General features: G+C 71.7%; 45 protein-coding genes and 2 pseudogenes (2 of these 47 cut by a window edge). 34 read left to right on the forward strand and 13 right to left on the reverse strand.

The window, feature by feature from the left end:
- The 7 genes from ACFYTE_RS17850 to ACFYTE_RS17880 form a co-directional block, all read left to right on the forward strand.
- Positions 1-353: the end of an ABC transporter substrate-binding protein gene (locus ACFYTE_RS17850; protein WP_388710605.1), read on the forward strand. It extends 964 nt beyond the left edge of the window; the window shows 353 of its 1,317 coding nt (coding positions 965-1,317); its start codon lies off the left edge, out of view; its stop codon occupies positions 351-353.
- Between the two features lie 63 nt (positions 354-416).
- Complete coding sequence (locus tag ACFYTE_RS17855; protein WP_388710607.1) at positions 417-1,349, forward strand: carbohydrate ABC transporter permease; 933 nt, start codon at positions 417-419, stop codon at positions 1,347-1,349.
- Positions 1,350-1,467: 118 nt separating this feature from the next.
- Entirely contained in the window at positions 1,468-2,256 is a 789-nt protein-coding gene (locus tag ACFYTE_RS17860) for a carbohydrate ABC transporter permease (protein WP_388710822.1), read from the forward strand.
- 60 nt (positions 2,257-2,316) lie between these two features.
- The gene (locus ACFYTE_RS17865; protein ID WP_388710610.1) at positions 2,317-3,417 is read left to right on the forward strand and encodes a glycoside hydrolase family 172 protein; all 1,101 of its coding nucleotides are present in this window, start codon (positions 2,317-2,319) and stop codon (positions 3,415-3,417) included.
- A gap of 698 nt (positions 3,418-4,115) precedes the next feature.
- Entirely contained in the window at positions 4,116-4,478 is a 363-nt protein-coding gene (locus tag ACFYTE_RS17870; protein WP_388710613.1) for a MerR family transcriptional regulator, read from the forward strand.
- 81 nt (positions 4,479-4,559) lie between these two features.
- Positions 4,560-5,369, forward strand: a complete 810-nt coding sequence (locus ACFYTE_RS17875) for an alpha/beta fold hydrolase (RefSeq protein WP_388710616.1) — start codon at positions 4,560-4,562, stop codon at positions 5,367-5,369.
- Positions 5,370-5,495: 126 nt separating this feature from the next.
- Entirely contained in the window at positions 5,496-6,242 is a 747-nt protein-coding gene (locus ACFYTE_RS17880) for a GNAT family N-acetyltransferase (protein ID WP_388710619.1), read from the forward strand.
- Between the two features lie 70 nt (positions 6,243-6,312).
- Here ACFYTE_RS17880 and ACFYTE_RS17885 read toward each other — a convergent pair whose 3' ends face one another.
- Complete coding sequence (locus ACFYTE_RS17885) at positions 6,313-8,004, reverse strand: SpoIIE family protein phosphatase (RefSeq protein WP_388710622.1); 1,692 nt, start codon at positions 8,002-8,004, stop codon at positions 6,313-6,315.
- A 267-nt stretch (positions 8,005-8,271) separates the two neighbouring features.
- Between ACFYTE_RS17885 and ACFYTE_RS17890 the strand changes: the two genes are divergently transcribed.
- On the forward strand, positions 8,272-8,934 hold the full coding sequence (locus ACFYTE_RS17890; RefSeq protein WP_388710625.1) for a phosphoribosyltransferase: 663 nt from the start codon (positions 8,272-8,274) through the stop codon (positions 8,932-8,934).
- Between the two features lie 11 nt (positions 8,935-8,945).
- Here the strand turns inward: ACFYTE_RS17890 and ACFYTE_RS17895 are convergent, their stop codons facing one another.
- The 3 genes from ACFYTE_RS17895 to ACFYTE_RS17905 form a co-directional block, all read right to left on the reverse strand.
- Complete coding sequence (locus ACFYTE_RS17895; RefSeq protein ID WP_388710628.1) at positions 8,946-9,380, reverse strand: DUF2267 domain-containing protein; 435 nt, start codon at positions 9,378-9,380, stop codon at positions 8,946-8,948.
- A gap of 75 nt (positions 9,381-9,455) precedes the next feature.
- Positions 9,456-13,805, reverse strand: a complete 4,350-nt coding sequence (locus tag ACFYTE_RS17900) for a trypsin-like peptidase domain-containing protein (RefSeq protein WP_388710630.1) — start codon at positions 13,803-13,805, stop codon at positions 9,456-9,458.
- Positions 13,792-14,127: a trypco2 family protein gene (locus ACFYTE_RS17905; protein WP_388710633.1), complete on the reverse strand. Its 336-nt coding sequence runs from the start codon at positions 14,125-14,127 to the stop codon at positions 13,792-13,794. Before ACFYTE_RS17905 ends, ACFYTE_RS17900 begins: the two co-directional genes overlap by 14 nt.
- A 386-nt stretch (positions 14,128-14,513) precedes the next feature.
- On the opposite strand from ACFYTE_RS17905, the gene ACFYTE_RS17910 reads away from it, so the two are divergent.
- Positions 14,514-15,452, forward strand: coding sequence for a UTP--glucose-1-phosphate uridylyltransferase (locus ACFYTE_RS17910; RefSeq protein WP_388710636.1), 939 nt, complete (start codon positions 14,514-14,516; stop codon positions 15,450-15,452).
- A gap of 10 nt (positions 15,453-15,462) precedes the next feature.
- Here ACFYTE_RS17910 and ACFYTE_RS17915 read toward each other — a convergent pair whose 3' ends face one another.
- Positions 15,463-18,264 carry an ATP-binding protein gene (locus ACFYTE_RS17915; RefSeq protein WP_388710639.1) on the reverse strand — a complete coding sequence of 934 codons (2,802 nt, stop codon included), beginning with the start codon at positions 18,262-18,264 and terminating at the stop codon, positions 15,463-15,465.
- 133 nt (positions 18,265-18,397) lie between these two features.
- Here ACFYTE_RS17915 and ACFYTE_RS17920 point away from each other — a divergent pair.
- The 6 genes and pseudogenes from ACFYTE_RS17920 to ACFYTE_RS17945 form a co-directional block, all read left to right on the forward strand.
- Positions 18,398-18,706: pseudogene (locus ACFYTE_RS17920) on the forward strand (ATP-binding protein); the annotation flags it as partial.
- A gap of 867 nt (positions 18,707-19,573) precedes the next feature.
- Positions 19,574-22,039 carry a LuxR C-terminal-related transcriptional regulator gene (locus tag ACFYTE_RS17925; RefSeq protein ID WP_388710825.1) on the forward strand — a complete coding sequence of 822 codons (2,466 nt, stop codon included), beginning with the start codon at positions 19,574-19,576 and terminating at the stop codon, positions 22,037-22,039.
- A 69-nt stretch (positions 22,040-22,108) separates the two neighbouring features.
- On the forward strand, positions 22,109-23,095 hold the full coding sequence (locus tag ACFYTE_RS17930) for an alpha/beta hydrolase (protein WP_388710642.1): 987 nt from the start codon (positions 22,109-22,111) through the stop codon (positions 23,093-23,095).
- Between the two features lie 73 nt (positions 23,096-23,168).
- Positions 23,169-24,209, forward strand: a complete 1,041-nt coding sequence (locus tag ACFYTE_RS17935) for a helix-turn-helix domain-containing protein (protein ID WP_388710645.1) — start codon at positions 23,169-23,171, stop codon at positions 24,207-24,209.
- Complete coding sequence (locus ACFYTE_RS17940) at positions 24,203-25,174, forward strand: helix-turn-helix domain-containing protein (protein WP_388710648.1); 972 nt, start codon at positions 24,203-24,205, stop codon at positions 25,172-25,174. The genes ACFYTE_RS17935 and ACFYTE_RS17940 overlap by 7 nt, the downstream gene beginning before the upstream one ends.
- Positions 25,175-25,286: 112 nt before the next feature.
- Positions 25,287-25,517 carry a hypothetical protein gene (locus ACFYTE_RS17945; protein WP_388710649.1) on the forward strand — a complete coding sequence of 77 codons (231 nt, stop codon included), beginning with the start codon at positions 25,287-25,289 and terminating at the stop codon, positions 25,515-25,517.
- A gap of 121 nt (positions 25,518-25,638) precedes the next feature.
- Here ACFYTE_RS17945 and ACFYTE_RS17950 read toward each other — a convergent pair whose 3' ends face one another.
- Complete coding sequence (locus tag ACFYTE_RS17950) at positions 25,639-26,214, reverse strand: Dps family protein (RefSeq protein WP_388710652.1); 576 nt, start codon at positions 26,212-26,214, stop codon at positions 25,639-25,641.
- Between the two features lie 287 nt (positions 26,215-26,501).
- On the opposite strand from ACFYTE_RS17950, the gene ACFYTE_RS17955 reads away from it, so the two are divergent.
- Complete coding sequence (locus tag ACFYTE_RS17955; RefSeq protein ID WP_388710654.1) at positions 26,502-28,244, forward strand: pyruvate dehydrogenase; 1,743 nt, start codon at positions 26,502-26,504, stop codon at positions 28,242-28,244.
- A 125-nt stretch (positions 28,245-28,369) separates the two neighbouring features.
- Here ACFYTE_RS17955 and ACFYTE_RS17960 read toward each other — a convergent pair whose 3' ends face one another.
- A complete protein-coding gene (locus ACFYTE_RS17960) occupies positions 28,370-29,260 on the reverse strand; it encodes an AraC family transcriptional regulator N-terminal domain-containing protein (RefSeq protein ID WP_388710657.1) in 891 nt (296 codons plus the stop codon).
- Positions 29,261-29,449: 189 nt separating this feature from the next.
- Here ACFYTE_RS17960 and ACFYTE_RS17965 point away from each other — a divergent pair, with 189 nt between their 5' ends.
- From ACFYTE_RS17965 to ACFYTE_RS18030, 14 genes are all read left to right on the forward strand, one after another.
- Complete coding sequence (locus ACFYTE_RS17965; RefSeq protein WP_388710660.1) at positions 29,450-29,992, forward strand: (2Fe-2S)-binding protein; 543 nt, start codon at positions 29,450-29,452, stop codon at positions 29,990-29,992.
- The gene (locus tag ACFYTE_RS17970) at positions 29,989-30,978 is read left to right on the forward strand and encodes an FAD binding domain-containing protein (RefSeq protein ID WP_388710663.1); all 990 of its coding nucleotides are present in this window, start codon (positions 29,989-29,991) and stop codon (positions 30,976-30,978) included. Before ACFYTE_RS17965 ends, ACFYTE_RS17970 begins: the two co-directional genes overlap by 4 nt.
- Positions 30,979-31,018: 40 nt before the next feature.
- Complete coding sequence (locus ACFYTE_RS17975; RefSeq protein ID WP_388710666.1) at positions 31,019-33,187, forward strand: xanthine dehydrogenase family protein molybdopterin-binding subunit; 2,169 nt, start codon at positions 31,019-31,021, stop codon at positions 33,185-33,187.
- Between the two features lie 56 nt (positions 33,188-33,243).
- Positions 33,244-34,227, forward strand: coding sequence for an XdhC family protein (locus ACFYTE_RS17980; RefSeq protein WP_388710669.1), 984 nt, complete (start codon positions 33,244-33,246; stop codon positions 34,225-34,227).
- 362 nt (positions 34,228-34,589) lie between these two features.
- A complete protein-coding gene (locus ACFYTE_RS17985; protein WP_388710672.1) occupies positions 34,590-35,030 on the forward strand; it encodes a pyridoxamine 5'-phosphate oxidase family protein in 441 nt (146 codons plus the stop codon).
- Positions 35,031-35,204: 174 nt separating this feature from the next.
- Positions 35,205-37,466, forward strand: a complete 2,262-nt coding sequence (gene pflB, locus ACFYTE_RS17990) for a formate C-acetyltransferase (protein ID WP_388710675.1) — start codon at positions 35,205-35,207, stop codon at positions 37,464-37,466.
- Complete coding sequence (pflA, locus tag ACFYTE_RS17995) at positions 37,463-38,212, forward strand: pyruvate formate-lyase-activating protein (RefSeq protein ID WP_388710678.1); 750 nt, start codon at positions 37,463-37,465, stop codon at positions 38,210-38,212. The genes pflB and pflA overlap by 4 nt, the downstream gene beginning before the upstream one ends.
- Positions 38,213-38,272: 60 nt before the next feature.
- The gene (locus ACFYTE_RS18000) at positions 38,273-39,199 is read left to right on the forward strand and encodes a universal stress protein (protein WP_388710681.1); all 927 of its coding nucleotides are present in this window, start codon (positions 38,273-38,275) and stop codon (positions 39,197-39,199) included.
- A 186-nt stretch (positions 39,200-39,385) separates the two neighbouring features.
- Entirely contained in the window at positions 39,386-40,081 is a 696-nt protein-coding gene (locus ACFYTE_RS18005) for a response regulator (RefSeq protein WP_388710683.1), read from the forward strand.
- A gap of 220 nt (positions 40,082-40,301) precedes the next feature.
- Positions 40,302-40,922 (forward strand): hypothetical protein, encoded by a 621-nt coding sequence (locus ACFYTE_RS18010; RefSeq protein ID WP_388710827.1) that lies wholly within the window; start codon positions 40,302-40,304, stop codon positions 40,920-40,922.
- Positions 40,923-41,081: 159 nt separating this feature from the next.
- Entirely contained in the window at positions 41,082-41,987 is a 906-nt protein-coding gene (locus ACFYTE_RS18015; RefSeq protein WP_388710686.1) for a universal stress protein, read from the forward strand.
- An 85-nt stretch (positions 41,988-42,072) separates the two neighbouring features.
- Complete coding sequence (locus ACFYTE_RS18020) at positions 42,073-43,014, forward strand: universal stress protein (RefSeq protein ID WP_388710689.1); 942 nt, start codon at positions 42,073-42,075, stop codon at positions 43,012-43,014.
- An 83-nt stretch (positions 43,015-43,097) separates the two neighbouring features.
- Positions 43,098-44,111 (forward strand): 2-hydroxyacid dehydrogenase, encoded by a 1,014-nt coding sequence (locus ACFYTE_RS18025; RefSeq protein WP_388710692.1) that lies wholly within the window; start codon positions 43,098-43,100, stop codon positions 44,109-44,111.
- A 184-nt stretch (positions 44,112-44,295) separates the two neighbouring features.
- On the forward strand, positions 44,296-45,501 hold the full coding sequence (locus ACFYTE_RS18030) for a globin domain-containing protein (protein WP_388710695.1): 1,206 nt from the start codon (positions 44,296-44,298) through the stop codon (positions 45,499-45,501).
- Between the two features lie 264 nt (positions 45,502-45,765).
- Here the strand turns inward: ACFYTE_RS18030 and ACFYTE_RS18035 are convergent.
- The 6 genes and pseudogenes from ACFYTE_RS18035 to ACFYTE_RS18060 form a co-directional block, all read right to left on the reverse strand.
- A pseudogene (locus ACFYTE_RS18035) lies at positions 45,766-46,032 on the reverse strand (DUF6457 domain-containing protein); the annotation flags it as partial.
- A 90-nt stretch (positions 46,033-46,122) separates the two neighbouring features.
- A complete protein-coding gene (locus ACFYTE_RS18040; RefSeq protein ID WP_388710698.1) occupies positions 46,123-46,758 on the reverse strand; it encodes a vitamin K epoxide reductase family protein in 636 nt (211 codons plus the stop codon).
- A complete protein-coding gene (gene narI, locus ACFYTE_RS18045; RefSeq protein WP_388710701.1) occupies positions 46,755-47,531 on the reverse strand; it encodes a respiratory nitrate reductase subunit gamma in 777 nt (258 codons plus the stop codon). Before narI ends, ACFYTE_RS18040 begins: the two co-directional genes overlap by 4 nt.
- On the reverse strand, positions 47,528-48,319 hold the full coding sequence (narJ, locus tag ACFYTE_RS18050; RefSeq protein ID WP_388710703.1) for a nitrate reductase molybdenum cofactor assembly chaperone: 792 nt from the start codon (positions 48,317-48,319) through the stop codon (positions 47,528-47,530). The genes narI and narJ overlap by 4 nt, the downstream gene beginning before the upstream one ends.
- Positions 48,316-49,848: a nitrate reductase subunit beta gene (narH, locus tag ACFYTE_RS18055; protein ID WP_388710706.1), complete on the reverse strand. Its 1,533-nt coding sequence runs from the start codon at positions 49,846-49,848 to the stop codon at positions 48,316-48,318. Before narH ends, narJ begins: the two co-directional genes overlap by 4 nt.
- A gap of 1 nt (position 49,849) precedes the next feature.
- Positions 49,850-53,548, reverse strand: coding sequence for a nitrate reductase subunit alpha (locus ACFYTE_RS18060; RefSeq protein ID WP_388710709.1), 3,699 nt, complete (start codon positions 53,546-53,548; stop codon positions 49,850-49,852).
- A gap of 602 nt (positions 53,549-54,150) precedes the next feature.
- Between ACFYTE_RS18060 and ACFYTE_RS18065 the strand changes: the two genes are divergently transcribed.
- The 4 genes from ACFYTE_RS18065 to ACFYTE_RS18080 all read left to right on the forward strand — a co-directional run.
- Entirely contained in the window at positions 54,151-55,002 is an 852-nt protein-coding gene (locus ACFYTE_RS18065) for a DUF2249 domain-containing protein (RefSeq protein WP_388710712.1), read from the forward strand.
- A gap of 94 nt (positions 55,003-55,096) precedes the next feature.
- Entirely contained in the window at positions 55,097-55,597 is a 501-nt protein-coding gene (locus tag ACFYTE_RS18070) for a hypothetical protein (RefSeq protein WP_388710714.1), read from the forward strand.
- Between the two features lie 487 nt (positions 55,598-56,084).
- Entirely contained in the window at positions 56,085-57,296 is a 1,212-nt protein-coding gene (locus tag ACFYTE_RS18075) for a TIGR04053 family radical SAM/SPASM domain-containing protein (protein ID WP_388710717.1), read from the forward strand.
- Between the two features lie 55 nt (positions 57,297-57,351).
- Positions 57,352-57,671 carry the beginning of a multicopper oxidase domain-containing protein gene (locus ACFYTE_RS18080; RefSeq protein WP_388710719.1) on the forward strand. It continues 2,284 nt past the right edge of the window, so 320 of the gene's 2,604 nt are visible here — the first part of the coding sequence; the start codon lies at positions 57,352-57,354; its stop codon lies beyond the right edge, outside the window.

Here is a 57,671-nt window from a genome sequence, read left to right on the forward strand (position 1 = left end):
ATCTGTGGGGAGTGCCGACGAAATCGAACGACAAGGACCTCGCGTACGACTGGATCGACATCACGTTGAGCGCGCAGGTCCAGAACGACATCGGCAACCAGGGCGGCCTGCCGCTGGCGGGTGACGCCTCCGCCATCAAGGACCCGGTGACCCGCCAGTACACGGAGCAGTTCGACGACCTGGTCAAACGGAACGCCATGTCGTTCTACCCCGACTACCCGGTGCCCGGCTTCCTCGACTTCATGCAGAACCATATGCAGGCCATGTCCAACAAGAGCGAGACGGCGGACGCCTACCTGACGGCGCTGCAGAAGTTCTACGACGACGGCAAGAAGACCGCCACCGAGCAGTAGACGCCGGACGTGCCGGGACCGGACAGCGCGACCTCGGCACGTCCCCCGCAGAAGAGAGACCCCATGTCAGCACTGGTCCCCGACCGGCGTCTGCCCAGGAGAAGGCGCAGCAGATCCGGCTCGTACTGGCTCTATCTGGTTCCCATCGCCGCCGGCTTCGCCGTCGTCGTCGCCGCGCCGTTCGTGATGAACATCGTCCTCAGCCTCTACCAGTGGAAGGGAGGCATGGCGCCGAAGCACTGGTACGGCCTCGGCAACTACCTGGACCTGATGCACGACGCGGACTTCTGGCACTCGTTCCGGAACTCGCTGTTCATGATCATCGCCATCGTCGTGGTCCCGACCCTGATCGGCGTCGTCCTCGCGGCGGTGCTCTTCGACTACATCGGCAAGACCTTCGGCAGCCGGGCCGCGAGCTTCCTGCGTGCCACGTACTATCTGCCGCAGATCCTGCCGATCGCGGTCGCCGGCTTCATCTGGAGCACGATCCTCGACCCGCGGCAGGGCTCGATCAACACGTATCTCCGCTCGATCGGCATCACCTCCGGACCCGACTGGCTCGGTGACCCCCATCTGGCGCTGTACTCCGTGATGCTCATGCTCATCTGGCTCCAGATCGGCTACCCCGTGGTGGTCTTCATGGCCGCGCTCCAGCGGGTGGACCCCGAACTCTACGAGGCGGCCGAACTGGACGGAGCCGGCTGGCTGCGGCGGTTCCGCGCGATCACGGTGCCGCAGATCCGGCCCGAGGTGTTCTTCGTGGTTCTCACCGCGACCGTGGGTGCGCTGAAGGTGTTCGCCCCCATCCTCATTCTCACCGGCGGTGGCCCGGAGAACTCGACGGTGGTGCCGTCCTATTACGCGTACCGCAACTTCTTCGAACTCTCCCGCGTTGGCTACGGCGCCGCGATCGCCACCTTCATGTCGGTGGTCATCTTCGTCATCGCCGCCCTGCTCATCGTGTGGCAGCGCCGCTCCGAACGCCAGGAGGGCTGACATGAAGGCCCAGACCCCGCCGGCACCCCCGGTCGTGGCGCCGGAGCCCCGCCCCGATGCCCACCCCGTCGAACGGGGCCGGCGAGGGCGCCACCCCCTGCGATGGCTCGTCCTGCTGATGACCGTGGCCGTTGCCGTGGTCATGCTCGCGCCGTTTCTGCTTCTGGTCCTCAACGCCTTCAAGACCAGCGCGGACTACTCGACGCACGGGCCCCTCTCCTGGCCGAGCACGTTCACACCGGACGCGTTCTCCCGCTATCTGTCGCTCGTCGACTTCCCGCTCGCGCTCGGCAACTCCGTGCTCATCTCGGGCTGCGTCGCCTTCCTGGGCGCCGCGCTGTCCCTCATCAGCGCCTACGCCATCGGCATCGGCAAGGTGCGGTGCAACGGCGCGATCCTCGTCCTGCTCCTCCTCGCCACGATGGTGCCGCAGGAGGCGCTCATCTACCCGCTGTTCTACGGCGCGGAACGGGTGGGACTGCTCAACAGCGTCTGGTCCGTGGTGATCGTCTTCACCGTGCTCCAGGCCGCGTTCGGCACCTATCTGCTCGCCAGCGTCATGACCACCCTGCCCAAGGAACTCCTCGAAGCGGCCGTGATCGACGGCGCGTCCCGGTGGCAGATCCTGCGGCGGGTCGTCTTCCCCGTCCTGCGGCCTACGCTGTCCGTCCTCGTCGTGTTCTTCTTCATCTGGACGTGGAACGAGTTCTATCTCCCGCTCATCCTGCTCAACGACCCGTCGGCACAGACGGTACCGATCACCCTGGCCACACTCCGCGGCCAGCATTCGATCGACATCACCGTCCTCAACGCGGGGTCGCTGCTCTCCCTTCTGCCCACACTCGTCTTCTTCCTGGTCTTCCAGCGGACCCTCAGCCGAGGTGTCACCGCAGGAGCCGTCAAGTGAGCGCGCACACCCGGCCGTTCGCCGCCGTGTCCGCGCACCCGCACCGTCCGAGGAGCATACGTGTTCACCCACTGGAGTGCCCTGAGCCCGAACAGGGGCGTTCGCAGCCGGTCCATCAACGCCGAGAACCGCACCGGTGCGGCCGGCGGCGCAGGCCGGGCGGCATCGGCGCTCGGCCCCGGCCGCAAGGGGGCGGCCTACCTGCCCCTGCCCGCCGGTGAGTCACTCACCCTCGCGGAGATCGAAGGGCCCGGCGTCATCCGGCACATCTGGATCACCGTCGCCGACCGGACCGCCGACGGTGGCCCGTTCGTCCTCCGCGACCTGGTGCTGCGCGCCTACTGGGAAGGCTCCGAGGTGCCCGCCGTCGAGGTCCCCCTGGGCGACTTCTTCTGCAACGGGTTCGCCACCCGTGCCCTGGTGACGTCCGTTCCGATCGTCGTCGCTCCGACGGGAGGCATGAACGCGTACTTCCCGATGCCCTTCCGCAGTCACGCGCGACTCACGCTGGAGAGCCAGCACGGCGCCGATCTGCCCCATGTCTTCTACCAGGTGGACTACACCACGGGCGACGAGATCGGCGCGGACACCGGCTACTTCCACGCCCAGTGGCGCCGCTCGAACGGATCCACGCCGCTGGGTACTGACCATGTCGTGCTCGACGGAGTGCGTGGCCGTGGAACCTACGTCGGCACATATATCGCTCTGGCCTCACTGCACCGGTACTGGTGGGGCGAAGGGGAGGTCAAGTTCTTCGTGGACGACGACGAGGAACTGCCGACCCTGTGCAGCACGGGCCTGGAGGACTACGCCGGCGGCGCGTGGGCGTTCCAGGACGAGTTGCGCAACGACCCGGAACCCAAGGTGCTCACCTTCAACGCCCCGTACTCCGGCTACCCCTACCACTCGGCGCGCGACACCACGAAGGCGTCGCCCTTCGCAACCCATATGCCGCCCATGCACGGCCTCTATCGCTGGCACCTGCCGGACCCGGTGTACTTCGAGGAGCGGCTGAAGGTGACGCTGCAACAGATCGGCGCATGGGACCACGGCCTGTTCGAACGCCAGGACGATGTGAGCACCACCGCGTACTGGTATCAGGACGCACCGGACGGCCCCCGTGCCCCGCTGCCGCCCGCTGCCGAGCGCCGGCCTCGCTGAGCACACGTACCGGCGGAAGCGAGCGGTGGGGACGCGGCCGTGGCGCTGCGCCCGGTGGCCGGCGGGCTTGCCGGCCGTGCGGTGCCGGCCGGTCCCGGGTGGGTCGCCGCGGCCCGGACGGTGCGCAGGGCGGGCGGGAGGTGGTCCTGGCCGGGGCCGGCCAGGGCCAGACGCAGGGCGTTGGGGATGTGCGACCCGATGGCGAACGCCTCACCGGTGGAGACGAGAATGCCCTGGTCGGCGAGGCGGTGGGAACCAGCAGGGGACGGTGCACGGCGGCTTCCTGGTGGAACTCGCGGACGCCGCGATCGGCACCGCTCACTCCACGCTGATGGCGCCGGGGGGAGTCGTTCACCAGCACCGTGATGACCCTGCGCGGCGACCGGGCCGTCGGCCGCTGACCTGCCCGGTACGGCCGCGCTCGCCCCACGTGGCGATCTCGTGCCAGCCCTGGGGCGGTGGTAAACACCCCTCGGGCAGGGTGTGTTGCGGACAGGCCCCCGGCCCGATCCCGTCGTGGTGATGGTCAGGGCGAAGGCGAACCGCCAGCCGACCAGTCCGGCGAGCAGGGTACCGGCTGGCACACCCATGCAGAGGGCGACCGTCGAGCCGCCCATGGCGACATCCAATCGCTTATCCTTGACACACATGTCAAGGTCCGGTCGGAGCGGCACCGATCCGGACGTGAGGGTGGTCATATGCGCATCGGCGAACTCGCCCGGCTGACGGAGACGCCTCCGCGCCTGCTGCGTTACTACGAGAAGCAGGGCCTGCTCACTCCGGGCCGCGAGGCGAACGGCTACCGCGACTACGACGACTACCTCGTCGACCGGGTCCTGCAGATCCGCGGTCTCCTGGACGCCGGGCTGCCCACACGGATCATCAAGCAGATCCTGCCCTGTCTGGACAGCCCGCGGACGATCCACTTCGCCGACGCCACACCGGAGATGATCGCCACGCTGGAGTCCGAGACGGAGCGGATGGCGCGTCGGATCCAGTGCCTGACCCGGAACCGCGACGCCATCGTGGAGTATCTCGCAGCGGTCAAGCGCCTTGCCTGACAGGGCGGTTGACGATACGAGCGATGCGGCCCGCCGGCCGGCTTGACCCTGACACCAGTGTCAAGGTCGCACGCTGAGGCCATGACCGATTCCGCCATCCGGCACATCGAACGCGGCGACGGCACACCCGTCGTCCTGATCCACGGCTACACCGTCGACCACCGCGTGCTGCTCCCCCTCGAACCCGCCTTCGCCGACCGTCCCGGGTGGCGGCGGCTCTACCCCGACCTCCCCGGCCACGGCACCAGCCCCCGACTGCCGGGCACGACCTCCGCGGCCGCTCTGGCCGACGCCGTCTTCGAGTGGATCGACGCCGAGGTGGGAGGGCGGCCCTTTGCCGTGCTCGGTCAGTCGTTCGGCGGGCAGCTGGCGAGGGTCGTGACGGCGCGGTTCGGCAAGCAGGTGCTGGGCTCGGCGCTGCTGGTACCGGTCGTGCGCTGGGGCGCCGACCGGACCCTGCCCGAGACGACCGTGGTCGCATGCGACCACGACCTCCTCAACCGGCTCCCGGCAGACGAACGCGACCTCTTCAGGGCCGTCATGACCCGTCACACCAAGCGCAGCTGGGACCTCTTCGAGCAGTACGTCCTGCCGGGCTGGCGGGCGCACGACCCGGCGGCCGCGGCCGAACTCGAAGCCGACTTCCTGCTGCCGCACTGGCCCGAGCACCAGGCGCCGGAGCACCACGGCCGGCACCTGCTGATCACCACCCGACAGGACGCCCTGGTGGGATGGCACGATCAACTCGCCCTGCTCGACCACTATCCCCGGATGGCGGCGACCGTGCTCGACGGCGCCGGCCACAACCCTCAGGTCGAGCGCGCCGAGGCAGTCCGGAGCGTGTTCGGGGCCTGGCTCGACGAACTGTCCCGGCCGGTCCCGGGGGAGTAGCGGCCCATCGTCTGCCGCTCCCCGGGACGGCCGACGGTCGAGGCGGACGCTAAATCCTGTTGCCGTGCCCAACCCGGAACCGGATGATGTCAGCGCCGATCAGACATGATCTACCGAGGACGATGAGTGACTGAGAACGATGAGCAGCGCCAGACCCTGACGAACGCGCACGGTGTGCCCGTCCTGACCTACGAGCGCGGTGTTCGTGAGGGGCACCCGTGGGCGGACCTGGTCGAAGTGGTCGGGCCCGACCCCGTGGACACCATCGTCTCCGAGATGTCCGGATGGGCTGTGTCGGCGTCCGCGGAACTCGGTGAGCAACTGCTGCGGCATGGTGCCCGGGTGATGCGGCACGCCCACGAGATGCGAAGGGACCTGATCGCCTCTCCGCCACCGGCCGACTGGTCGGCCCGCCCCCTCGGCGACGGACTGCGCCTGGTTCCTTGCGACCGCGCCGCCGAGGCGGTCTTCCCGGCATGGCGAGCCGCCTTCCCGGCCGGCCACCCCGACCACCACCCGGCCAGCGACGAACAAGCACTGAAGGAGCGTCTTGCCCCGCTGCTGGCGGGCTCTGTCATCGGTCCGGTCCTCGCGTGCAGTGCCTTGGTGGTGGACGAGGCGGATCATGTCGTCGCCGGCGCGATCATCACCGACCGCGACGGCCTGCCCTGGATAGCGGATGTGTTCCGCCGGCCAGGGGCCCGTTACGCCGGACTCGGCGCCGATCTGCTGCGTCGCGTACTCAGCGCTGCCGCGGCCGACGGGCTGACCGATGTCTCCCTCGTCGTGAGCGACCAGAACCCGGCGCGCCGCGTGTACGAGAAACTCGGCTTCCAACTGACCGCCACAGCGCTGACCGTCGTGGTGCCGTAGGCCCCACGACAGACCCTCGGCCCGGCTTGCCGGGCGCCCGCCGCCGGGATCCGCTCTGCCTCAGGCGGCCTCAACAGGACGAGCCGGGCGCCCGCCGCACGGCCAGCAGGGCCACGTCGTCCTCGTTGTCCGGTGGGCGCGCCCGTGCCAGCACCTGGTCCATGAAGGACTCCAGCGGACGGTGGGCCAAGGACGCCGCATGCCGGCGCAGGCGGCTCAGACCCTCGTCCAGGGCATGGCCCGGGGACTCGATCAGACCGTCGGTGTAGAGGAGCAGGGTCGACCCGGGCGGCAGCTCCGTCGTCGCGTCGGGGCGGACCTGACCGGCCGCGACGCCCAGCAGTACCCCGTGTCCGCCGGTCAGATAGCGGGCCACCCCCTCGTGGGTGACCAGCAGCGGAGGCGGGTGGCCCGCATTGGTCCAGGACAGCTCGCACCGGCCGGTGTCGGTCACCGTCATGCGGGCGAAGACCAGCGTCGCCATGGAGACCTCCGCGATGTCCAAGGTGGCCTGGTCGAGCCATTCCACGATCTTGCTGGGCGGCTCCGTCTGGGACAGCGCATACGCGCGGAGCATGCTGCGCAACTGCGCCATGCCGGCCGCCGCGTCCAGGTCGTGGCCGACGACGTCGCCGATGACGAGGGCGGTGGCGCCGTCCGTCAAGATGAACGCGTCGTACCAGTCGCCGCCGACCTGGGAGGCGTCCGGGGCGGGCAGGTAGCGGGCGGTCATGCCGAGGCCGGGCGCGCGCGGCAGCTTCGGCAGCAGATGGCGCTGCATGGTCTCGGCGACCTTGCGCTGCCTTTGGTAGAGGCGGGCGTTCTCCAGGGCGAGACTGGCGCGGCGGGCGATGTCCTCCAGCAGGGCGGTGTCGGTCGCGGTGAATTGTTCGGGCTGGTCGGCGCGGCCGAGGGTGAGGGCGCCGAGGACGTCGTGCAGGCCGCGGAGGGGGACCACGACGGCCGAGCGTATCCCGGTCGCCTCGAACAGACGCCGCTGCTCGACGGCAATGCCGGAGTCCGGCGGCCTTTGATAGTTCTTGGGACCGGCGAGGGAGGACGCGACGCCGCGCAGGGCGCGGGCCAGGGGCATCGAGGACTCCTGCGGCACCGGCGGCATGGGCCCCTGCAGATCCTCCCGGAACCGCACGGTGCCACCCTCGGCATGGGCGACCGCGAAGCGCCACACGTCGTTCTGCTCGTCGATCAGGTCGATGACGGCCCAGTCGGCGAGCCGGGGTACGACGAGGCCGATGAGGCGGCGCAACGCCTCGTCGATGTCCAGGGTGGAGGTCAGCAGGGTGGTCGTCTCGGCGAGCAGCGCAAGCCGTTCCAGTTCGGACAGCCGCCCGCTCGCCGGTGTCCGCTGGACGGGCCGCCCGGCGGGTCCTGCGGAGTGGAAGAGGACGAGCGTGGCCGACGGGCGGATGCCGAAGTCGCAGGGAGTGGCCAGCCATGCCACCGGCAGCAGCGTGCCGTCGCCGCGCTCGAACCACTCGTCGGCGCCCTGCTCCGTGCGCCCAACGAGCATGGCGTTCCGGATCCGGCACTGGGCCCTCGGCACGGGCTCCCCGCAGCTGTTGCGGTGCAGCAGGTCGTGAGCGTCCCGGCCGACCAGGCTGGCGGCAGGGCGGGCCAGTAGTTCCTCGCCGCGCGCGTTGACGGCGACGATGCAGCCCTGCTCATCCGCCAGGTAGGCACCCGCGCCGAGCGCGTCGAGGGCCCTGGCCACCGTCTCCTGAGCACCACCGAGGCCCACCATGATCCGCCTCCCGTCGCAGGAAGGGAAAACCTCCGCCCCCTCGGGGTTCCCCCAGGACCAGCGGTGAAGCCGTCACCGCGCCCGCAGCCGTACCCGCAGCCGGCACGACGGGCACCGCCGGCGGGGCGCGAGGTCACCGCCGTGCGGATCACCGGGCCGGCCTGTGACCGCTTGCGGCCCGCGGAACCGCCGTTTCAGTGCCGGCCGGCGGGAAACTCCGAGAACCCGTTCCGAGTCCCTTCATGGGAGAGAGGCAGACATCACGTCATGCGATTCCGCAACCGCCGGGAAGCCGGCCAGGAACTCGGCCTTCGGCTCATGGAGTGGGCATCCGAGGGCGAGCTTCCCCATCCCCTCGTCCTCGCGCTGCCCCGAGGCGGTGTGCCGGTGGCCGCCGAGGTCGCCCGGGCCCTCGGGGCGCCGCTGGACGTGCTCGTCGCGCGGAAGATCGGTCTTCCCGGCCGGCCGGAGACGGGTATCGGCGCGCTCGTGGGCGACGACCCGCCGCTGTTCGACCGGCGGGCACTGGAGATGCTCGGCCTCAGTGAGGACCGCCTCGTCGAGGACGTCGCCCGTGAACGCGAGGTGCTGAAGCGCCGCGCCCTGCTCTACCGGGGCGGCCGGCCCGCGCCCGACGTCCAGGGCCGCACCGTCGTCCTCGTCGACGACGGACTGGCCACCGGCGCCACCGCACGCGCCGCCCTCCGACACCTTCGCCGTCTGGAACCCACCCGGCTGATCCTCGCCGTCCCGGTCTGCGCTCCCGAGACCGCCACCGAGATGCGCTCGGAAGCCGATGACGTCGTCTGCCTGCAGCGGCCCTCGGACTTCCGGGCGGTCGGCCTCTGGTACGACGACTTCGAGCAGGTGAGCGACGACGAGGTCATCCGGCTCCTGGACGAACTCAGGATCTCGACATCCGGCACATGAACGCATACGTGTCAGGTCGCGCCCCCGGTGGCACGCCCCGAGGGCAGCAGCTCGCGGATGTCCGCGGGCAGTGCCCCGGACACGTGCTCCATCAGCTCCGGAGCGAGGGCGGCGTCAAGCACCTCCAGCACGGCGCCGGCCTCGCGCAGAGCCGTGTCCTCGTCCGTTCCGGTTCGGCCCGCGATGCGCCCGGCGAACGCGGTCAGGCCGAAGCGATCCGCAGCGGACCTCGACGCCCCCGTGGCCGCCGGGTCCGTCACCTCCCGGATCGAGGCGGCCGATTCCGGCGGAAGCCGATCGGCCACGTGAGCGGCGAGCCCGGACGGCAGCCGCTCGGCCAGTGTGGTCAGCACCGCCCGCGTGGCCCGCTCGGCAGGCCCACGGCCGGGCCATCGCGTCAGAGCCTGCACCTTTCCGACCCATTCATCATGCTGCATGAGGGCCATGTCCTTTCCTCAAGCCGGCCGGTGGGGCTTCCGGGTCTCCTGCTGGGCGGCGCTGAAACAGGGCCGGACGCGTACTCAGGAACCGCCGAGCAGCTTCGCCAGACGGGCGGCGTGCTCGTCGTCCATGGCCACGCCGGTGTTCTCCGGCCTGCTCAGCCAGTCGGCGGCCTTGGCCAGGCAGTCGTCGGTCTGCGGCCGTGTCAGGCCGGGTCCTTCGAGCAGCGCGGCCAGAACGTGCCCGGCGTACCGGCACCCGGCGTAGGTCTCCAGCCAGCCGAGCGCCATGTCCACGACGGCCGCCCGCTCGGTCTGTTCGGACGCGGGCAGGCGCGGGTCCAGGAGCGGCCCCAGGATGGCCCCGGTGAAAGGCGAGAACCCGTCTTGCTCATCGAGCCACTTCCGGGCCCGCGCCGCGACGGCGCCCGCACGGTCAGGGTCGAGATCCGTCCGGGCCAGCAGAGCGCGCAGCACCTTCTTCCCCCGCGAACTGATCGGCTCTCCACCGCAAGCCTCTTGAAGCGCGAGGTCCACGAGGACGGCTCGTGTCGCCTCCGGGAGCGGCACCAGTCCCAGCCGGCACAGGGCCGGGAGCTTCTCCTTCGCCAGCACCATATGGCCGTGGCCCACGCAGTCCAGCACCCGCTCCACGGTTCGCCGGCGGAGTTCCTGGTCGGACACCCGGCAGCCGGGCAGGCGCTTCAGTATCCGCTGCGCATTCTCGGCGGTGTGGTGGATCTCCAGCCAGTCCAGGGCGAAGCGCAGGCCCTCGGCCTGGGGCTCCTCGGCCAGACCCGGGCAGATCAGCAGGGCTTCCAGCACGAACGACGCCGTGTTGCCAAGGGCGTTGTCGTGCTCGGAGAGCCATGCGAGGGCGAGCGGCGCGGCGCGCGCCCCGACCGCCGGGTGCTTGAGCAGGGGTTCCAGGACAAAGCGTGCCTGAGGCGACGTGCCACGTGTGCCTGCGGTGAGCCAGCCGAGCGCCGCGCCGACGGTGTCGACTCCCGTACCGTCGGCCAGAGCGCCGGAGTCGTTCAGGGCGATGCGGGCGTCCAGGGGGAGCAGATGCTGGAGCACGTAGGAGATGTTCGGCGACTCGGCGTGGTCCCTGAGCCAGGTGAGGGCGTGCCGGGCAGCCGTCTCGCTGTGGGGGTCGAGCCTTGGATGAGCCAGCAACGGCTGGAGGACGAAGCTGGCGTCGTCCCCGCTCAGATTGGCGGGCGAGTCGAGCCAGCGGACCCCCGCCGCACAGTGCCGGTCGGCGTCCGGCAGTCCGCGCCGCTTGAGCAGCGGCGCGAGGACCCACTTGGCGACATCCTGCGTGCCGTGCTGCCCCGTGGCCAGCCACCTCACCGCGTGCTCCGCGGCACTTGCGGCCGCACCGGGGGAAAGTTCCGTGTTCTCCAGCAGCCTGCGCAGCACGAAGTAGGCGTCCCCGCGCCGACTGTGCTCCGCAAGCCAGGCGAGGGCCGGGCCGACGGCGTCGTATGTCCCGCCGGGGACGGGGACCCGAACGAGCAGGGGGTCCAGTACGAACGTCGCCTCGTGCGAGGTGCCGTGCTCCGCGAGCCATGCACAGGCGAGGCCGGCAACCGTGTCGGCGGGTTTTCCCCGCAGGGCCGGGTGTTCCAGCAGCCCCCTCAGCACGAACGAAGCCATGGGTGAAGTGCCGTGGCTTGCAAGCCAGTTGAGGGAGCGGTCGATGACACCCCTCGTCCGGCTGCCGTCCAGGTCGTCCCGTTTGAGCAGCTCGGCGAGGACGAAGGTGGCGGTATCGGCGTCGGGATGGAGCCTGAGCCAGTCGAAAGCGAGCTTCAGCGCCCTGCCCCTGTGGTCGTCTGCAAGGTCCTCACGGCACAGGAGCGCGCGCAGCACATGGGCGGTGGCGGCTGCCGGCAGCCGCCGGCCGGCCACACCGAGGCCCGCGTCGACCGCCTGTGCGATGCGGTCCTCGGGCAGATCGCTTCGGGCCAGCAGCGCACTGGCGAGGGAAAGACTCCCTTTCAGCACAGGGTGCCGCAGCCATTCGACCGCTTCCTCGGCGGCCTTGTCCAGGTGCTCGGCCGATACGCCGGGTGCCCGGAGCAGGGCTTCGAGCACCGGACGTACCTCGTACAGCTGGTGGCGGTTGTCCGCCTGCCACGCCAAGGCGGCCGAAGCGAGACGTGCCGGAACGGCGTCGGAGGTGTTGCGGATCGCGTTGGCGAACAACGTGCGCGCCGGGCGCGGGCCCTCGGCCTCGGCCCGCCCCAGCCAGGGCCGCACCAGTGTGTCCCATGACGCGATGACCCCGGACTGCCACGGCGGTCCGGACAGCAGGGTCAGCAGGGTCCGGCCGGTCTCCTCAAGATCGGCCTCGGCCGCCAGCCGTTCGGCGGGGCCGCTCCGGTCCGCGAGCCACTGTGCGCAGACCCGGCGCACATCGTCGCGCACAGCCGGATCGAGGTCGGCCGACCATCGCCGTACGGTGTCGGCGGCGAGCCGGAAGGTGTGCGTGCTCGTGAGGAACGCGGAGAACATCCGTGCGGCGGCGTCGGCTTCCAGCCGCCCCGCTCTCGGAAGCAGCGCCTGCTGGAGGAGTTCGTCGGCCACGAAGTCATGGATGACATCGAGTACATCGCCCTCGGAGGCGAAGAGCCAGCCCAGCTTGCACAGATGCCCGACGACGCCGATCCTGCCGGCGTCGAAGCCGCGGTCCTGGTGCAGATCGAGGAAGGCGCCGACGGCTGCCTCCACCGCCTTCTTCTCCTGAGGGCAGCAGGAGGCGGCGACCGCGGAGGCGAGGAGATCGGTGCGCGAGTCCCTGAGTTCTTCTCCGGTGCGCTCCCGCAGCCAGTACGACAGATCCTGGACGCTGCGCAGCCCCGACAGGTCCAGCGCCTCCTGACCGCCGTCGCCCACGCGTGATTCGATGGCCCGCGCGATCAGCAGGGTGAGCACCGGACGGTGCCCGCAGACGGCGGCGATCCGCTCCGTGCCGTAGGCATCCACGGCCTTCCTGGCGACGCTGTTGATGATCCGGGTGGCGACGGCCTTCTGGTGCTCCCCTTCCTGGGAGACCTCCACCTGGTCGAGAAACCGGAGACGCCCCAAGGCCTCGGCGCGCGGTACCGCTCCGGGACGCAGCGAGGCGATGCACGCCAGCCGGGCCGATGACGTGCTCTCTTCCCTCACTTCGTCCGCGAAGTCGAAGAGGTCCAGATGCTCATACCCGTCGAGGTAGTCGAGCACGAGCAGGACGTCCCTGTTCCGCGCGTGCATGTCGCGGACGACCCCGGTCAGTTCCTCCGCCGTGATCGGCTTCTTCGGTGCCAGGTGCAGTACGGTCCAGCCCTGCCGGTCGGCTCGGGCCGCCACCTCGAAGCAGGTACGTGTCTTGCCGGTCCCCGCGGCGCCGACGAGCACCACCCCCAGTGACTTCGAACCCGGTGCGGAAGCCGCCGTCAGCCGCGTCAGGAGATTGTCCGGATCCGCCTGGTGGCCCTCGCCGGGGCTGACGAAACGGATCTGGTCGTCCGTCAGGTACTTGTCGCGGTTGGAGTTTCTTGTGAGGGTCTGCCGGTGGGTGCGGATGCCACTGGGCAGCGGCGGCAGGCCGACATCGGCGAGGTCGTCGGGGCGCAGGCCGCCGCAGCCCAGCAACTGCTCCAGCCGGTGCAGTTCGCCGGGCGTGACGCGGTCCTGGAGGCCGTCGATCCGGGCCGCGGTGAGAGCGGCGCCGTCGGAGGCATAGTGCCTGATGACGACGCCGATGATCCGCCCGCGGCTGAAGACCGCCGCCCCCGACATGCCTTCCCACGGCTCGTACGGTGCACCGTCCGTGGCATCCGTGCCGTCCCTGCCGTCCGTGCTGCCTGTGCCCTGCCGTCTCGTCGTTCGGCGAGGGTCGTCGTCCGGTGAGGGAGGCCGCACGATCTTCAGGTCGAGGGTGCGTTCCCGTCGGTTGGAGAGCGGCACACAGGTGGCCTCCGCGGCCTCCAGGTCCCGGTAGACGCCCTCGCGGAGCTTGAAGAGCGGAAAGCCGAAGGCCATGCATTCGACGCGGGCGGCGCCCTCGCCGACACAGCCGAACGACGCGGGCGCCGTCGCGGGTGCGGGGGGCGGGAAAGAGGCGGCGTGAACCGGGGAGGGAACGGAAGGGCCCGAGGCCGAAGGGGTGAAGACGAGCACGGCGACATCGATCTCGGCGTTCGACCACCCCACCGACGCTTCGTAGCCGGCCTCGTCCTGCCGGTCTGCGTTGAACCGCACGCGCACGCCGGTCGCTCCGTCGAGCGGATGCCATGCGGTCAACACCCTGCCGTCGGCGACGAGATAGCCGGAGGCCCGTCCGCCCCTGCCCGCCGCGCGGCTGACGATCACCTCCGCGATACGGCCGGGTGCGTCCCACCCCGTGGCCCTGTGTCCGGTGACGTCAGCGTTCGCCATCTACCTCGTCACCGGAGATCAGGGGCGAGCGCGTCGTTCCGTCCTGTGCCACCGTCTTGGGATGCAGCGTGAGCTTGAGCCGTTGGGTGGTGGATCGGGCCGACTTGCCGTCCGTGCCCGCCTCGACGACCCAGAACCGCACCTTGCCGTTCGCGCCTCCTTCGCGTGAGACCGCGACGGTCGCCTCGACCTCGACGGGTCCCACCTCGAACTGGAGGGCGTCGCCCGCCTCCGCGCCCTCTGCCGCCGCGGCCTTGAGTTCCTGTCGCAACTGACGCACCAGCTCCGCCAGTTCGACCCCACGTTCCCCGTTCGCTGCCATAGCGGGGATTGTAAGGGGCCGGACCCCGCGGCGAACCGACCGAGACGGACGCGGTGTCGCGCCTGGCGGCTGATCAGGATGTAGTCGCGCTCACCGGCAAAGAGTTCGTCGGAGTTCAACGCAGCCCACCGCTCGGCCTCGGCCAGGCCGGCCCCACGCAACCGGCGGACAGGAGCGCGAAGCTGAGTCTCCCAGCGGCGCAGATCAGCCCTCAGCGCTCCCTGCCAGACACGGAAGTCCCCCGGACTCGACCAGCCATCGCCGCAGCGTCGGCACGCGGCAGCGTGATCGCGTGCCCGGCGTTCGTGCGGCTCCGCTCGGCGTTGGTAGCGTCGGGATGCGCCGCGTCGGCCGGCACGGCGCGCCGATCGACCGAGAGAGACCCGATGCCTCCGACGATCCGCAGGGCCGTGATCCCCGCCGCTGGACTCGGCTCACGCCTGCTGCCCCTGACCAAGGCGATCCCGAAGGAAATGCTCCCGGTCGGCGACAAACCGGTCATCGAGCACACGGTGCGCGAGCTTGTGGACTCCGGTATCACCGACATCACCATCGTCGTCAGCGGTGGCAAGTCCCTGATCCAGGACCATTTTCGGCCGAACCCGGGCCTCGTTGACCAACTGCGCGCCGACGGCAAGACGGCGTACGCGGACGCGGTGGAGGAAGTCGCCGAACTCGCCCGTAGCGGTCACATCACCTACCTCGACCAGCACGGCCCGTACGGCAATGGCACCCCCGTCCTGAACGCCGCGCGCTCCTTCAGCGACGAGCCCGTGCTCGTCCTGTGGCCCGATGACGTGTTCGTCGCCGAGGCGCCGCGCGCTCAGCAGCTGATCCGCGCCTACGAGCAGACCGGCTGCCCGGTGCTGGCCCTGCTGCCGATGGACCGCGGTGAATCCCAGCGCTACGGCGTGCCCATCGTGAAGGAGGACCTGGGCGGCGGACAGCTGCGGATCACCGGGCTGGTGGAGAAGCCCGAACCGGCCGACGCCCCGTCGGAGTACGCGGCCATCGGCGGCTACGTCATCACCCCCGGCATCGTGGACGAACTGCGTGAGCAGACCCGGCGCTGGTACGAGGCCCGGGACAAGGGCCGACCGGTGGGCGAGGTCTATCTGACCGACGCGATCAACGCCTACGCCGCCAGCCGCGCGGTGTACGGACAGGTCATCCGCGGCACCTGGTACGACACCGGCAACCCCGCCGACTACCTCGTGGCCCAGATGGCGCACGCCCTGGCCCACCCCGAGTACGGGCCCGTCCTGCGCGACCTGGTCCACCGGCTCGACAGCCCCGCTCCCACCGCACCCGGCACCGCCACCTGAGCCGTTTCCGTCACTGCGGTGGATCCTGCGCCAGGGCGTTGCGGAGTTGTGCCCTGGCGCTGACACCCAGCTTGGGGAAGATCTTGTGCAGGTGGTAGCCGACGGTGCGGGGCGAGAGGTACAGCCGGGCCGCGATGTCGCGGTTGGTCAGGCCCTGCGCCGCCAGTTCGGCTATCTGCCGTTCCTGCGCGGTGAGTCCGCCCGCGGCACGCGTGGCCGTCATCGCCCCAGCCTTGGCTCCCGCCGCCCGCAGTTCGGCGGCGGCACGATCGGTCCAGGGCCGGGCGTCGAGCCGCTGGAAGCACTCCAGCGCCGCGCTGAGATGCGGGCGTGCCTCGGCGCTGCGCCGCCGCCGGCGCAGCCACTCACCGAAGTCGAGCTGGATGAGCGCCTTCTCGAAGGGCCAGCAGTCGGTGGTGGAATCGGCCAGAGCGGCGCTGAAGCGCGTCTCGGCGTCATCGGAGTCGCTCAGCAGGGCGGCGGCCCGGTGCAGGACGGCGGCGAGCCGGGGCGACCTGTCGGGTCCCAGGCCATCCTCGACGGCCTCGACCACCGTACGTGCGTCCTCCCGCTGCCCGGCACGGACCGCCGCGGCGGCCAGGTCGCCCACAGAGTAGAGCGAGGCATGGTAGTGGACGGAGGCCGGGCGGAAGTCCCGGGTGAAGGTGGCGCGCAACTGCTCGTAGGCGTCGGCGTGGTCCCCGGCGACGAACGCGGCCATCGCCAGCGCTTGCCGGTGCCGCACCTGGAGGTTCAGGGACCTGCGCAGGTCCACGCCCCGTACGGCTTCCAGGGCCTGCGCCCGCGCGGTCGCGTGGTCTCCCCGCAGCGCGCGCAGGGTGGCCCGGAGGATGCAGGAGCCCACGGTCACGTTGTCGGCTCCCGCCTCGGTCGCGATCCAGAACGCCTCGTCCGCCGCGTCCTGGGCCGCCGTCCACGAACCGCTCTCGAACAGCGCGAGGGCGAGCGCCTGGGTGACGGTCGCGTTCGTGCCCGCGCTGCCGGCCCGCCGCAGGACGTCCATGGTCTGCCCGAGAATCCGTACGGCGTCCTCGGTTTCGTCCAGGATCCAGGCCGTGCCGCCCAGCGCGGTGAGGTCACTCAGGGACTCCTGCTCCATGGCGGCCAGCCCGTCCTTCAACAACCCGAGGAGCCACGTCCGTCGGCGGTGCGGGTCGATGACGGCCCGGGACCAGGCGAGCCCGGCGGGATCGTCGCTCTCCTCGATCAGGGCGCCGATCCGCCGCAGTTCGGCCCGGTGGAACGGCGACCCGGCGTTGTACACGGACGTCGCGGCGGTGGCCAGGGTACTGAGCGCCAGGTCCGGGGCCGAGACCGCGGTGGCTTCGGCGACGCCCAGCAGCAGGGTCAGCGCATCCTCGTGGCGGAGCGTGACACCCAGCGCCCATCCGCCCAGGAGCGATGCCTCGGCACGCAGCCGCGGGTCCTCGGTCAGATCGCCGATCCGGCCGCTGATCTCACTGACCCACTGCGGATGGCCGGCGAACATGGCGGCCTGCGCGGCCATCAGCAGGCGCCGGGCGCGCAGCTCCGCTGCCGGAGTCAGTTCCGCGGCGCGTTCCAGCGCCGTGGCGGCCGCCGCGTACCCTCCCCGGGCACGTGCGCGCTCGGCGCTCTGCGCCAAGGCGTCGGCGACCTCCGCGTCCTGGCCCGTCGCGGCGGCGGCCAGGTGCCAGGCCCGGCGGTCCGGTTCGTCGGTGAGCGCGCCGGCCAGGGCGAGATGCGCGTGCCGGCGCTCGGCGAAGGAAGCCGCCTGGTAGATGGCCGAGCGCACCAGCGGGTGGCGGAGCAGCACCTGGCCGTCCTCGATCCGCACCAGTCCGACGCGCTCCGCCGGGTCCAGCGCCTGGACGACGTCCGACGACGGGGCGGCCCGCAGGAGGTCGGCGAGCTGCCCGGTGCCGGCGGCGGCGACCAGGAGCAGCGCCGCACGCGTGGGCTCGGGCAGGCCGGGGAGGTCGGCGGCGAACAGGTTCTCCAGGCGTGCGGTCAGCGGCAGGGCGGCACCGCCGTCCTGACCCGTGCCGGTCCGGCCCCGGGCGAGGGCCCGGGACAGCTCGATGAGGGCCAGCGGGTTGCCGGCGGCCTGCTGGAAGATCTGGGTGCGGGCCCTGCCGCGGGGCGGGTGCGGCTGGGCGTCCAGCAGCAGTCCTGCCGCCGCCCTGCTCAGCGGGCCCACGGTCACCTGCGGGAAGTCCCGGTCGAAACGGGCCGGCACCGCCTCCTCGCGGGCGGCGAGCAGCAGCACCACCGGCTTGCCCTCCAGACGCCGGGCGAGGAAACCCAGCACGTCCACCGAGCCGAGGTCGAGCCACTGGACGTCGTCCACGAGCAGGAGCAGCGGCCGGTGCGCGGCGGCTTCGCCGATGAGGGCGAGCACGCCGATGCACAGCGACAGCTGGTCGAGGTTCACCTCGTGCTGTGCCGCCGTCATCCCGAACGCACGGTCGAGGGCCTCCCGCTGCGGCGCCGGCAGCGCGTCACCGGGAAGCAGCGGATGCAGGAGCTGGTGGACGCCCGAGAGCCCCAGTCCGGTCTCGCCCTCACTGCCGCGCACGCGCAGCACCCCAAGGCCCCGGGCCCGGCCCTGCTCGGCCGTCCAGTCGACGAGGGTGCTCTTGCCCGCCCCCGGCTCCCCGACCAGCACCAGCACCTGCGGTCCGGTGCCGTCCACGGCCCCGAGCAGGCCCTTCAGGCGGGACAGCTCGGCGGCCCTGCCGAGGATGCCCGGATCGGCGGGGTAGTCGGGGCCGATGTGCACCACGGTCGTGTTCCTCCAGGTGTTGTTCATGATCCGGTCATCCTGCCGGTCGCGGACGACCGGTCATGTGACAGAAGCGTCGCCCGCTCGCTGTGCCGATGATGGACCCGGCCAGGGAACGGGTCCAACGCCCTGGGCAGCCGAGCAGGTCCGGAGTACATGCATGAAGGTTCCCCCATCCGATTCCGCGGCCGGTGAGGAAGCCGCCCGTCGATCATCCCGCCGTACGACGTCGTCCCGTCCACTGGGCAGGGACGACGAGATCGAGCGCATCCTCCAGTGCGTGCGGCGCGAGCCCGGCGGCCCGCAGGCGCTGCTGCTGCTCGGGGAGGAGGGAATCGGGCGTACGACCCTGCTGCGCCACGCCCGGGAGCTGGCCGGCGACGACGGCACGCTCGTGCTGTCCGCGCAGGGCTGGGCCGCGGACCATCGGTACGCTCGCGCGTGTCTGCGGCAACTGCTGGCGCCGGTCCTGGACGAGCTGTCCGGGCTGCCCGACCCGCACGGCAAGGTGCTGACCGCCGCCCTGAACCCCACCACCTTCCACAACGACCCGCCCCATGACGCCGGCTCTCACGAGGGCGGGGCCCACGACGGGGGGTCTGGGGGCGGTGGGCCCCACGAGGGTGCGTCCTATGACGGCGGGTCTCACGGGGGTGGGTCTCACGGGGGTGGGGCTCATGACGGCGGGTTCCGCGAGGGCGCGTCCTATGGCGGCGGGTCTCACGGGGGTGGGGCTCATGACGGCGGGTTCCGCGAGGGCGCGTCCTATGGCGGCGGACCTCACACGGGCGGGTCTCACGGTGGTGGGTTTCACGGCGGTGGGTCCTATGACGGCGGGTTCCGCGAGGGCGCGTTCTATGACGGCCGATCCCACGACGGCGAGGCCCGGGACGGCGCCCCTCGCGGCGGCGCGTCTCACGGCGGTGGGTCCCGCGAGGGCGCGTCCTGTTACGGCGGATCTCACACGGGCGGGTATCACGGCGGTGGGTTTCACGGCGGTGGGTCCTATGACGGCCGATCCCACGACGGCGGATCTCACGGTGGTGGGTCCTATGACGGCGGGGCTCACGAGGGCGGGTTTCACGGCGGTGGGCCCCGCCAGGGCGCGTTCTATGACGGCCGATCCCACGACGGCGAGGCCCGGGACGGGGGGTCACATGACGGCGCCCCTCGCGGCGGCGCCTTTCGCGGCGGCGCGTCTCACGGTGGTGGGTCCCGCGAGGGTGGGTCTCACGGTGGCCGGTCCTATGACGGCCGGGCCCATGACGGCGGTGGGTCTGACGGTGGGGGGTCCCATGACCGTGGGGCTCACGGCGGCGGGTGGTCCCACCACGGTGTGTCCCGCGACCGTGCGCCGCACGACGGGCAGGTGCAGGTTGCCGTGCTGGCGTTGCTGGACCGGCTCGCCGCGTCCCGGCCGGTACTGCTGTGCGTGGACGACATCGACGCCTGCGACCGCGCCTTCCTCGACGCGCTCTGCGCGGGAATCCGGCTGCTGGCCGGCCGCCCGCTCAGGGTTGTGCTCACCGCGCGGGGCGAGACGCCCCCGCCCGGCCTGCCCCCCGCCCTGGAGTGCCTGCACCTGGGCCCGCTGAGCGCCCCCTCGGCCGCGGCGCTGCTGGACCGGCAGCCGGCGGCGCCCACCGGCCGGCGCAGGCTGGAGATCCTTGAGGAAGCCGAAGGCAACCCCTTGGCCCTGGTGGAACTGAGCCGTCATGTGCCCACGGCCTGCCGAGCGGCAGGCACCGGAACCGCACCGGCGCGCCGCCCGCCGACGGGCCACGCCTTCGCGGCACGACTCGACGCGCTCCCCCCGAAGACGGCACGGGCCCTGCTGTACGCCGCGGCCGCGGGGCCGGGGGAGAGCGTCGCCGCCCTCATGGCCGCCCTGGACACCGACGACCTCGCCGTGTGGGCCCCGGCGGAGGCCGCGGGTCTGGTCTCGCTGGTCGAGGACCGCCTCGTCTTCCGGCATCCGCTGGCGCGGTCGGCCGCGTTCTTTCGGCATACCGCGAGCGAGCGGCAGCAGGCCCGTCTGGACCTCGCCGAGACCGCCACGCGGCCCGAGCACAGGGCCTGCCACCTGGCCGCCGCCACCTTGCGGAGCAACGAGTCCGTGGCCGCCGCGCTTGAGGACCTGGCATGGCGGCACGGGGACGTCATGGGCACCGCGCGTGCCCTGGAGCAGGCGGCCCGGCTCAGCCCGCGACGGCGGGAGCGCGCACGCCGTCTGGCCGAGGCCCTGGTGGCAGCGCATGCGGTGGGCGAACCCGACTGGGTGAGGGACCTGTACGGCAGGCTCGTCCAGGACTTCGGGGAACCGGAGCAGGTCTGCGCGGCGGCCGGTGCCCTGGCCTCGATCCTGTCCCTGGAGTCCTCCCAGCGGGAGGCCTTCGACCTGCTGGTCGACGTCTCCGAGCACTTTGCGGCGGCCGGCCGTCCCGTCGCGCTCGCGGTGACGGCGGTGGCGGCGGGCATCGCCGCCCAGTCCGGTCTGCCGGAGCACAGGGCCGGCCTGGCCACGCTGCTCGACCGTGCCCGGGGGACCGACCCCGCCCTGCGGCGCCCGCCGCCGGTGACCGGGTTTCCGGGCCTGCTGGACGGGCCGGACATCCAGCGGGCACTGGACGCGCTGGCCACCGCCGTACTCCGGCCGCAGGCCGGTACGGGCTCGTCGGCGCGCCCCGTCCGCCCGCACGGTGTGCCCCTGGACGGCCCGCAGAAACCGGCCTGCCGGACGGCGGTCCTCTCGGTGGCCCACCTCGCCGACGAGGCGGACGTGCGCCTCGGGCAGTTCCGCGAGACAGACGCCCGGCTGCGGACCTCCCGTGCCTTCGGCATCCGCGGCTGGTCGGTCCTCGCCCTCGCGGACACCTTCATGGGCGTCGGCCGGTTCACCGACGCGGCGGCCCTGATCCGGGAGGCCGCGGCCGAGGCCGCGGTGCTGCGCCTGCCCCGCCTGCAGGCGGATCTTGAGGCGCAGGCGCTCGCCCTGCACGCGCTCCGTGGAACCGTGCCGCCGGAGCCCTTGCTCACCCCCTCGGTCTGGCGGGGCGTCTGCCTGGACGAGAACCGGGCCACCCACGCACGTCTGCTGCGCGCCCGGGGACTCGCCGCCATGGCGCTGGGGGACTGGGACGACGGCTGGCGCCATCTGCGCGAGCTGTTCACCGCCGACGGTTCGCCGCTGCATCCCGTCCTGTCGCCCCGGAGCATCGCCGAACTCGCGGCCGCGGCCCAGCGCACCGGCCGGTCCGAGGCGGTGGTGTCGGTGCTCAGCCGAGTCCGCGCGGAGCAAGGGGAACGCCCGAGCACCAGGATGACGCTGCTCCTGCACCATGCCACCGCCCTGGTCGACCCGGGCGGGGACGCCGAGCAGCACTTCCACCTCGCGCTGGTCAATCACGAGGCGGACCGGTGGCCGTGGGAACGCGCCCATGTCCGCCTCAACTACGGCATATGGCTGCGGCGTGGGCGGCGGCCACGCGAGGCGCGTCAGCAGCTGACCACCGTGCTGGAAACCGCCGAACGCCTCGGCGCGGGCGCCCTCGCAGCGGCGGCCGCCGGCGAACTGCGGGCCAGCGGAGCGGCATCCACCCCAGACACCTCGGGCACGCTGGAGCAGTTGACGGCACAGCAGAGGCAGATCGTCCAGCTGGCCGCGCGCGGCCTTTCGAACCGGGAGATCGGTGAACAGCTCTTCCTCTCGCCGCGTACCGTGGGCTCCCACCTGTACAACGTCTACCCGAAGCTCGGCATCAGCCGCCGCCAGCAGCTGCGTGACCTCCTACAGGACAGGTGAGGCGCGGACCGGCCGGTTCCGTGCGCAGCCGCCGCGGGGCGGCGCGGCCCGCCCAGAGGGGAGTGCGTGATGCCGGGAGTCTCCGGGGACCGACCGGGCGGTGAAGCGCGCCCGGCCGTCCTCCTCGACCCCGTGGTGCAGCGCATCGTCGCCGCGTCCGCCACGCCCCCGTCCCTGGACGACCTCGGGCCGGTGACGGGACGGCAGGCGCTGCGGGAGACCCAGGTGGACCGGTTCGAGGACTTCGCCGTCGACGCGGTCTACCGCGTGGCCTCCATCGGCCCCTTTGGGCTGCTCGGGTTCTGGACCGTCCGCCCGGCCGGTGCGACCGGCCCGCTGCCCGCGCTCCTGTACCTTCATGGCGGCCGGTGGGCGCTCGGCGACGCGCAGACCCACGCCGGCCTCATCAGCGAACTCGTCCACGGCGCGGGCGTGTGCGCCGTCGTCCCCGAGTACAGCCGTACCCCCGAGGCCCGTTACCCCGTGGCGCTGGAGGAGTGCTACGCCCTGCTGGTCTGGGCGGCAGCACGGGCCGGTGAACTCGGTCTTGACGCGCGCCGGCTGGCCGTGGCGGGCGACTGTGCCGGTGCCACGCTGGCCGCCGCGGTGACCATGCTGGCGAAGTCCCGCGGCGGGCCGCGGCTGCGCGCACAGCTCCTCTACTACCCGCTCACCGACTCCCGCTGCGACAGCCCCTCACAGCGGGAGTTCGCCACCGGATACCTGCTCACCCGACCGGCACTGCGCGGGTACTGGGCGCGCTACGTCACGGACCCGGCCCTGCGCGACGAGCCCACCGCCTCTCCGCTGCGGGCGCGGAGACAGGACCTGGCGGGGCTGCCGCCGGCCGTGGTCGTCACCGCCGAGGCCGATGTGGCCCGGGACGAGGGCGAGCAGTACGCGCGCCAGTTGCGCGCGGCCGGCGTCGAGGCGTCCGCCGTACGGTTCCTCGGCACGATCCACGACTTCGTGGCCCTGCACGCCCTGCACGACAGCCCGCCCACTCGGGCGGCTGTCACGACCGGATGTGCGTTCCTGCGGGCCCGATTGCGCTGAGCCGCGAGATGCGGACCGGTAACCAGTCGACCGACTGATGCGCCGGCCGGTACCGCCCCAGCATGCTCGGAGCATGCCAACCGTGATCGGCTCCTTCGAGGACAGACACCGGTGTCCGGACCCGTTCGCCGCTCCGCGAGCCCGGGTGCTGAGCACCCGTTCGGTCCCCCCGCGCGAAAGCCTGGGCTTCTGGCACGACGCCGTGCTCGCGACCCTCGTCGGGATGGACATCGCCACCGAAGACCGCACCTATGACGCGACCCTGCGCACCGACCGCATCGGAGACCTCGGGGTCACCACGGTGGAATGCGATCCGGGCCGCGTCCACCGCTCACCGCGCCGCATCGCCCACGGCGACGGGCAGGACGTCTTCGTGGCGGTCCAGAGCACCGGCCGGGCCCAGGTCGAACAGGACGGCCGCACCACGGAGCTGCGGGCCGGCGACATCGGGTTCTTCGAGACCGTCCGGCCCTTTCACACCACCTTCCCCGAACGTTTCCGGTTGAAGATCTTCGCGGTGCCCCGGGCCCTGCTAGGGCGGTCGGAGGCCGATCTGGGGCAGCTCACCGGGCTGGCCGTGCGCCCGAGCGGCGGTCTGCCCGCGCTGCTCGCCCCGTTGCTCGAACGGCTGGCGGACACCTCCGAGTCCTGTGCGACGCCGGTGGCCGAGCGACTGGCCGAGAGCGTCATCGACCTGATGGCGGCCACGGCGGCGGACCGGCTGGGCGAGGACCCCGCCGTCCTGCCCGGTGCCGACCGGGTCCTGCTGCTGCGGATCAAGACCTTCATCCGCTGGCACCTGTCGGACCCCGCCCTGACTCCCCGGGTCATCGCCGATGCCCATGGCATCTCGGTCCGCTATCTGCACCGGATGTTCGAGACCGAGGGCACCACCGTGGGCCGGTGGATCCGTGAGCTGCGCCTGCACGAGTGCCGCAGGGAACTCGCCGTACGGGCACCGGGATCCGTCAGCCTGGGCCAGGTGGCCCGACGCTGGGGTTTCCCCAGTGCCGCCCGGTTCAGCAGGGTCTTCCGCAGTGCCTTCGGGCTGTCCCCCACGGACTGGCTCGACCGGGAGCGTGCGAGCCGCGCGGCGGGGGAAGCGCCGTGCTGACGGGATCGCTGTCGGTCCCGGGGCAGGGTGTGACCTTCTCCACCCGGGGCCTGCCTGCCGGCGAGCGCGTCGCCGCCTGGGAACGCGCGCTGTCACAGGTCTTCGTCAGCCTTGAGGTCACCGTGCAGGGCGGCCGCCCGTGGGCGGGTGACCTGACCGCCGAGCGCCTGGGCGCGCTCCAGATCGCCACGGAGGAATTCGGCCCGGGAACGATCCTGCGCAGCGCACGGTCGGTGGCGGCCGATCCCCGCACACACATCCTGGCGCGTCTCCAACTGGACGGCACCGCACTGCTGTTGCAGGACGGCCGCAGCGCCGAACTCCGGCCCGGCCAGCTGGCGTTCCACGACGCGCGGCGCCCGTACCGGCTCGTGCTGCCGGGCCGGCAGCGGGCCCGGATCTTCATGATGCCCCGGGTCCTGCTCCGGCTGGAGGAAGGGCGGCTGTCCGCCCTGACGGCCACCGTGGTGGACGGGGCCGGTGAGGGCGCGGCGGCCCTGTTGCTGCCGACGCTGTGCGGGCTCGTCGACGAGGTCGTCCGGGCCCACCCGGTCCGGCGCGCCCAACTCGCACGGCTCGCCGCGGAGATCCTGGGCACCCTGGCCCTGGAACAGGTCGGCAGGCGGCCCGCGCCGGCGCTGTGGGAGCGGATCGCGGCATCCGTCCAGGACCGGTTGCAGGAGCCAGGACTCAGCCCTCAGGACATCGCCGACCAGCACGGCATCTCCCTGCGCTACCTGCACCGGCTCTTCCAGAGGCAGGGCACCACCGTCAACGCCTGGGTGCGGACGCGACGGCTGGAGGCAGCACGCGAGGAACTCGCCCAGGCCGGCGCGGCCCACAGGTCGATCGCGGCGGTGGCCGCACGCTGGGGTTTCACCAACCCCTCCCATTTCAGCCGGACGTTCCGAGACACATATGGGATGTCGCCGGTGCAGTGGCGCGGCGCGCGGCGCCAGACCTGAGATCAGGGCGCGCTGTTCCCGGAAGAGCAAGCCCCGGGACGCTGTCAGCATGATGGCTCCCGGGCCCGGCGCCTATCTTTCGGTTCATGTTTCCCACACGGAGGATCACCGCATGAACACTGCAGAGCCGAACGGAGCCGACCGTCACCCGCATGTGCGGCACCTTCTGGAGAGGGCGGCCGAGCATCATCACCGTGCTCGAACCGAGCGTGAGGAGGCCGCGTTGGAGAACGCGATCGACGGGGCGGCGTTCGACCTGGCGGCCGACATCGCGCATCCCACGGCCGGCCAGGCCGAATTCGGGTACGACGTCGACACGGATCTCGGAGTGGACCCGCGTTAGCGAACCGGCCCAGCCGCCCCCGACGGACCGGAGGCGCACTCCGCGGCGACGGCCGTCGACCCCCGGGCCCTGACATCGCCCGGGGCGGCCGTCGCGGCTGCCGCCGGTGGACGGGCCTGGTTCAGGAGCGCACCAGTGGGGTGTCGACCAGGTGCTCGGCCAGGAACCAGGCCTGGAGTTCGCCGGTGCGGATGATCTGCGAGACCAGCAGGTCGTTGGTGCCGTCGTCGCCCAGCTCGGCGGTGCGGGTGGCCGCGTCATGGGCCTGCGTCAGGATGATCTCGTGGGCCTCCAGCAGCCGCGAGAGCATGGCCGGTACCTCCTCCACACCGTCCGGCGGGCGCGGAATCGACGTGATCTCGGCGACGTGCCGGGGATCGCCCACGGCGACGCCGCCCAGGGTCTGGACGCGCTCGGCGAGGGTGTCGACGAGTTCCAGCTGCTCTCCCGCGTGCTTGTCCAGCAGCAGGTGCAGCTGGTAGAAGGTCGCGCCCCGCATGATCCAGTGGTGCTTCTTGTAGAGGCCGTAGAGGATCTGGGTGTCCGCCAGCACCTTGTTCAGGCGCTGGCAGGAGTACATGCGCGCCTCGTAGGACAGGGCGACGGGGAACTGCTTGACGGTCCCGAACTCCTGGATGACCGCGCCCTTCTGGTGCAGCCAGGGCTGGCTGCCCGTGGGCTTGGAGCCGGTGGTCATGACGTGCCTCCTGCGTTGTGGTGCCGAACGTGCGCGGTCGAGGCTAGGTGCCGCACCGGTGGCCGTGTTGTCCCGGAGCGCACACCCGACTGCCCGTCAGCGCACCGGCCCACGAGGTCCGGGGTCACGTCACGGAACCGCTCGCGGTGCGCTCCGGGACCGGATCTCGTGCACGGACGGTCAAGTGTGCCTCGCCCCGCCCGCTAACGTGACCGAGTCGTGCGGAGCGGCCCTGGTGTGCCCTCACCCGCCGACGCGCGCCGTCATGCGGAGATCCGAGGAGTTCCATGGCCAAGCAGACCATCGCCGAGCAGTACGTCGACCTGATGGCACGTGCGGGTGTGCGCCGTATGTACGGGGTGGTCGGGGACAGCCTCAACCCCGTCGTCGACGCGGTCAGACGGCGCGACGACATGGAGTGGATCCAGGTACGCCACGAGGAGGTCGCGGCGTTCGCCGCCGGCGCGGAGGCCCAGCTCACCGGCCGGCTTGCGGCCTGCGCGGGCTCCTGCGGCCCCGGCAACCTCCACCTGATCAACGGCCTGTACGACGCCCACCGTTCGATGGCGCCCGTCCTCGCCCTGGCCGCCCACATACCCAGCGGCGAGATCGGCACCGGGTACTTCCAGGAGACCCACCCCGACCGGCTGTTCGCCGAGTGCAGCCACTACTCGGAGCTGATCTCCTCGCCCCGCCAGATGCCGCGAGTGGTGCAGACGGCGATCCAGCACGCCGTCGGCCGGCGCGGTGTGTCGGTGGTGGCCCTGTCCGGTGACACCGCCGCCGAGGACTCACCGGACGCGGCACCCGAACTCGCCATGCCCCTGGACCTGCCCGCCATCCGCCCGAGCGAGACGGAACTGGCCCGGCTCACGGACCTGGTGGACGGCGCCGAACGCGTCATGGTGTTCTGCGGCCGGGGCGTCGCCGGCGCCCACGCCGAGGTCATGGCCTTCGCCGAGAAGGTGAAGGCACCGGTCGGCCACGCCCTGCGCGGCAAGGAGCACATCCAGTACGACAACCCGTACGACGTCGGCATGTCCGGACTGCTCGGCTACGGATCCGCGTACGAGGCCATGCACGAGTGCGATCTGCTGCTCCTGCTGGGCACCGACTTCCCGTACACCGACTTCCTGCCCCGCCATGTGCGGACGGTGCAGGTCGATGTGCAGCCCGAACGGCTGGGCCGGCGCACCCCACTCGACCTGGCCGTCTGGGGAGACGTCCGGGAGACCCTGCGCTGCCTCACGCCCGCGGTACGCGGGAAGACCTCGCGCCGCTTCCTCGACCGCATGCTGGAGCGGCACACACACGCCCTTGAGGGCGCCGTGCACGCCTACACCCGCAACGTCGACACACACACCCCGATCCACCCCGAGTACGTGGCCTCGGTGATCGACGAAGAGGCCGCCGACGACGCGGTCTTCACCGTCGACACCGGCATGTGCTGTGTGTGGGCGGCGCGTTATCTCACCCCCAACGGCCGCCGCCGCATCCTGGGTTCCTTTGTGCACGGTTCGATGGCCAACGCGCTGCCCCAGGCGATCGGCGCGCAGTTCCTGGACCGTAACCGGCAGGTCGTGTCCCTCTCCGGCGACGGCGGCTTCTCCATGCTGATGGGTGACTTCCTCACACTCGTCCAGTACGGGCTGCCGGTGAAGGTGGTCGTCTTCGACAACTCCTCCCTGGGCATGGTCGACCTGGAGATGATGGTGGACGGTCTGCCCCCGCACGGCACGACCTACCCGCACACCGACTACGCCGCCATCGCCAGGGCCGCCGGGGCGCTGGGCATCCGGGTGGAGAAGCCCGCCGAGGTGCGCGACGCGCTGCGCGAGGCCTTCGCCCATGACGGACCCGCGCTGATCGACGTCGTCACCGACCCCGCCGCGCTTGCCGTCCCGCCGAAGATCACCACCGAACAGCTCACCGGCTTCGCGCTGTCCGCGAGCCGCACGGTTCTGACCGGAGGGGTGGGCCGCATGGTCCATCTGGCGCGGGCCAACCTGCGCAACATTCCCCGGCCCTGAGCCGGTCAGCGAGCACGGGGCGCCGTAAGCGGCGGTGCCGGCCTGCGCGATCGCTGCACACGGCCTGAGCGGGTGTCCCTCATGGGGGCGTGGCCGCCTGCCCCGACGTTCCGGCGCAGCGTCGGTCAGTTCCCCGGGTCGGGCGCCGGGGCGATGAATCTGACGGCGTCCTGACTGGGCGGCGCGCCGAACAGGCGCCGGTACTCCCGGCTGAACTGGGACGCGCTGTCGTATCCCACCCGGTATCCGATATGGGCGATGTCTTTCGGATGTGCCATCAGGAGGAGCCGGGCCTCATGGAGTCTTATCTTCTTCTGGAACTGAATGGGGCTCATCCCGGTGACGGCCTGGAAATTCCGGTAGAAGGCGGAAGTGCTCATTCCGATCAGGTTCGCGACGTCGTCCACCCGGAACGGCTCCCGGTAATTCTCCCTTATCCACTGCACAGCTTTTGCGATATGGGAGAGTTTGCTGTCGGCGAGCCCGATCTGGCGGACCGCCGCGCCCTGCTCGCCGGTGATGAGGCGCCACAGGATCTCCCTCTTGACGAGGGGGGCGAGTATGCCCCTGTCCCGCGGACGGTCGAGCAGGCGCAGCAGTCGCACGGCGGCGCAGAGGAGGTCGTCGGTGGCGTCGCTGACGGCGAGGGCCGGGACCGCGGTGTCGTGGTGCGGAAAGCTGCCGGGAGCCGCCTGCACCATCAACTCGGCGATGTCCGAGGGCTGTAGCAGCAGGCCGAGTCCCAGTGCCGGCCGCTCCGCGGTGGCGTGGGTGAAGTGGCCGGTGACCGGCAGGTCGACGGATGTGACCAGGTACTGGCCCGCACGGTACTCGTACACGTGATCGCCCAGGGCGAGGCGTTTGGCCCCCTGGGCGATCAGCGCCATGACCGTTCCGGTCATGGACGCATGGGGTGCCTGTGACTCCTCGCGGCCGATCCGCACGTGCTCGATGGCGGTCGTTCCGTCGGCTCGGGCATGACGTGCCAGCAGGGTCCGCAGTTCATCGAGCAGCATGCGCCGATTAAAACATCGCGGGCGACAAGCGGTCCAGCAATGCTTTCCGGGCCGCGCGGGGGCGGAGAGAGGATCGTGCAAGGCTTCGCCACTTTTAGGCAAAGCAGTTACCGGGGCGGGCTGATTGAATGTCCGGAGTCTTTGAAAACGGTTTGTTCGGAGGCACGGCATTGAGGAAGGGCAAACGGCATGACGGACGCAACCCGCAGCGGGATACTTCTTCACGTCAACGGTCTGGCATACCGTCTGACCGTCGACCATCGCCGGACACTGCTCGATGTGCTCCGGGAGGACACCGGCCACACAGGTCCGAAGAAGGGCTGCGACCGCGGCCAGTGCGGCGCCTGCACGGTGCTCCTGGACGGCCGGCGGGTCGTGTCCTGCCTGACGCTGGCGGTCGCCGCCGACGGCTCGGAGGTCACGACGGTCGAGGGCCTGGCACAAGACGGTGAACTGCGCCCGTTGCAACGGGCGTTCGTGCAGCTCGACGGTCTCCAGTGCGGCTACTGCACGCCCGGGCAGCTCTGCTCCGCGGTCGGGATGCTCGCCGAGCATGCGGCGGGCTGGCCCAGCGCGGTCACCGCCGATGTCTCACCGGAGCGAGAGGCACCCGAGCTGGACGCGGAGGAGGTGCGCGAGCGTCTGAGCGGCAACCTGTGCCGCTGCGGCGCCTATCCGTCGATCGTGCGCGCCGTACTGGAGACCGCATCCCGGGCGGAGGCGGCGGGATGAAGGAGTTCGGCTACCAGCGGCCCGGCAAGGTCCGGGAGGCGCTGACCCTGGTCGCCGGCGAGGACGGCGCCCGGTTCCTCGGCGGCGGCACCAATCTCGTCGACCTGATGAAGGACGGCATCGAGCGGCCCACCCGGCTGGTGGACGTGCGCCGGCTGCCGCTGGACGGTGTCCGTGCGGCGCCCGACGGCGGGCTCGTCATCGGCGCGACGACGACCAACAGCGACCTGGCGGCCCATCCCGAGGTGCGCCGCCGGTATCCGGCGCTCAGCCAGGCCGTGCTCGCGGGCGCGTCGGGGCAACTGCGCAACATGGCCACGGTGGGCGGCAACCTGCTCCAGCGGACCCGGTGCGGCTACTTCGCGGACCCCTCGCAGCCGTGCAACAGACGCATGCCCGGCAGCGGCTGCTCCGCGCTCGCCGGAGAGCACCACAACCATGCGATCCTCGGCTGGTCCGAGCACTGCGTGGCCACCCATCCCTCGGACATGGCCGTGGCCCTGACCGCGTTCGACGCGGTCGTGCACTACGAGACCCTGGACGGCAGGCACGAGATCCCGCTGTCCGCGTTCTATCCGCCGGTCGGCGAGACCCCTCAGCAGGAGACCGTGCTGCCCCCGGGCGCCCTGATCACCGCGGTCGCCCTCCCGGCCGCCGCGGCAGGTCCGCGATCGTGCTACCGCAAGGTCCGCGAGCGTGCGTCCTACGCCTTCGCCACCGTGTCCGTCGCAGCCGCGCTGGACATCGAGGACGGCCTCGTGCGAGGCGTCAGGATCGCGCTCGGCGGCCTCGCCTCACGGCCCTGGCGCGCCCACACCGCCGAGTCCGCCCTGCGGGACGCCCCGGCCACGGCCGACCGGTTCGGTGCCGCAGCGGACGCAGAACTGTCCGCCGCACGGCCGCTGCGCGACACCGCGTACAAAGTCACGCTCGCCCGCAACCTCATCAAGGCGGTCCTGACCGAACTCGCCCACCGGGCCGAGTGACGGACCGGGTTCCCTCACACGTCCTGAAGGAGATCACCACATGACCGCCTCCTCGACCGGCCCGTCCCCGGCACCGGCCGGGCACCCGGCCCCCGCGGACACGGCCGCCACGAGCGAGCCGCCCCTGGGAGCCGTCGGCGCCGCGCGGCCCCGTATGGAGGGAACGGTTAAGGTCACCGGCGCGGTGCGCTACGCCGCGGACGAACCGGCGAACGACCTGGCGCACGGCTGGGTCATCACCTCCACGGTGACCCGCGGACGCATCCGCGAGATCGACACCTCCACCGCGCTGGCCATGCCCGGAGTTCTGGGCGTGATCGACCACCGCAACGCGCCCCGGCTCAACCCGGAGGCCGGATCGTTCTTCGGACCCGACGGTGGCATACACCTGTTGCAGAGCGACGAGGTGCCCCACTCCGGCCGGCCGATCGCCCTGGTGGTGGCCGAGACACCGGAGCAGGCCCGATCGGCGGCCACAGCACTGCGGGTGACGTACGAGGAGGAGCCGTACGACGTCGACTTCCGCCTTGAGCACCCGGCCGCCCGGCCGGCGACATCGTTCTTCGGAGAAGACGCCACCGTCGGCGACGTGGACATGGAGCTGGCTGCGAGCACCGTGGTCGTCGACGAGCGCTACGTCACCCCCGAGGTGCACGGCGCAGCCATGGAACCGCACACCGCCACCGCCTGGTGGGAGGACGGACGCCTGCAGATCACCGACTCCAACCAGGGGCCCTTCATGGTCGCCATGACCCTGGCCACGTTGTTCCGTCTCGACCCGAAGCAGGTACGCGTACGCTCTCCGCACGTCGGTGGCGGCTTCGGGTCCAAATCAGGAGGGTGCGGCCCCCAGCTGGTCCTGGCAGTGATGGCCGCGACCATGCTCGACCGTCCCGTACGCGTCACCCTGACCCGGAGCCAGGTCTTCCAGACGGTCTCCATGCGGCCCGCGACCGACCAGCGTGTGCGCATCGGGGCCGACGCCGACGGCCGGCTGCGCGCCCTCGACCACACAGCGGCCTTCGAGGTCTCCCGGCTCGCGGACTACCTGGAGAACTGCACCGAGCTGACCAACACGCTCTACGCGGCACGGGCGATCCGTACCCGCCGCACCGCGGTCCCGGTCGACATCCTGCCGCCGTACTCGGTGCGCGGACCCGGCGCCACACCCGGATCCTTCGCGCTTGAATCCGCCATGGACGAGGTGGCAGAGCGATTGCACATGGACCCCCTCGAACTCCGGCTGCGCAACGAGCCATCCGCCGGCCCCGTCTCCGGCGTGCCGTTCAGCCGCCGCAACCTCATCGCGTGCCTGCACGAGGGCGCTCGCCGGTTCGGCTGGGCCACCCGCGACCACCGGCCGCGGACCCGGAGTGAGGGGCATCTGCTCGTCGGCACAGGGATGGCGGCCACATCCTTCGGCGCCGGGGCGCTGCCCTCGACGGCGTCGATCACCGCCGAGACCGACCAGACCTTCACCGTCGCCATCGGCGCCAGTGACATCGGCACGGGCGCGCGCACCGCGCTGACCGCAGTGGCCGCCGACGCACTGCGGGTACATCCCGAGCGGATACGGCTGCTGATCGCGGACAGCGACCTCGGCCCGGCCTGGGGGGCCGGCGGATCCCGGGGGACGACCTCCTGGTCCTGGGCGATCACCGAGACCGCGGCGAGGCTGCGGTCCCGACTGGACGGCGCCGCGCTGCCGCTGACCGTCTCCTGCGACACCACGGAATCTCTCGGTCGGCTGCCGCTCATGGAACGCCACTCCTACAGCGCCGTGTTCAGCGAGGTGAGTGTCGATCCGGCGACCGGCGAGGTGCGTGTGCGGCGCCTTCTGGGGATGTTCGCCGTGGGCCGCGTGATCAACCCGCTGCTCGCCCGCAGTCAGCTCGTCGGCGGCATGATCATGGGACTGTCGATGGCCCTGCACGAAGAAGGCGTCCGGGACCGTGCCACCGGCCGCCACGTCAACACCGACCTGGCCGGCTACCACATCGCCGCTCACGCCGACGTACCGGACATCGAGGCCGACTTCGTACCCGACTACGAACCCGGCGATCCGTCGGGCATCAAAGGCGTCGGGGAAATCGGCACCGTCGGCACCGCGGCCGCGATCGCGAACGCCGTCTGGCACGCCACCGGACGACGGCACCGGACACTCCCGATCCGACTGGACCGCGTACTCGAAGAACACCCGCCGAAGTGATGCCATGAGCCCGCCGGGTGAAGCGCAACGATCGTTCGACCAGGAGGAGGAGCACCGTGCTGGGTGAGGTCTGGCCGTTCGTCGACGCGCACCACCGTTGCGGCCGGCCCGTCGTCCTGGCCCGCCTGGTGGGCCGCGACGGCCCCGGCTCCCGACCGCCGGGCGCCACCATGGCCGTGGCCGCCGACGGCACATGGCGGGGCTCCCTGTCCGGCGGCTGCGTCGAAGGGACCATCCTCGACCTGGCCCGCCGCGTACTCGACGGCGCCGGACCGCACCTGACGTCCGTGACGCCCGGGGAACACCTTCTGCCCTGGGAGGAGACACCTGCGTGCACCGGCGAGCTGCGGGTGCTGATGACCCCCGCGCCGGCCGATCCGGTCCACTCCGCGATCACCGCGGCGCTGGCCGACGGCCGTCCGCTGGCGGTCCGGGTCGGCCTGGAACCGCCCTACGCATGGTCCGTTGCGTCCGGCACCGGCCAATTGCAAGGCAACGGAGCGGGCTTCACCGAGGAACTACCACGACGCCGGCGGCTCGTGCTCGTCGGTGCCACGGACCTCGCCGCGGCCGTGGCGGTCATGGCCGAGCCGCTGCACCGCAGCGTCGTCGTCCTCGACCCACGGCCCCGGCACATAACCTCCGGGGCTCTCCCGGACAGCGCCGCCATCGTCCGCGCGTGGCCCGACGAATGGATCGGTCGACACCGTCTCGATGCCCGCGACGCCGTCGTGATCCTCAGCCATGACCCACGCATCGACGACCCCGCCATCCGCGCCGCACTCGCCGCCGACGTGGGGTACATCGCCGTGCTGGGCAGCCGAGCCACCCATGCCCAACGCCTGCGACGCCTGGCCGGCACCACGGGGACCGACCGGCTGTCCGGCCCCGCCGGCCTCGACCTCGGAGGAGTCTCACCCGCCGAAACGGCCCTGTCCGTGCTCGCCGAACTCGTCGCCGTGGAGAACGGCCGCGGCGGGCACCGGCTCCGCGACGGTGACCTGCCGATCCACACCGGCACCACAGCCACCCACGCGTGACCGAACCGTCGGAGAGGATCCGGGACTGCTCGCCACGGTCCGCCTCTTTGGGCCGCGCGATCCGCGCACAGCAGGGCACCGGGTGCCTCGCTCCGCTTTCCCGGCCCCGCCGGGACCCCGCGGTCGCTGCACATGGTCACGCAGGCCGGGCAAGGGCAATCGCACGGGCCCCGACCGGCTGCGGGCCGGCCAGGTGATCCGGCTCGGATACGGCCCCGAGGGACCGGTCGGCCCTCCTCGGGCACCCCGCTGCCCCGGGCCGCTCTCCGGTGGGGCGGGACAGGTGGTCCCTCACACGCACCCGGCGCCGGGCTCAGCATGGAGCGCGATCCCCTCCCACCGGCCGAAGGGCGGGCCGTCTCATGTACCCGAACGATGCCTTCCGTGAACTCGGCCGGCAGGAGTGCCTGCGCCTGCTGGCCACGGCACGGGTCGGCCGTATCGTGTTCACGCGCCAGGCCCTGCCCGCGGTGCTGCCGGTCACCTTCCGTGTGGACGGCGACGGGGCGGTGCTGCTGCGCACCTCCGCGGCCTCGGAACTGGTGCGCGCCGTCGACGGCGCGGTCGTCGCCTTCGAGGCGGACGCGGTCGACGTCGGCACACGGACCGGATGGAGCGTCGTCGTGACCGGCCGGGCGGCCGTCGTGACCGACCGCGCCGAACGCGAACGCCTGGAACGGACCGGCCTTCGCTCCTGGACTCCCTCACCCGCGGAGGTCTTCGTGCGTGTCGGACCCGACCTGGTCACCGGGTGTGAACTCGTCGGCGGGCGCTCGATCCACGGCTTGCACGTATCGGCCTGAACGGCGGCGCCGGCACCCTGCCGGGGACCGAACGGCCCTGTGGAGAGAGGCCGGACGGCACGCACACAGGTTCCCGCGGGCCCTGCCGCGGGCGGCGGGCGGCGACGATCATCGTCATCGGAGCCGCCCACGGTATCCCCCGTGAGCGGTGTCGTGAACGATGCGGAGGCAGTGATGACCGTGGCAACCCGTCCGGACGTGGAGGTGCCCGCCGAGGCATGGCGCGGATTCGCCGGCCGGCGCTGGCGCGAGCGGATCGACGTACGCGACTTCATCCAGGCCAACTACACGCCCTACGAGGGCGGTCCGGAGTTCCTGGCCGGACCGACCGAGCGATCGCTCACCGTCTGGCACAAGGTCAGCGCCCTGTTCCCGGAGGAACGGCGCAAGGGCGTCCTCGACGTGGACACCGCCACCCCTTCCACGATCACCTCGCACGGCCCGGGCTACATCGAACGGGAGCGTGAACTGATCGTCGGGCTGCAGACCGACGCCCCGCTGAAGCGGGCGATCATGCCGGCCGGCGGTCTCCGGATGGTCGAGAACGGCCTGAAGGCCTACGGCTACGAGCCCGACCCGTTCGTGACCAACGTCTTCGGCACCTACCGCAAAACACACAACGACGGCGTCTTCGATGCCTACACACCCGAAATGCGGGCCGCACGCAAGGCCGGGATCATCACCGGGCTGCCCGATGCCTACGGCCGCGGCCGGATCATCGGCGACTACCGGCGGGTGGCGCTCTACGGCACCGACCGGCTCATCGAGGCCAAGCGGGCCGAGCGGGCCCTGCTGGACGACCGGCCCTCCACCCAGTACGTCATCCGCGACCGCGAGGAACTGGCCGAGCAGATCCGCGCGTTGGGCGAGCTGACACGGATGGCAGCGTCCTACGGCTGCGACGTCACCCGCCCCGCGTCCACCGCGCAGGAGGCGGTGCAGTGGCTCTACCTCGGCTTCCTGGCCGCGGTGAAGGAGCAGAACGGCGCCGCGATGTCCCTCGGCCGCACCTCGACCTTCCTGGACGTCTACCTCCAGCGCGACCTGGACGAGGGGCGCATCGACGAGACACGGGCGCAGGAGCTGGTCGACGACTTCGTCATCAAGCTGCGGATCGTGCGCTTCCTGCGCACCCCCGAGTACGACGCGCTGTTCTCCGGCGACCCCACCTGGGTGACGGAGTCCATCGGCGGCATCGGCACCGACGGCCGCACACTCGTCACCCGCAGCTCCTTCCGTTTCCTGCAGACCCTCTACAACCTCGGGCCCGCCCCGGAGCCCAATCTCACGGTGCTGTGGTCGCCCCGACTGCCGGAAGCGTTCAAGGAGTTCTGCGCCCAGGTCTCCATCGACACCAGCTCCATCCAGTACGAGTCCGACGACCTGATGCGCCCCCGCACCGGCGACGACACCGCGATCGCCTGCTGCGTCTCCGCGATGGCGGTGGGCCGGCAGATGCAGTTCTTCGGTGCCCGCGTCAACCTCGCCAAGGCACTGCTGTACGCGATCAACGGCGGCCGGGACGAGATGACCGGTGAACAGGTCGCACCCGGGACGCCCGCCCTGACCGGGGAGTACCTGGCCTACGAGGAACTGTCGGCGGCGTACGACCGGATACTGGAATGGCTGGCGCAGACGTACGTCAACACGCTCAACGTCATCCACTACATGCACGACAAGTACGCCTACGAGCGGATCGAGATGGCCCTGCACAACCATCCCGTGCACCGCTACATGGCCTGCGGCATCGCCGGTCTTTCGGTCGCCGTGGACAGCCTGTCGGCCGTCAAGTACGCCCGGGTGAAGGTGATCCGGGACGACACCGGGCTGGCCGTGGACTACGAGGTCGAGGGCGAGTACCCGGCGTACGGCAACAACGACGACCGAGCCGACGGCATCGCCGTCGACCTGGTGGAATCCTTCATGGCCAAGGTGCGCGAGCACCCCACCTACCGGGACGCCGAGCACACCCAGTCCGTGCTGACCATCACCTCCAACGTGGTCTACGGCAAGCGCACCGGCAACACCCCCGACGGCCGACGCGCCGGACAGCCCTTCGCACCCGGTGCGAACCCGATGAACGGCCGGGACCGGCACGGGGTCGTCGCGTCGGCCCTGTCGGTGGCGAAGCTGCCGTACGAGCAGGCGTCCGACGGGATCTCCCTGACCACGACCATCACGCCCGAGGGGCTGGGCCACAACCCCGCGGAACGTGCGGGCAACCTGGTCGGCATCCTCGACGGGTACATGAACTCCGGTGGCTTCCACATGAACGTCAACGTGCTGAACCGGGCGACCCTTGAGGACGCCATGGAACACCCGGAGAAGTACCCGGAGCTGACCATCCGGGTCTCCGGATACGCGGTCAACTTCGTCCGCCTGACGCGCGAGCAGCAGCTCGACGTGATCAGCCGGACCTTCCACGGGTCGCTGTGAACGCCACGACGGCGCCGACGACGACCGGCCGGATCCACTCCTGGGACCTGTCCACCGGCGTGGACGGTCCCGGGACCCGGTTCGTCCTGTTCGTCAGCGGCTGCCCGTTGCGCTGCCTCTACTGCGCGAACCCCGACACCTGGCACCTGCGGGACGGGCGGAAGACCTCGGTCGACGAGGTGATGACGGAGATCGAGAAGTACCGGGGCTTCGTGACGACGGCCGGGGGAGGGGTGACGATCACCGGCGGCGAGCCGCTGCTCCAGCCGGTCTTCACCGGGTCCCTGCTGCGACGCTGCAAGGAGGCCGGGCTGCACACGGCCCTGGACACCTCCGGTTTCCTGGGCGTCCGCGCCCACGACGACCTTCTGGCCGACGTCGACCTGGTACTGCTGGACATCAAGTCGTTCGACATCGCCACCTACCGCATGCTCACCGGTGGCCGGCTGGCCCCCACGCTGAGTTTCGCCGCCCGCCTGGACCGGCTGGGTGTCCCCGTCCACATCCGCTACGTCCTCGTCCCGGGCTGGACGGACGACCCGTCCGCCGTCGACGGCCTCGGCGCCTTCCTGGCCGGGCTGGGCAACGTCGACCGGGTGGACGTCCTGCCGTTCCACAAGCTCGGCGCCCACAAGTACGACGCCCTCGGCATCGACTTCCCGCTGCGCGACACCCCCGTCCCGACCCCCGAGCTGACGCAGCGGGTGCGTGAACAGCTGCGGGAACACGGCCTGCGGGCGCTGTGAGCCGAGCGGCGCGCCGCACCCGAGCCGGTCACCCACGCGCATCCGAGAAGGAGGTCCAGCATGGCCCGCACCATCGCCGTCGGCGTGGACGGCTCACCCGGCAGTCTCGCCGCCGCCGACTGGGCCGCCCGGGAGGCCGAGCGCCGCGATATCCCGCTGCGTCTGGTCCATGCCCTGCGGCGGCCTTCCTTCAGGCATGTGTCCCCGGGCGGGACCCGCACACCGTCAGCACGCCACGAGTGGCCGAGCGGTACGGCGGACCGCCTGCTGAGTGAGGCCGCCGCGAGGATCGCGTGCCACCACCCCGATCTGACGATCAGCACCGACCGCGTTCCCGCAGAACCGGTCTCCGCTCTGCTCACAGCGGCCGAGGACGCCGATCTGGTGGTGCTCGGCACACACGGTCCGCGCGGCGGCGTCGCGAGTGCCCTGGCGGGCTCCGTCGCCCATGCGCTCGTGGCGCGCAGCCGACGCCCCGTCATCCTCGTACGGGACGGACGCCTCCAGGGCGAGCACCAAAGCGGCGCCCTGGGGAGCGCGGCCGAGACCCCTGCGGTCCGCGATGTCGTCCTGGGCCTCGATGCGACGCATCCGCACGATGCCGTGATCGAGTTCGCGTTCGACGCGGCCTTGTGCCGCGCAGCGAGCCTGCGCATCGTCCACGGCTGGAGCGCGGCGTCCCACTCCCACGGCAGGAGCGGCCCTGCCGATGGCGGACAGCCGGCCGAGCCGGCCGCGGCGACGGGAGGGCCCACACTGTCCGCGGTGCTGGATCGCTGGCGGAGCAGGTACCCCGGTGTCGAGGTGGTGGAGCAGGCGGTGATCGGCAGGGCCGGCTCGCACCTGTCCGAGGCCTCGCAGGACGCGTCCCTGGTCGTGATCGGCCGCACCCCGCGCCGGCTGCCCGTCGGCGCGGCGATCGGTCCGGTCGCCCGGGCCCTGCTGGAGCACAGCACGGCACCGGTGGCGGTGGTGCCGCACGACTGAGTCCGTCCGAATCCGTCTTCGGCCGCACCGCGGTGGTGACCGCCTCGGGCAGGGGAGAGCGGGGTGAATGAAGAGAGGGCCTACCGGCCCTGGCCCTTCGGCCCCACTGCGAGAAAGATCTCCCTACGGAATCCGATACCGTCCACGAACGGACAGCGTCGCGACAGGCGGAACAGGGAGCATGTGATGGCGGACAGCGAGCAGCGCGGCCCCGACGGCCCGATCGGGGTCTTCCTGCTGGACGACCACGAGGTCGTACGGCGAGGCGTGCGCGACCTGCTGAACGACGAACCGGACATCGAGGTCATCGGCGAGGCCGGCACGGCGGAGCAGGCCCTGGCTCGGGTCCCTGCGACGCGGCCCCGGGTCGCGGTGCTCGATGTGCGCCTGCCCGACGGCGACGGCGTGACGGTGTGCCGGGAGCTGCGCTCGCGGATGCCCGGACTGGCCTGCCTGATGCTGACCTCCTTCGACGACGAGGAGGCCCTCCTCGACTCGATCATGGCGGGCGCCTCCGGGTACGTCCTGAAACAGATCCAGGGCTCGGACCTGGTGTCGGCCGTACGCACCGTGGCGGCCGGCCAGTCGCTGCTCGACGCGAGCGCCACCACCAAGCTGATGGCCCGGCTGCGCGGTGACCGGCAGCAGGAGGAGCAGCCGGATGCCCTGCCCGGCCTGACGGACCGCGAGCGGGAGATCCTGGCACTGGTCGGTGAGGGGCTGACCAACCGTCAGATCGGCCAGCGCCTGTACCTGGCCGAGAAGACGGTGAAGAACCACATCTCCCGTCTCCTGGCCAAACTCGGCGTGGAACGCCGCATCCAGGCCGCCGTCATCGCCACCCAGGCCAAGGACCGGCACAAGCAGGAGGGTCATCGCTGACCTCCGGGCGGCGGCCGGGATCCCGTGATGTCGCGCTCCACGCCCCGTGAAGGAGGCCGGAGTTGACGGAAGGACGGCATCCCGGCCAACGGGCCCGGCAGACAGGGACGTTCAGCCCCACCGGCAAAGACCTTCGGCATCCGGCACAACCCCGCGCAGCCGACGAGAGTAAGCGGTGTCAGGCCATCACGACCTGCACATCCCCGAAGGGATCACCGCCATGGCCGTGCACGAGCACTCTCACCGAAGCCCGGGCTTCCATCTGTCGTTCCGCAGACACCGGACCGGCTCCGTGGTCGCTGTGTCGGCACGCGCCGGCACCCGCACCACGCCTGCCTACGCCCTCGCGTCCCTGCGCATCCTGACCGGGTTCGTCTTCCTGTGGGCGTTCCTCGACAAGACCTTCGGCCTTGGTTACGCCACGGCGTCCGGCAAGGGCTGGATGGACGGCGGGTCCCCGACGAAGGGCTTCCTCAGCTCCGTCGCGGCGGGGCCCATGGCCTCCACGTTCCACTCGTGGGCCGGTGCCGGCTGGGCGGACTGGTTGTTCATGCTCGGTCTGCTCGGCGTCGGCGCGGCCGTCATGGCCGGTGTGGCGCTGCGGCCGGCCGCCGTGGCGGGTACCGCGATGATGGCGCTGATGTGGATCGCCGAGTGGCCGCCGGCCAGGCATCTGTCCGACGGGTCGCCGACCATGTCGACAAACCCGTTCGTCGACTACCACGTGATCTACGCGGTGGCACTGATCGCCGTGGCGGTCGCCGGCGCGGGCGCCACCTGGGGCCTGGGCCGCCTGTGGGGAGGGCTCCCCGTCGTCCGCGACCGCGCCTGGCTGCGCTGACCCCACGCCGGGACGGACCCGCCCGGGGACGTCCCGCCGGCCGGTGCACGGGGCCCATCGCCCCCGCTGGGCAGGACCAGTGGCACCTGCCGCCCGAAGACCCCCGAACACGACGTCGGCATCGGGTACCCGCGGTACCCGATGCAGGAGGTGGAGATCATGCCCCGCACCATCACCGTGGGCCTCGACGGCTCACCCGGGAGCCGTGCCGCCGCGGCCTGGGCGGCCCGCGAGGCGGAACTGCGCGGACTGCCCGTGAAACTGGTCCAGGTCTGGGAGCCGGTACCCGCCCCCATGGCACAGGCATCGCTGCTCGGTGCCGAGACCCAGCAGCACTGGACCGAGCGTATTCCCCGGGAGTCCGCCGAGGGCCTGCGGCTGCGCCACCCCGGCCTTGAGGTGAGCACCGAGCATGTCACCGGACGGCCCGCCGAGGTCCTGGCCAGGACGGCGAAGGACGTCGAACTGCTCGTCCTCGGCTCACGCGGGCTGAGCGGGATCGGCGGCTTCCTGGTCGGCTCGGTCGGTCTCGCCGTCATCGCCCACGCCGAGCGTCCCGTCGTGCTGGTCCGCGCCGGTGAGCAGGCCGCCGACGAGCACGAGAAGGACCCGGCCGGCGCCCCGTCCAGCACGACCCCCTTCCGCCCCGTCGTCCTCGGACTCGATGTCAACAGCCCCGATGAGGCGCTGATCGGGTTCGCCTTCGAGGCCGCCGCGCGCCGCAGGGCGCCGTTGCGGGTCGTGCACGGCTGGAACCCGCCGCCCTACTTCGCCTACGGCATGACCCTGGACCCCGGCGTCCAGCAGTCGTTGGCGGAGGGCGACGCGGCCGCCCTGACCGAGGTGCTGCGCCCGTGGCGCCAGAAGTTCCCCGACACCGAGGTGGTCGAGGAGTCCCGCTTCGGCAGCCCCTCGACCCTGCTGATCGACGCCTCCCGCGGGGCCTCGCTCGTCGTCGTGGGCCGACGTGCCCGCCGCTCCCTGGTCGGTGCCCACATCGGCACGGTCACCCATGCCGTACTGCACCACGTCACCGCCCCCGTCGCCGTTGTCGCGCACGACTGACACGCCGAACCGGTCGCCGTCCGCAGGGGCCGCAGCCGCCGGACGCCGGCACCAACGAGCAGTTGTCCTACAGGAGGTGGGCACCATGCATGGGCCCGTCATCGCCGGAGTCAACGGATCGGCCGAGAGCCTTGCCGCCGCCGAGTGGGCCGCCCGCGAGGCGGCGCGCCGTGACCGGTCGCTGCGACTGGTGCACGTCGGCAACCGGCACTCCCGTCGGAGTGACGGCGGGTCCTTCCCCAAGCGGCCCGCTGCGCGCCAGGAGGCGGCCGCGCCCGGCGCCGCCGAGCGGCACCTGGCCCGGCGCGTCCTTCGGGAGGCGGAGCAGCGGGCGCGCCGCGCCGTCCCCGGTGTACGCGTCACCGGCGAGCCGGTCGAGGGTACGGCGACCGCGGCCCTGCTGAAGGCCGCCGAGCAGGCCGCGGTGCTGGTACTGGGCTCGCGCGGCCTGAGCGGTGTCGCCGGATTCCTGGTGGGCTCGGTCGCCCTGGGCGTGGTGGCGCGCGCCACCGGCCCCGTCGTCCTGGTCCGGATGGGGGAGGACAACGAGGACGACCATGTCCCGGCGGCGTACGACGGTCCCCCGGCCCGCACCGGCCACCGGGACGTGGTGCTCGGTCTGGACGTCGCGGATCCGTGCGACGAGGTGATCGAGTTCGCCTTCGAGGCGGCGAGGCTGCGAAAGGCCCGGCTGCGTGTCGTGTACGCCTGGCAGCCACCGTCCGCGCTCGGCCTGGGCCCCGGTGACATCGCCCTGGTGAACGACCCGTACCGGGCGCAGGAGTGGCGGGGTTTCCTGTCCGCCGTGCTCCAGGTGTGGCGGGACAAGTATCCCGAGGTCGGGATCCTGGAGACGGTCGTACGGGAGAAGGCGTCGACCGCACTGGTGCGGGCCGCCTTCGGGGCTCGCCTGCTCGTGGTGGGCCGTCATCTCGCCGACCGGCCGGTGCGGGTGCGCACGGGGCCCGTCACCCACGCCGTGGTCCATCACGTGCGGTGCCCCGTGGCCGTCGTCCCCCACCGCTGAGCCGCCCCACCGGTCCTCACCGTGGCCGTGCTCTGCGCCTACGGTGGAGGGGGAGATCACCCGGAGCGACAGGAGGAGAACAAGTGGAGATCGTTGCGTACGGTGTCCTCGTGGACGAGGAGCCGTTGCTGCGCAAGGAGTTCGACACGGCGTTCGCGGATCGTCACGAGCTGCGCTGTCTGAGGCTCTTCCTGGACCGGGACACCGTGCCGACCGCCGCGGGCCACGAGGTCGTGCTCAGCAGCGTCAACGACACCCTGGACGCCGACGTTCTGCGCTCACTGGCCGAGGGCGGCACCCGGATGATCGCCCAGCGGTCCACCGGCTACAACAACATCGACGTGACCGCCGCCCGGGAACTCGGCCTGACGGTGGCCCGGGTCTCCGCCTACTCGCCGTACTCGGTCGCCGAGTTCGCCTGGACGCTCGCGCTCGCGGTCGATCGCCGGATCGTCCGTGCCGCGCAACGCACCCGGGAGTTCGACTTCCGGCTCGACGGGCTGATGGGCCGCGACCTGCGCGGCCGCACGGCCGGCGTGGTGGGCACCGGGAAGATCGGGGCCGCGTTCACCCGGATCGCCCACGGGTTCGGCATGCGGCTGCTGGGCTGGGACGTCGCGGAGAATCCCGACTGCCTCGCCCTCGGCATGCAGTATGTGCCGCGCGAGCGGCTGTTCGCCGAAGCGGACCTCGTCAGCCTCCATGTGCCGCTGCTGCCGCAGACCCATCACCTCGTCGACGCCGAGGCCCTGGCTCTGATGAAGGACGACGCGATCCTGGTCAACTCCAGCCGCGGTGGCCTGGTGGACACCGACGCCTTGCTGAGGACACTGCGCGCCGGACGGCTGAGCGGTGTCGGCCTCGACGTGTACGAGGAGGAGGCCGGCGTGTTCTTCCTGGACAAGTCCCTGGAGGTGATGACCGACGAACGCCTCGCGAGGCTGATGACCTTCAGCAACGTCCTGGTCACCTCGCACCAGGCCTACTTCACCAGGGACGCCGTCGGCCAGATCGCCCGGACCACCGTGGCCAACATCGAGGACCACCTCGCCGGCACCACCGGCGACAACACGCTCGTCCGCCCCGATACGGTGTGACACCCGCCGGGGTGCCGACCCCCGCCGGGGACCGGACCGATGGGCCCTGCCGCCAGGGAAGTTCGGCCCTAACCCCGGGTGACCGCCATCGGGATGATCGATGTGTCGGTCGGGCCCGCATCGAGGGCTCCGGCCGTGACGGTGAGCGCCGTCCCTCTACCTGCCTACATCTCAGGGGAGTTCCATGCTTTCGCCCGAGTCGGCCGCTGTCGTCCGCGCCACCCTGCCCGCTGTCGGCGGGGCCCTGGACCGGATCACGGCGCGCTTCTACGGCACCATGTTCGCCGAGCAGCCGGAGCTGCTGGACGGCCTGTTCAACCGTGCCAACCAGGCCAGCGGTGAACAGCGCCAGGCCCTGGCCGGATCCATCGCGGGCTTCGCCCGGGCCCTGCTGGCCGACCCGGACGCCCGCCCGGACGCGCTGCTGTCCCGGATCGCCCATAAACACGCGGCGCTGGGCATCACCGAGGACCAGTACACCATCGTGCACAAGTACCTGTTCCGCGCGATCGGCGATGTGCTGGGGGAGGCGGTGACCCCGGAGGTGGCCGCCGCCTGGGACGAGGTGTACTGGCTGATGGCCGGCGCGCTCATCGCCCGGGAGGCCCGCCTCTACCAGCAGGCACAGGTGGACCCGCGCAAGCCGTGGCGGCCGTGGACCGTGGTGGAGCGACGGGAGGAGACCTGGGACGTGGTCTCCTTCCTGCTGCGCCCGGCCGACGACGGCCCCCTGCCCCCGGCGCGTGCCGGACAGTACGTCAGCGTCCGGGTGCTCATGCCCGACGGCATCCACCAGACCCGCCAGTACAGCCTCTCCAACGCTCCCGGCGGCCGGTTGCGGCGTATCACCGTCAAGCGGGTGGCGAGCGTCGCCGACGCCCCCGAGGGCGAGGTCTCCAACCAGTTGCACCGCACCGTGCGCGTCGGCGACGAACTCACCTTGTCGGCCCCGTTCGGAGACGTGGTCCTGGACGACGCCGACACCCCGCTCGTGCTGGTCTCCGCCGGCATCGGATGCACCCCGATGGCCGGCATGCTCGAACACCTCGCCGCCACCGGTTCGTCCCGGCCGGTGTGGGTCCTGCACGCCGACCGCACCCCGGCCGACCACGCCCTGCGCGCCGAGACCCGGCGTCTGGTGGAGCAACTGCCGGATGCCCGAGCGGAGTTGTGGTACGAACAGGACGAGAACGAGGAACCGGGCTCTCATGCGGGCCTGATGGACCTCGACGGCCTGGGCCTGCCCGCCGACGCCGACGTGTATCTGTGCGGCTCGCTCCCCTTCATGCGTGCCGTCCGCGCCCAGCTGCTCCAGGCCGGCATCCCCGCGCGCAGTATTCGTTACGAGGTGTTCGGCCCCGACCTGTGGCTGGCGCACGCCGAGGACTGAGACCCGCGGCAACGCCTGGTGGTCAGCTGCCCGCGGGGCTGTCCGGTGCGGCCGGACTCCCGGCGGGCAGCGTGACGCTGGGCTCGACCGCGCGCACGGTGTGCGGCGGCCGGGCGGGCAGGTGGAGCCAACTGCCCGGTGCCGCCTCGCGTCTTCTGCCCGCCGAGCACGAGGTCGAGGCGGCCCATGACAGGCGGTGGCAGGCGGTCCCGGCGGCGGTGGAAGACGCCGCGTATCGCCCGGCGCGCGCACTGCGGGTGCCTGTCATGCGCCTGCGGACCCGGCGCCGCGGTCGGTCTCGTCGGCCCAGCGGGCGGCGAGTGCCGTGGCGCGCCGGGCCGCGGCGGCCACCGCTTCGGGGCCGCCGCCCGCACGCCCCGCCGCATATCCGACCAGGAACGTCGTCAGCGGGGCGGCCGGCCGGGCGACGCCGTGAGCGGCCTTCCCCGCGAGGGCGAGCAGCAGGTCCCGGTCGACTTCGAGGTCGATTCCCAGATCGGCCTGCACGGCGGCCGTCCATTCCTTCAGTACGTCGTCCACGATCATCGTTCCTTCCTCTGCGCGGCCCTCGACCGAGGGCCGCGCGCTGTGTGTCTTCAAACTGTCATGGCCTGTGGCCGGCTACAGCAGGCTGCTCCAGTACGGCCAGAAGCGGGTGAGAACCAGCAGGGCGATCACCCCGTACCAGGCGGTGAGCAGCATTCCGTGCGTGTCCCGGAGGAAGTCCAGCATGCCCCGGGGAGCGGGGACGACTCCCCGTTCCAGGCAGTGCAGGGTCAGATACCAGAACAGCGCGATGGTGGCGACCCAGACGACGGCGCAGTAGGGGCAGATCTTGCCCAGCCCGTAGAGCGACTGCCCCATCAGCCAGTGCACGAACACCACTCCGGCCAGCGCCCCGGCGTCCAGCGCCAGCCACAGCCTGCGGTGCAGGCGCGCCCCGGACAGCACGGCGACGCCCAGGGCGGTCACGGCGGCGAAGCCACCCAGCCCGAGCAGCATGTTGGGGAAGCCGAACAGGCGGCCCTCCGGGCTGGACATGACGCTGCCGCAACTCACGACCGGGCTGATGTTGCAGGGCGGCTGATAGGCGGGGTCACGGAGCAGCCGCCAGTCGTCCACGGTCAGCTCGAAGGAGGCGAGCCAGCCGACGATCCCGGTCAGCAGCATGACCAGGCCCGTGCGGCGGCTCGCTCCCACGGCAGGCGCGGCCCGCGCGGACGTGGGGTCCGGCGCGAGCGCGGATCCGTGACTCATACGGGGCGCCGGGAGGTGGAGGCCGGCCGGGACCGGTGCGCGGGCGTCGCGGCCGGGGTGGCACGCCGCCGGTAGACCAGGTAGGGCCTCACCAGGTAGCCGATCGGGACGCTCCACACGTGCACGAGCCGGGTGAAGGGCCAGACCGCGAAGAGGAGGAAGGCGGTCAGGGCGTGCAGCTGGAACAGCAGCGGCGCACCGGCCATCGCCTCGGGCTGCGGCTGGAGGGTGAAGACGCCACGGAACCAGACGGAGACGGTCTGCCGGTAGTCGTAGCCGGGTCCGAAGACGTTGTGCGCGGCGGTGGCGGTGATGCCCAGCAGGACCGTGGCGGACAGCAGCGGGAAGAGGAGTTTGTCGCTGCGGTCGGTGCCCAGACGGATCCGGCGGGTCAGCAGCCGGCGGGCGGACAGCATGCCCAGGCCGGTGACCATGGCCACGCCCGCCACCGAGCCCGCCCAGACGGCCGTGGTGTGGTAGGCGTGCTCGCTGATGCCGGCCGCCTCGGTCCAGGAGGCGGGCACCACCAGCCCGCCCACATGCCCGGCGATCACCATGAAGGCGCCCAGATGGAACAGCGGGCTGCCCCAGCGCAGCCACCGGTGTTCGAGGAGCTGGCTGGTGCGGGAGGTCCAGCCGAACTGGTCGTGCCGGTAGCGCCAGACGTGCCCGGCCAGGAAGACGGCGAGGCAGACGTAGGGGACGGCGACCCACAGGAGCAGATCGGTGCCGCTCGCCGAGGCGGCGGCCAGGGGGTCGGGTACGGCGTTCATCGGGGGCCTTCCGTACGGCTGGTCGGGGCGGGCGGTACGCGGGTCGGCGGGGCGGGCGCCGGTGGCACGAAGGTGCCCGGCGGGGCGAACTCGCCGTGGCCGTAGTCCCCGTAGGGGGCGAGGCCGACCTCTTCGTTCGGCGGGCCCTCGGTGACGAGCCGGTCCACCGCGGCCCGGTCGGCCTCGGTGGGCGGTGGCAGCAGCGTGAACAGCGCGGCCAGGACGTGCCGGTAGGGCGAGTCCGCGTCGGCCAGGGCGCGGTGGATCAACTCCAGCCCTCGCCGGTGCTGGCGCAGCGGTGCCTCGCCGCGCCCCGGACCGGCCAGGGCGGCGAACTCCAGGACGACCGGCAGGTGGTCGGGCAGTTCACCGCCGTCGATGTCCCAGCCCGCGGCGCGGTACCGCTGGTTCAGGGTGAGCAGGGCCATGCCGCGGCGGCGGGTGTCGCCGTGCAGGTAGTAGGTGAGGTAGAGGCTGCTCCTGCGGCGCAGGTCGAACGTCGCGACGTAGTGCTGCTCCAGGGCCTCCTGCTCCTGGCCGGCGAACCAGGTGGTGAAGGCGGCCAGATGCGTGGCGGCGGGTGAGGCCGGCAGCGCGTCGACCGTCGCGGTGAGCACGGGCCGGGCGGCGGCGAGTTCGGTGTCCGGGTACTGCAGCAGCAGCGAGCACAGCCGCAGCAGCAGGGTGCGCGCCTCGTCCTCCTCGGGTGTGCGGGGCGCCGGGCGGCGTACGGCCGCGCGGACGCGGGTGCGGACGATGGCGGGGATCGACGCGGGCAGCGGGCTCATGGACGGCCTCCGGCGGTGTTGCGGCGCAGGGTGGGAATGCCGAGCAGCACGCTCCGGCCGCCGGACGGCGTCGGTTCGCCGGACGTCTCGACCGGGCAGCGGTTCTCCATCGCGGTCAGGGCGGCGGCGTCCTCCTTGTGAGCGGCGGGGACCACGTACCGGTCGGCGTACTTGGCGACGGCCAGCAGCCGGTGCAGGTCCTCCGCCTCGCCGGCGGTGAGCGAGACCGCCTTCAGGACGGTCTCGTCACCCGCCTCGCCGAGGGTGCGTTCGCGCATGTACGAGCGCAGCGCGGTGAGCTTCATCAGCACGCCGGCGACGACGTCGGTGTCCCCGGCGGTGAACAACTCCGCCAGGTATTCCAGCGGGATGCGCAGCCGGGTGACGGCGGCGAAGACGTGGTCGGGATCGTCCTGGTTGCCGCCTGCCGCGTCGACGGCGTCGAGGACGGGGGAGAGCGGGGGCACATACCAGACCATCGGCAGGGTGCGGTACTCGGGATGCAGCGGCAGGGCGACCCGGTACTTCGCGACCAGGGCGTACACCGGGGAGCGGCGGGCCGCGTCCAGCCAGTCCTCCGGGATGCCGGAGGCACGGGCGGCCGCGATCACCTCGGGGTCGTGCGGGTCGAGGAAGACACCGCGCTGGGCGTCGAGGAGGTCCTGCTCGTTGGGGGTGGCCGCGGCCTCGCCGACCCGGTCGGCGTCGTACAGCAGCAGTCCCAGGTAGCGCAGCCGGCCGACGCAGGTCTCGGAGCAGACGGTGGGCTGCCCGGCCTCGATGCGCGGGAAGCAGAAGGTGCACTTCTCGGCCTTGCCGGTGGCGTGGTTGACGTACACCTTCTTGTACGGGCAGGCCGTCACGCACATCCGCCAGCCACGGCAGCGGTCCTGGTCGACCAGGACGATGCCGTCCTCGGCCCGCTTGTACATCGCGCCGGACGGACAGGCGGAGACGCAGGCCGGGTTGAGGCAGTGCTCGCACAGCCGGGGCAGATGGAAGAGGAAGGTCTGCTCGAACTCGAACTTCACCTTCTCGGCCCAGGCGCCGGTCAGGTTGGGGTCGCCGCCCGCGTGCTCGGGTGCGCCGCCGAGCCCGTCCTCCCAGTTGGCGCCCCAGGTGATGGCGGTGGGCCGCCCGGTGAGGACCGAGCGGGGGCGGGCGACCGGGACGTCCTTGCCGGCCGGGGCGTTGACCAGGTTGTCGTAGTCGTAGGTGACCGGCTCGTAGTAGTCCTCGATGCTCGGCAGGTCCGGGTTGGAGAAGAGGGACAGCAGCCGCCTGACCCGGCCTCCGGAGCGCAGCACGAGCCGGCCGCGCCTGTCGAGCGTCCAGCCGCCCTTCCAGTGTTCCTGGTCCTCGTAGCGGCGCGGATAGCCGACACCGGGCTTCGTCTCGACGTTGTTGAACCAGGCGTACTCGACGCCGGTGCGGTTGGTCCACGTCTGCTTGCAGGTGACCGAACAGGTGTGGCAGCCGATGCACTTGTCCAGGTTCATCACCATCGCCACTTGGGCCATCACACGCATCTCAGTACTCCACTTGCTGATCGCGACGGCGGACGACGGTGACCTCGTCGCGCTGGTTGCCGGTCGGGCCGTAGTAGTTGAAGGCGTAGGTGAACTGCGCGAAGCCGCCCGCGAGATGGGTGGGCTTGAGCAGCAGCCGGGTCAGCGAGTTGTGGATACCGCCCCGCTTGCCGCTGACCTCGGTCTTCGGCACGTTCACCGTGCGGTCCTGGGCGTGGTACATGTACACGGTGCCCTCGGGCATCCGGTGGGTGACCACGGCACGGGCGGCGACGACGCCGTTGCGGTTGTACGCCTCGATCCACTCGTTGTCCTTGACGCCGATCCTGGCGGCGTCGGCGGTGGACATCCAGATCACCGGGCCACCGCGGGACAGGTCGAGCATGTACTTGTTGTCCTGGTAGTTCGAGTGGATGGACCACTTGGAGTGCGGGGTCAGATAGCGGACCGTGACCTCCGCCCGGCCGTCCTCGTGCAGTTGCTCGTCGCCGTAGTGCCGAATCGCGTTCAACGGGGGCCGGTAGGCGGGCAGTTGTTCGCCGAGTTCCGCTATCCAGTCGTGCTGGACGAAGAAGTGCTGCCGACCGGTGAGCGTGTGCCAGGGCTTCTTGTGCTCGGTGTTGATGACGAACGGCGAGTAGCGCCGGCCGCCGGTCTCCGATCCCGACCACTCGTAGGAGGTCATCACGGAGCGCGGCTGGGTGCGGGTGTCGGCGAAGGTGATCCGCTCGGCCTCACGTTCAAGGGCCAGCTCCACCAGGCCCCCGCTGCCGGTCTGCCGCTCCATCTCGCGGAAGCCCTCGGTGGCCAGGCGCCCGTTGGTGGTGCCGGACAGGGCGAGGATCGCCTCGCACATGTCGGAGGCGGTGGCCAGCGAGGGCCGCCCGGCGGCGATCCCGTCCCGCACGGTCCCGCAGCGGTGCCGCAGCTCCTCCAGTTCCCGGTCCGGGTGGACGGTGATGCCCTTGGTGGTGGTGCCCAGGGTGTCGAACAGGGGGCCCACGGCGCGCATCTTCTGCGCGGTCGCGGCGTAGTCCCGTTCGACGACCACGAGTTTCGGCATGGTCCGCCCGGGGACCGGCTCGCACTCCCCGGCCTTCCAGTCCCGTACCACCCCGCCCGGCTGGGCGAGTTCGTCGGGGGTGTCGTGCGTGAGCGGCACGGCGAGGACGTCGGTGCGGGTGCCCAGGTGCCCGGCGGCCAGTTCGCTGAACCTGTCGGCGATCGTCAGGAACGTGTCGTAGTCGGTGCGGGCCTGCCAGGGCGGGGCGATGGCCGGGGTGAAGGCGTGCACGAAGGGGTGCATGTCCGTGCTGGACAGGTCGTCCTTCTCGTACCAGGTCGCGGCCGGCAGGACCACGTCGGCCATCAGCCCGGTGGACGTCATCCGGAAGTCCATGCAGACGAGCAGGTCCAACTTGCCCTCGGGCGCATCCTCGCGCCACACCACGTCCTTCGGCCGCTGCTCGGGCGGGGTCTGTGCGGAGCGTACGGCCGCGTCCGTGCCCAGCAGATGCCGCAGGAAGTACTCGTTGCCCTTGCCGGAGGAGCCGAGCAGATTCGCCCGCCACACCGTCAGGACCCGCGGGAAGTTGGCCGGGTCGTCGGGGTCCTCGACGGCGAACTTCAGCCGGTTCGCCTTGAGTTCGTCGACGATGTGCTCGGCGACCCCGCGGCCCCTGGCCGCAGCCTCGTCCGTCAGATCGAGCGGGTTGCGGTTGAAACCGGGGTGACCGGGTGTCCAGCCCAGCCGCACCGCCTGCGCCAGGCAGTCGGCGAAACCCTTGCCCTCGAACCGCCCGTCACCGAGCGGGGAGGCCAGCTCCTCGGGCCCGAACGCCTCGTAGCGCCACTGGTCCGAATTCAGGTACCAGTACGACGTGCCCGCCATGTGCCGGGTGGGCCGCTGCCAGTCGAAGGCGAAGGCCAGATGCTGGAAGCCGGTCAGCGGACGGACCTTCTCCTGGCCGACGTAGTGCGCCCAGCCGCCGCCGTTGACGCCCTGGCAGCCGGTCATGGTGGTCAGCGCGAGGAAGGCGCGGTAGATGGTGTCGGAGTGGAACCAGTGGTTCGTGCCCGCACCCATGGCGATCATGGAGCGGCCCCGGGTGCGTTCGGCGTTGCGGGCGAACTCCCGCGCGATACGGGTGGCCTGCTGGGCCGGCACCGAGGTGATGGTCTCCTGCCAGGCCGGTGTGTACGGCTGAGACGCGTCGTCGTACGAGGACGGCCAGTTGCCCGGCAGACCCGGCCGCCGCACCCCGTACTGCGCCAGCATCAGGTCGAACACCGTGGTGACCAGGCGCCCGCCGATCCTGCGCACGGGCACACCGCGCACCATCACCGAACCGCCTTCCGTGCCGCCCTCGTCGAAACGGGGCAGCGCCACGGCAGCCGTGTCCTGCGCACCCTCCAGCAGGCTCAACGCGGGTGTGATGTCGTTCAGTTCGAGGTTCCAGCGGCCCTGCTCGGCCGTCCCCCAGCGGAAGCCGAGCGAGCCGTTCGGCACGACCGGTTCACCGGTTGCCGCGTCCAGGAGCACGGTCTTGGACCCGGCGTGTTCCGTGTCGTGCCCGAGGTCGGCGGCGGTCAGGAACCCGTCCGGGACCAGCCCCCGCTCGTGTTCGCGCAGGGCCACCAGGAACGGCGCGTCGGTGAAGGTGCGCAGATAGTCCCGGAAGTACGGCACATCGCGGTCGACCAGGAACTCGCGCAGGATCACATGCCCCATCGCCATCGCCAGCGCGCCGTCCGTGCCGGGGTGCGGGGCCATCCACTCGTCGGCGTGTTTGACGTTGTCGGCGTAGTCGGGGCTGACCGCGACGACCTTGGTTCCGTTGTAGCGGGTCTCCGTCAGGAAGTGCGCGTCAGGCGTGCGGGTGACCGGGATGTTGGAGCCCCACATCACGAGATACCCCGCGTTCCACCAGTCGGCCGCCTCGGGCACGTCCGTCTGGTCGCCGAAGACCTGCGGCGAGGCGACCGGCAGGTCGGCGTACCAGTCGTAGAACGACAGGAGCGTCCCGCCGATCAGCGACATGAAACGGGCGCCGGCCGCGAAGGACGCCATGGACATCGCCGGGATGGGGGAGAAGCCCGCCACCCGGTCGGGACCGTACCTCTTGATGGTGTGCACATGGGCGGCGGCGACCAGCTCGGTGACCTCGTCCCAGTCGGCGCGCACCAGGCCGCCCTTGCCGCGGGCCCGCTTGTAGGCGCGGGCCTTCGCCGGGTCGCCGGTGATCTCCGCCCAGGCCGCCACCGGGTCGCCGAGCCGGCGCCGGGCCTCGCGCCACAGCTTCAGCAGCGCGCCCCGCACATACGGGTAACGGACCCGGCTCGGGGAGTAGGTGTACCAGGAGAACGACGCCCCGCGCGGGCAGCCGCGAGGCTCGTACTCGGGGCAGTCGGCGCCGATCGACGGGTAGTCGGTGGCCTGGTGCTCCCAGGTGATGATCCCGTCCTTGACGTACACCATCCACGAGCAGGAACCGGTGCAGTTGACGCCGTGCGTGGACCGCACCACCTTGTCGTGCGCCCAGCGGTCCCGGTAGAAGCCCTCCCACTTCGGGTCGCCTTCTCCGAAGACGGCGCGTCCGTCGGCCGACACCTCGCGGCGGGTCAGCAGCCTGCGGGCGGCCAGCGGCCATCCCTCGTCCGCGCGCCGCTGCGCCGGCCGCACGATCTTGTCGTTCTCCATGGTCAGGAACGCTAGGCGTTGACCTGGTCCGGAGCCTGGGGCCGAACGGCCCTGACCCGCAGCCCTTCCGGCCCGGACCTCACCTGCCGCACCGGGACCCAGGTCCCACCCGTCGTGCCGATGCAACGGGCGGCGCGGATGCGGCACCGGCCACGTGGGACGGACCGCGTGCTCATCTGAAGCGGTCCACGCTCGGGTTCCCGCTCCGCGGACGGCCGTTCGGCCCTGTTCCGGAGCGTGATCAGGGGCCGGTAGGCGGTGCGGGGGGACCGGTCGGCCCACGTGCCGACGGCCGCGACCCGGCGATGCTGGCCTGTGACCGGCCGGGAGCGTTCACGGACCGTCGGGTCCGGGCTTGTCCGGCCACGTCTTCTCGTGTCCAGGGCCGCGTCAGGCACGGCGCATTCCCGGTCCGGTCACCGTCCGGCCCCGTGCCTGTTCCCGTGCCGCGGCCGGACGGTTGTCCGCCACGTCCCCGCGTCCGGCGCCCGTCTCTGTGCCTGGCCGCCCGGGGCGCCGCTCGCGTCAGGGGGCGTGGCGGGCGAGCCGCCTCTACCCGTACCGGCCGGCTGGTCCGGCTGTGAACCGCTGGAGAGACCTTCATGAGTGCTCTCACCCTTGCGTCGGCCCCCGAGGACGCTGCGGCTCTCGAAGCCGCAGCAGGCCACAACGACCGTCTCGCAGGCGAGTTGAGCGGGCATGTGACGGTGCTGCTCACCGCCGTGGACCGCGATCCCCGTGCCGCGGAGAAGATCCGCGCCGCGCTCGTCGCCTTCTGCGAGCGCGAACTCCTGCCGCATGCCGCCGCCGCGGAGTCCGTGCTCTACCCCGTCGCGCGCCGTCTTCCCGACAGCCGTCTGCTCATCGAGAGCCTGAGCGCGGAGCACGGCTGTCTGATCGCGCTGGTCGACGCCTTGCGGGCCGCGCCCGGCCCGATCGGCGCCGCCGCCGACGCCCGGGCCCTGCACGTGCTCTTCGAAGAACACGTCGCCAAGGAGAACGGCCTCGTGCTGCCGCTGCTCGCCGTGGCACCCGGCGTCCGGCTTGCCGCGCTGCTCGCGGACCTGCGTGCCCGGCTTGCGCAGGACACGGCCACCGGCCGCAGTTTCGGATCCAGGGGTTCAGGGACGGACAAGGATATAACCGGCAAAGAGGTCGAGGAGAGCGGTGGCTGCGGCGGCGGCTGTGGAGGTGGCGGAGGCTGTGGATGCGGCGGTGCGCAGGAGGCGACCGTGCCCGAACTGGACCTGCGGTCAGTGCCCCACGCCCTGCGCCACGGCACGGCCTTCGGCGCGCTCGACACCGTCCCGGCCGGACGAGCCATGGTGCTCATCGCGCCGCACGACCCGTTGCCGCTGCTCGCACAGATGGAACAGCGCACACCCGGCCTCTTCGCGGTCGAGTATCTGCAGCGGGGTCCCGAAGCCTGGCGGCTGAGCCTCAGCCGTCGCTGACCCGGCGCCACGGCGCATGCCCGCCGGGTCCCGGACCCGGATGCACGGGCGTCCGCGGACGCGCCCATCACGTGAGAGGACAGGAAGGCACGTCATGGACAGAGCACACCACTGGACCGGCGCACTGGTCAGGACGGTCGGCGCGGCCCTGGTGGCCGCCGGACCCGTCATGCTGGTGCAGGGCCGCAAGGGCCGCAAGGAGATCCGCAGCGAACTGGCCGCACAGAAAATCACGTTCCCCCGGCACGGACTGCCGGCCCACCTCGCCCCCTTCACCGGGCACCATGTGCAGACCGGCCCCCAGGCCCACGCATACGCCGAGCTGATCAAGGACCATGTCGTCCAGGCGACCGGCGGCCGCACCTACGCAGAGATCACCGAAGAGCTGCACGCCACCGGGAACGACGACGAAAAACTCATCCAGTTGCGCCAGACCGCCTTCATGGGCGAAACCCTGCGCGGCTCCCTGCTGTCCGCCTACCAGGCCTGGCAGCTCACCACGCTGGTCATGGGCCTGGGCGGGGCGCTGACCGGCCTCGGCGCGGCGCTGGTCGCGACGGCGCACACCTTGGGTGCGGACCGGCACCACCACTGATCTGCCCGGCCCCACCCGCGCTGACCCGATTGGGCCGCCGACCGTCAGGTCGGCGGCCCACTGACGTCAACGGGGCATGAACGTCCTTTCCGCCGGGCCGTCCAGGACCGATCCGCTCGGGCATGTTCCGTTCCGGCAAAGGAAGTTGCCGGGATGGGAAGCCTGCGGGGCGGGTCTTTCCAGTGTGCTTCCTGACGGCCCGTCCGGCCCTGCCGCGGCCGCCGGAACGAGGGACCCTCGGCCCATGCCGAAGGGCTCATCGGCCGCCGCGCCCCGGGCGCCCGATGCCGAATGCTGGTTCTCGACCGATCCGGAGGTGTCCCGTGCACTACTGCAACCAGCATCCGAGCGGCTGTCCACACGGCCGTCCCCCGACACGGGTGCTGCGCAGGGGCCGGACCGGTCACGGTCCGGCCGCCCGCCACGTCTGCCCTGACTCCCGGGCGGCCGGACGTACGATCCGCACCCAGCGCACGCGGAGGGCCCGGTGAGCGCCGCCCGAGTGATCCGCCGACAGCACCAGAACGTCGCGGACAAGCCGTTCATCGTGATCTGGGAGTCCACCCGGGCCTGCCCCCTGGCCTGCCTGCACTGCCGAGCCGAGGCCGTGCCCGACCGTGACCCGCGGGAACTGGACACCGCGGCCGCGCAGGAACTGATGCGTCAGGTGGCCGCGTTCGGGCAGCCCGCCCCGCTCTTCGTGATCACAGGCGGGGACCCCTTCCAGCGCCCCGACCTGCTGGAGCTGATCGCGTACGGCGAAGAGGCGGGCGTCCGCGTCGCCGTGTCCCCCTCCGGCACCCCCACGCTCACCCCCGACCGGCTGCGTGCCGTGCACGAGGCCGGTGCCGTCGGGCTCTCGCTCAGCCTGGACGGCTCCACGGCCGAACTGCACGACGGATTCCGGGGCGTACCCGGGGTGTACCGCTGGACCCTCGACGCCTGGGACACCGCCCGCACCCTCGGCATGAAGGTACAGATCAACACGACGGTCACCCGGCACAACCTGCACGACCTGCCGGACATCGTCCGCCTGGTCGCCGACCACGGCGTGATGCTGTGGAGCGCCTTCTTCCTGGTGCCCACCGGCCGCGGCGGGCAACTCGGCGCGCTCACCCCGGCCGAGGCCGAGGACATCCTGAACTTCGTGTACGACGTGGGCCTGACCGTGCCCGCCAAGACGACCGAGGCACACCACTTCCGACGCGTCGCACTCCAGAGGAAGGTGCTCGCGGACGCCGGCGAGGACCACACCGCGGCGCTGCAACTCGGGCCGCTGTACCGGCGACTGCGCGACCGGGCCGCCGAGTTGGGCCTGGACACCCGAGGCCGCCGGGCGCGCCGGCCGCCGCTGGACGTCAACGCGGGCCGTGGCTTCGTCTTCGTCTCGCACACCGGCACCGTGCACCCCAGCGGCTTTCTGCCCCTCGGGGCGGGCAGCGTGCGCGAGACACCCCTGCCCGAGATCTACCGCACCTCACAGCTGTTCACCGGCCTACGGGACGCCGACCGGCTCGGCGGCCGATGCGGATCGTGCGAGTTCCGCCGTGTCTGCGGCGGCTCCCGCTCGCGGGCCTACGGCGTCACCGGCGATCCCTTCGCCGAGGAACCCTGGTGCGGCTACCGGCCCGGGTCCTTTCCCCACCAACGGGAACTGGCCGCGCTGCTGTCCGGCGGCGCCCCCACGACGCACCGGTGACCCGCCGGTTTCCTCATCCCCCGTCCCCACACCGCGCGAAGCACCAGGAAGCCACGTGACCAGTCGGCCCGACCGACCCGACACCACCCAAGGTCGCTACCCCAGCAGGTTCAGGCAATCCGGCCTGAAGGCCCGTCATCTGCGCGCCCACATCGCCGTATCGGCATGGACGGCTCTGGCGTTGCTCGCGGCCACCGCCCAGCAGACGCTGCCCGTCGCCCGCTGGCTGGCGATCCATCTGTTCCTGCTCGGCGCCGCCACCACCGCCATCATGGTCTGGAGCGAGCACTTCGCCGTCGCCCTGCTGCACGCCCGCCGCCCCGACGAACGCTGGAGCGATACCCGGCTGGCCTGCGTCAACCTCGCCGTGGCCGG

Source organism: Streptomyces sp. NPDC004629, from assembly GCF_042873595.1.
GTDB lineage: Bacteria > Actinomycetota > Actinomycetes > Streptomycetales > Streptomycetaceae > Streptomyces.

Coding starts and splice junctions, on each gene's coding strand:
- ACFYTE_RS18015 (WP_388710686.1), top strand. CDS start 41,082: ATGCCCCGCACCATCACCGTGGGCCTCGACGGCTCACCCGGGAGCCGT.
- pflB (WP_388710675.1), top strand. CDS start 35,205: ATGACCGTGGCAACCCGTCCGGACGTGGAGGTGCCCGCCGAGGCATGG.
- ACFYTE_RS17935 (WP_388710645.1), top strand. CDS start 23,169: ATGCCAACCGTGATCGGCTCCTTCGAGGACAGACACCGGTGTCCGGAC.
- ACFYTE_RS17970 (WP_388710663.1), top strand. CDS start 29,989: ATGAAGGAGTTCGGCTACCAGCGGCCCGGCAAGGTCCGGGAGGCGCTG.
- ACFYTE_RS17930 (WP_388710642.1), top strand. CDS start 22,109: ATGCCGGGAGTCTCCGGGGACCGACCGGGCGGTGAAGCGCGCCCGGCC.
- ACFYTE_RS18040 (WP_388710698.1), bottom strand. CDS start 46,758: ATGAGTCACGGATCCGCGCTCGCGCCGGACCCCACGTCCGCGCGGGCC.
- ACFYTE_RS17900 (WP_388710630.1), bottom strand. CDS start 13,805: ATGGCGAACGCTGACGTCACCGGACACAGGGCCACGGGGTGGGACGCA.
- ACFYTE_RS17895 (WP_388710628.1), bottom strand. CDS start 9,380: ATGGCCCTCATGCAGCATGATGAATGGGTCGGAAAGGTGCAGGCTCTG.
- narJ (WP_388710703.1), bottom strand. CDS start 48,319: ATGAGCCCGCTGCCCGCGTCGATCCCCGCCATCGTCCGCACCCGCGTC.
- ACFYTE_RS18010 (WP_388710827.1), top strand. CDS start 40,302: ATGGCCGTGCACGAGCACTCTCACCGAAGCCCGGGCTTCCATCTGTCG.
- ACFYTE_RS17915 (WP_388710639.1), bottom strand. CDS start 18,264: ATGAACAACACCTGGAGGAACACGACCGTGGTGCACATCGGCCCCGAC.
- narI (WP_388710701.1), bottom strand. CDS start 47,531: ATGAACGCCGTACCCGACCCCCTGGCCGCCGCCTCGGCGAGCGGCACC.
- ACFYTE_RS17885 (WP_388710622.1), bottom strand. CDS start 8,004: ATGGTGGGCCTCGGTGGTGCTCAGGAGACGGTGGCCAGGGCCCTCGAC.
- ACFYTE_RS18065 (WP_388710712.1), top strand. CDS start 54,151: ATGAGTGCTCTCACCCTTGCGTCGGCCCCCGAGGACGCTGCGGCTCTC.
- ACFYTE_RS17890 (WP_388710625.1), top strand. CDS start 8,272: ATGCGATTCCGCAACCGCCGGGAAGCCGGCCAGGAACTCGGCCTTCGG.
- ACFYTE_RS17945 (WP_388710649.1), top strand. CDS start 25,287: ATGAACACTGCAGAGCCGAACGGAGCCGACCGTCACCCGCATGTGCGG.
- ACFYTE_RS17855 (WP_388710607.1), top strand. CDS start 417: ATGTCAGCACTGGTCCCCGACCGGCGTCTGCCCAGGAGAAGGCGCAGC.
- narH (WP_388710706.1), bottom strand. CDS start 49,848: ATGCGTGTGATGGCCCAAGTGGCGATGGTGATGAACCTGGACAAGTGC.
- ACFYTE_RS17860 (WP_388710822.1), top strand. CDS start 1,468: ATGACCGTGGCCGTTGCCGTGGTCATGCTCGCGCCGTTTCTGCTTCTG.
- ACFYTE_RS18070 (WP_388710714.1), top strand. CDS start 55,097: ATGGACAGAGCACACCACTGGACCGGCGCACTGGTCAGGACGGTCGGC.
- ACFYTE_RS17975 (WP_388710666.1), top strand. CDS start 31,019: ATGACCGCCTCCTCGACCGGCCCGTCCCCGGCACCGGCCGGGCACCCG.
- ACFYTE_RS18030 (WP_388710695.1), top strand. CDS start 44,296: ATGCTTTCGCCCGAGTCGGCCGCTGTCGTCCGCGCCACCCTGCCCGCT.
- ACFYTE_RS17960 (WP_388710657.1), bottom strand. CDS start 29,260: ATGCTGCTCGATGAACTGCGGACCCTGCTGGCACGTCATGCCCGAGCC.
- ACFYTE_RS17985 (WP_388710672.1), top strand. CDS start 34,590: ATGTACCCGAACGATGCCTTCCGTGAACTCGGCCGGCAGGAGTGCCTG.
- ACFYTE_RS17875 (WP_388710616.1), top strand. CDS start 4,560: ATGACCGATTCCGCCATCCGGCACATCGAACGCGGCGACGGCACACCC.
- ACFYTE_RS17905 (WP_388710633.1), bottom strand. CDS start 14,127: ATGGCAGCGAACGGGGAACGTGGGGTCGAACTGGCGGAGCTGGTGCGT.
- ACFYTE_RS18060 (WP_388710709.1), bottom strand. CDS start 53,548: ATGGAGAACGACAAGATCGTGCGGCCGGCGCAGCGGCGCGCGGACGAG.
- ACFYTE_RS18000 (WP_388710681.1), top strand. CDS start 38,273: ATGGCCCGCACCATCGCCGTCGGCGTGGACGGCTCACCCGGCAGTCTC.
- ACFYTE_RS17955 (WP_388710654.1), top strand. CDS start 26,502: ATGGCCAAGCAGACCATCGCCGAGCAGTACGTCGACCTGATGGCACGT.
- ACFYTE_RS18005 (WP_388710683.1), top strand. CDS start 39,386: ATGGCGGACAGCGAGCAGCGCGGCCCCGACGGCCCGATCGGGGTCTTC.
- ACFYTE_RS17965 (WP_388710660.1), top strand. CDS start 29,450: ATGACGGACGCAACCCGCAGCGGGATACTTCTTCACGTCAACGGTCTG.
- ACFYTE_RS17870 (WP_388710613.1), top strand. CDS start 4,116: ATGCGCATCGGCGAACTCGCCCGGCTGACGGAGACGCCTCCGCGCCTG.
- ACFYTE_RS18020 (WP_388710689.1), top strand. CDS start 42,073: ATGCATGGGCCCGTCATCGCCGGAGTCAACGGATCGGCCGAGAGCCTT.
- ACFYTE_RS17950 (WP_388710652.1), bottom strand. CDS start 26,214: ATGACCACCGGCTCCAAGCCCACGGGCAGCCAGCCCTGGCTGCACCAG.
- ACFYTE_RS17910 (WP_388710636.1), top strand. CDS start 14,514: ATGCCTCCGACGATCCGCAGGGCCGTGATCCCCGCCGCTGGACTCGGC.